Source organism: Limnobaculum eriocheiris (assembly GCF_021010575.1).
Taxonomy (GTDB): Bacteria; Pseudomonadota; Gammaproteobacteria; order Enterobacterales; family Enterobacteriaceae; genus Limnobaculum; species Limnobaculum eriocheiris.
This window is the reverse complement of record NZ_JAJNAG010000013.1, coordinates 1-57,671: the sequence shown is the minus strand read 5'-3', so window position 1 is coordinate 57,671 and position 57,671 is coordinate 1. Positions and strand designations below refer to the sequence as shown.

At 47.7% G+C, this 57,671-nt stretch carries 49 protein-coding genes, 1 pseudogene and 1 riboswitch (1 of these 51 running past the window's edge); of the genes and pseudogenes, 19 read left to right on the top strand and 31 right to left on the bottom strand.

The window, feature by feature from the left end:
* From murD to cybC, 14 genes are all read right to left on the bottom strand, one after another.
* On the bottom strand, window positions 1–1,259 hold the 5' portion of the coding sequence (murD, locus tag LPW36_RS08025; RefSeq protein ID WP_230609020.1) for a UDP-N-acetylmuramoyl-L-alanine--D-glutamate ligase. Its footprint begins 58 nt before the window's first position; only the first 1,259 of its 1,317 coding nucleotides appear in the window; its start codon is at window positions 1,257–1,259; the stop codon falls past the left edge of the window.
* Window positions 1,260–1,264: 5 nt separating this feature from the next.
* On the bottom strand, window positions 1,265–2,347 hold the full coding sequence (gene mraY, locus LPW36_RS08020) for a phospho-N-acetylmuramoyl-pentapeptide-transferase (protein WP_230608968.1): 1,083 nt from the start codon (window positions 2,345–2,347) through the stop codon (window positions 1,265–1,267).
* A complete protein-coding gene (murF, locus tag LPW36_RS08015) occupies window positions 2,341–3,717 on the bottom strand; it encodes a UDP-N-acetylmuramoyl-tripeptide--D-alanyl-D-alanine ligase (RefSeq protein ID WP_230608966.1) in 1,377 nt (458 codons plus the stop codon). The genes mraY and murF overlap by 7 nt, the downstream gene beginning before the upstream one ends.
* Window positions 3,714–5,213 (bottom strand): UDP-N-acetylmuramoyl-L-alanyl-D-glutamate--2,6-diaminopimelate ligase, encoded by a 1,500-nt coding sequence (murE, locus tag LPW36_RS08010; protein ID WP_230608964.1) that lies wholly within the window; start codon window positions 5,211–5,213, stop codon window positions 3,714–3,716. Before murE ends, murF begins: the two co-directional genes overlap by 4 nt.
* Window positions 5,200–6,969: a peptidoglycan glycosyltransferase FtsI gene (gene ftsI, locus LPW36_RS08005; protein ID WP_230608962.1), complete on the bottom strand. Its 1,770-nt coding sequence runs from the start codon at window positions 6,967–6,969 to the stop codon at window positions 5,200–5,202. The genes murE and ftsI overlap by 14 nt, the downstream gene beginning before the upstream one ends.
* 84 nt (window positions 6,970–7,053) lie before the next feature.
* Entirely contained in the window at window positions 7,054–7,374 is a 321-nt protein-coding gene (ftsL, locus tag LPW36_RS08000) for a cell division protein FtsL (protein ID WP_230608960.1), read from the bottom strand.
* Window positions 7,371–8,312 (bottom strand): 16S rRNA (cytosine(1402)-N(4))-methyltransferase RsmH, encoded by a 942-nt coding sequence (gene rsmH, locus LPW36_RS07995; protein WP_230608958.1) that lies wholly within the window; start codon window positions 8,310–8,312, stop codon window positions 7,371–7,373. Before rsmH ends, ftsL begins: the two co-directional genes overlap by 4 nt.
* Window positions 8,313–8,315: 3 nt before the next feature.
* The gene (gene mraZ / locus LPW36_RS07990; RefSeq protein WP_230608957.1) at window positions 8,316–8,774 is read right to left on the bottom strand and encodes a division/cell wall cluster transcriptional repressor MraZ; all 459 of its coding nucleotides are present in this window, start codon (window positions 8,772–8,774) and stop codon (window positions 8,316–8,318) included.
* Window positions 8,775–9,301: 527 nt separating this feature from the next.
* Window positions 9,302–10,306: a catabolite repressor/activator gene (gene cra / locus LPW36_RS07985; RefSeq protein WP_230608956.1), complete on the bottom strand. Its 1,005-nt coding sequence runs from the start codon at window positions 10,304–10,306 to the stop codon at window positions 9,302–9,304.
* A gap of 192 nt (window positions 10,307–10,498) precedes the next feature.
* The gene (ilvN, locus tag LPW36_RS07980) at window positions 10,499–10,993 is read right to left on the bottom strand and encodes an acetolactate synthase small subunit (RefSeq protein ID WP_130593715.1); all 495 of its coding nucleotides are present in this window, start codon (window positions 10,991–10,993) and stop codon (window positions 10,499–10,501) included.
* Window positions 10,993–12,711, bottom strand: a complete 1,719-nt coding sequence (gene ilvI / locus LPW36_RS07975) for an acetolactate synthase 3 large subunit (protein ID WP_230608955.1) — start codon at window positions 12,709–12,711, stop codon at window positions 10,993–10,995. Before ilvI ends, ilvN begins: the two co-directional genes overlap by 1 nt.
* Before the next feature lie 386 nt (window positions 12,712–13,097).
* Window positions 13,098–14,897: an AMP-dependent synthetase/ligase gene (locus LPW36_RS07970; protein WP_230608954.1), complete on the bottom strand. Its 1,800-nt coding sequence runs from the start codon at window positions 14,895–14,897 to the stop codon at window positions 13,098–13,100.
* A 193-nt stretch (window positions 14,898–15,090) separates the two neighbouring features.
* Window positions 15,091–15,597 carry a cytochrome b/b6 domain-containing protein gene (locus LPW36_RS07965; protein ID WP_230608953.1) on the bottom strand — a complete coding sequence of 169 codons (507 nt, stop codon included), beginning with the start codon at window positions 15,595–15,597 and terminating at the stop codon, window positions 15,091–15,093.
* Entirely contained in the window at window positions 15,598–15,984 is a 387-nt protein-coding gene (gene cybC, locus LPW36_RS07960; RefSeq protein WP_230608952.1) for a cytochrome b562, read from the bottom strand. It lies immediately after the preceding gene.
* A gap of 425 nt (window positions 15,985–16,409) precedes the next feature.
* On the opposite strand from cybC, the gene leuA reads away from it, so the two are divergent.
* From leuA to leuD, 4 genes are all read left to right on the top strand, one after another.
* Window positions 16,410–17,963, top strand: a complete 1,554-nt coding sequence (gene leuA / locus LPW36_RS07955) for a 2-isopropylmalate synthase (RefSeq protein ID WP_230608951.1) — start codon at window positions 16,410–16,412, stop codon at window positions 17,961–17,963.
* Window positions 17,964–18,045: 82 nt separating this feature from the next.
* A complete protein-coding gene (leuB, locus tag LPW36_RS07950; RefSeq protein WP_230608950.1) occupies window positions 18,046–19,137 on the top strand; it encodes a 3-isopropylmalate dehydrogenase in 1,092 nt (363 codons plus the stop codon).
* 1 nt (window position 19,138) lies between these two features.
* Window positions 19,139–20,539 (top strand): 3-isopropylmalate dehydratase large subunit, encoded by a 1,401-nt coding sequence (gene leuC / locus LPW36_RS07945; RefSeq protein ID WP_230608949.1) that lies wholly within the window; start codon window positions 19,139–19,141, stop codon window positions 20,537–20,539.
* A 12-nt stretch (window positions 20,540–20,551) separates the two neighbouring features.
* On the top strand, window positions 20,552–21,154 hold the full coding sequence (gene leuD, locus LPW36_RS07940; RefSeq protein ID WP_230608948.1) for a 3-isopropylmalate dehydratase small subunit: 603 nt from the start codon (window positions 20,552–20,554) through the stop codon (window positions 21,152–21,154).
* On the opposite strand, the gene LPW36_RS07935 is transcribed toward leuD, so the two are convergent.
* Window positions 21,121–21,363, bottom strand: coding sequence for a hypothetical protein (locus LPW36_RS07935; RefSeq protein WP_230608947.1), 243 nt, complete (start codon window positions 21,361–21,363; stop codon window positions 21,121–21,123). The genes leuD and LPW36_RS07935 overlap by 34 nt on opposite strands.
* A 220-nt stretch (window positions 21,364–21,583) precedes the next feature.
* Here LPW36_RS07935 and LPW36_RS07930 point away from each other — a divergent pair, with 220 nt between their 5' ends.
* From LPW36_RS07930 to thiQ, 4 genes are all read left to right on the top strand, one after another.
* The gene (locus LPW36_RS07930) at window positions 21,584–22,300 is read left to right on the top strand and encodes a DUF554 domain-containing protein (protein ID WP_230608946.1); all 717 of its coding nucleotides are present in this window, start codon (window positions 21,584–21,586) and stop codon (window positions 22,298–22,300) included.
* Window positions 22,301–22,465: 165 nt separating this feature from the next.
* A riboswitch (TPP riboswitch) is annotated at window positions 22,466–22,587 on the top strand.
* 77 nt (window positions 22,588–22,664) lie between these two features.
* On the top strand, window positions 22,665–23,672 hold the full coding sequence (thiB, locus tag LPW36_RS07925; RefSeq protein WP_420844745.1) for a thiamine ABC transporter substrate binding subunit: 1,008 nt from the start codon (window positions 22,665–22,667) through the stop codon (window positions 23,670–23,672).
* Window positions 23,648–25,258 (top strand): thiamine/thiamine pyrophosphate ABC transporter permease ThiP, encoded by a 1,611-nt coding sequence (gene thiP / locus LPW36_RS07920; protein WP_230608945.1) that lies wholly within the window; start codon window positions 23,648–23,650, stop codon window positions 25,256–25,258. Before thiB ends, thiP begins: the two co-directional genes overlap by 25 nt.
* Window positions 25,242–25,940 carry a thiamine ABC transporter ATP-binding protein ThiQ gene (gene thiQ / locus LPW36_RS07915; protein WP_230608944.1) on the top strand — a complete coding sequence of 233 codons (699 nt, stop codon included), beginning with the start codon at window positions 25,242–25,244 and terminating at the stop codon, window positions 25,938–25,940. Before thiP ends, thiQ begins: the two co-directional genes overlap by 17 nt.
* Window positions 25,941–26,034: 94 nt before the next feature.
* Here thiQ and LPW36_RS07910 read toward each other — a convergent pair.
* Window positions 26,035–26,733: pseudogene (locus LPW36_RS07910) on the bottom strand (DsbA family oxidoreductase).
* A gap of 339 nt (window positions 26,734–27,072) precedes the next feature.
* Here LPW36_RS07910 and LPW36_RS07905 point away from each other — a divergent pair.
* The 3 genes from LPW36_RS07905 (at window position 27,073) to rluA (ending at window position 33,218) form a co-directional block, all read left to right on the top strand.
* Complete coding sequence (locus LPW36_RS07905) at window positions 27,073–29,439, top strand: DNA polymerase II (RefSeq protein ID WP_230608943.1); 2,367 nt, start codon at window positions 27,073–27,075, stop codon at window positions 29,437–29,439.
* 134 nt (window positions 29,440–29,573) lie between these two features.
* Window positions 29,574–32,480 (top strand): RNA polymerase-associated protein RapA, encoded by a 2,907-nt coding sequence (gene rapA / locus LPW36_RS07900; protein WP_230608942.1) that lies wholly within the window; start codon window positions 29,574–29,576, stop codon window positions 32,478–32,480.
* Between the two features lie 87 nt (window positions 32,481–32,567).
* Window positions 32,568–33,218: a bifunctional tRNA pseudouridine(32) synthase/23S rRNA pseudouridine(746) synthase RluA gene (gene rluA / locus LPW36_RS07895; RefSeq protein ID WP_230609015.1), complete on the top strand. Its 651-nt coding sequence runs from the start codon at window positions 32,568–32,570 to the stop codon at window positions 33,216–33,218.
* A gap of 17 nt (window positions 33,219–33,235) precedes the next feature.
* On the opposite strand, the gene LPW36_RS07890 is transcribed toward rluA, so the two are convergent.
* The gene (locus LPW36_RS07890) at window positions 33,236–33,742 is read right to left on the bottom strand and encodes a P-loop nucleotide/nucleoside kinase family protein (protein WP_230608941.1); all 507 of its coding nucleotides are present in this window, start codon (window positions 33,740–33,742) and stop codon (window positions 33,236–33,238) included.
* Window positions 33,743–34,023: 281 nt separating this feature from the next.
* On the bottom strand, window positions 34,024–34,842 hold the full coding sequence (gene djlA / locus LPW36_RS07885) for a co-chaperone DjlA (RefSeq protein WP_230608940.1): 819 nt from the start codon (window positions 34,840–34,842) through the stop codon (window positions 34,024–34,026).
* A 180-nt stretch (window positions 34,843–35,022) separates the two neighbouring features.
* Between djlA and lptD the strand changes: the two genes are divergently transcribed.
* The 6 genes from lptD to apaH all read left to right on the top strand — a co-directional run bounded on the left by lptD (window position 35,023) and on the right by apaH (window position 41,882).
* Entirely contained in the window at window positions 35,023–37,395 is a 2,373-nt protein-coding gene (gene lptD / locus LPW36_RS07880; RefSeq protein WP_230608939.1) for an LPS assembly protein LptD, read from the top strand.
* A gap of 61 nt (window positions 37,396–37,456) precedes the next feature.
* The gene (surA, locus tag LPW36_RS07875; protein WP_268991572.1) at window positions 37,457–38,821 is read left to right on the top strand and encodes a peptidylprolyl isomerase SurA; all 1,365 of its coding nucleotides are present in this window, start codon (window positions 37,457–37,459) and stop codon (window positions 38,819–38,821) included.
* Window positions 38,811–39,806, top strand: coding sequence for a 4-hydroxythreonine-4-phosphate dehydrogenase PdxA (gene pdxA, locus LPW36_RS07870; protein ID WP_230608937.1), 996 nt, complete (start codon window positions 38,811–38,813; stop codon window positions 39,804–39,806). Before surA ends, pdxA begins: the two co-directional genes overlap by 11 nt.
* Window positions 39,799–40,632, top strand: a complete 834-nt coding sequence (rsmA, locus tag LPW36_RS07865; protein WP_230608936.1) for a 16S rRNA (adenine(1518)-N(6)/adenine(1519)-N(6))-dimethyltransferase RsmA — start codon at window positions 39,799–39,801, stop codon at window positions 40,630–40,632. The genes pdxA and rsmA overlap by 8 nt, the downstream gene beginning before the upstream one ends.
* A 4-nt stretch (window positions 40,633–40,636) precedes the next feature.
* On the top strand, window positions 40,637–41,014 hold the full coding sequence (gene apaG / locus LPW36_RS07860; protein ID WP_218466179.1) for a Co2+/Mg2+ efflux protein ApaG: 378 nt from the start codon (window positions 40,637–40,639) through the stop codon (window positions 41,012–41,014).
* Window positions 41,015–41,048: 34 nt separating this feature from the next.
* On the top strand, window positions 41,049–41,882 hold the full coding sequence (gene apaH, locus LPW36_RS07855; protein WP_230608935.1) for a bis(5'-nucleosyl)-tetraphosphatase (symmetrical) ApaH: 834 nt from the start codon (window positions 41,049–41,051) through the stop codon (window positions 41,880–41,882).
* Between the two features lie 38 nt (window positions 41,883–41,920).
* On the opposite strand, the gene folA is transcribed toward apaH, so the two are convergent.
* From folA to ribF, 10 genes are all read right to left on the bottom strand, one after another.
* On the bottom strand, window positions 41,921–42,406 hold the full coding sequence (folA, locus tag LPW36_RS07850) for a type 3 dihydrofolate reductase (protein WP_230608934.1): 486 nt from the start codon (window positions 42,404–42,406) through the stop codon (window positions 41,921–41,923).
* A 23-nt stretch (window positions 42,407–42,429) separates the two neighbouring features.
* Entirely contained in the window at window positions 42,430–42,894 is a 465-nt protein-coding gene (locus LPW36_RS07845; protein WP_230608933.1) for a threonine/serine exporter family protein, read from the bottom strand.
* Window positions 42,891–43,670 carry a threonine/serine exporter family protein gene (locus LPW36_RS07840; protein ID WP_230608932.1) on the bottom strand — a complete coding sequence of 260 codons (780 nt, stop codon included), beginning with the start codon at window positions 43,668–43,670 and terminating at the stop codon, window positions 42,891–42,893. The genes LPW36_RS07845 and LPW36_RS07840 overlap by 4 nt, the downstream gene beginning before the upstream one ends.
* Before the next feature lie 344 nt (window positions 43,671–44,014).
* Window positions 44,015–47,236, bottom strand: a complete 3,222-nt coding sequence (gene carB, locus LPW36_RS07835; RefSeq protein WP_230608931.1) for a carbamoyl-phosphate synthase large subunit — start codon at window positions 47,234–47,236, stop codon at window positions 44,015–44,017.
* Window positions 47,220–48,404, bottom strand: coding sequence for a glutamine-hydrolyzing carbamoyl-phosphate synthase small subunit (gene carA, locus LPW36_RS07830; RefSeq protein ID WP_230608930.1), 1,185 nt, complete (start codon window positions 48,402–48,404; stop codon window positions 47,220–47,222). Before carA ends, carB begins: the two co-directional genes overlap by 17 nt.
* A gap of 485 nt (window positions 48,405–48,889) precedes the next feature.
* Window positions 48,890–49,708 (bottom strand): 4-hydroxy-tetrahydrodipicolinate reductase, encoded by an 819-nt coding sequence (gene dapB / locus LPW36_RS07825; RefSeq protein WP_230608929.1) that lies wholly within the window; start codon window positions 49,706–49,708, stop codon window positions 48,890–48,892.
* A 200-nt stretch (window positions 49,709–49,908) separates the two neighbouring features.
* The gene (ispH, locus tag LPW36_RS07820) at window positions 49,909–50,853 is read right to left on the bottom strand and encodes a 4-hydroxy-3-methylbut-2-enyl diphosphate reductase (protein ID WP_230608928.1); all 945 of its coding nucleotides are present in this window, start codon (window positions 50,851–50,853) and stop codon (window positions 49,909–49,911) included.
* Window positions 50,854–50,939: 86 nt separating this feature from the next.
* Window positions 50,940–51,431, bottom strand: a complete 492-nt coding sequence (gene lspA, locus LPW36_RS07815) for a signal peptidase II (RefSeq protein ID WP_230608927.1) — start codon at window positions 51,429–51,431, stop codon at window positions 50,940–50,942.
* The gene (ileS, locus tag LPW36_RS07810) at window positions 51,431–54,247 is read right to left on the bottom strand and encodes an isoleucine--tRNA ligase (protein ID WP_230608926.1); all 2,817 of its coding nucleotides are present in this window, start codon (window positions 54,245–54,247) and stop codon (window positions 51,431–51,433) included. The genes lspA and ileS overlap by 1 nt, the downstream gene beginning before the upstream one ends.
* Window positions 54,248–54,280: 33 nt before the next feature.
* Window positions 54,281–55,219, bottom strand: coding sequence for a bifunctional riboflavin kinase/FAD synthetase (gene ribF, locus LPW36_RS07805; protein ID WP_230608925.1), 939 nt, complete (start codon window positions 55,217–55,219; stop codon window positions 54,281–54,283).
* Window positions 55,220–55,591: 372 nt separating this feature from the next.
* On the opposite strand from ribF, the gene rpsT reads away from it, so the two are divergent.
* Complete coding sequence (gene rpsT / locus LPW36_RS07800) at window positions 55,592–55,852, top strand: 30S ribosomal protein S20 (protein WP_130592380.1); 261 nt, start codon at window positions 55,592–55,594, stop codon at window positions 55,850–55,852.
* 91 nt (window positions 55,853–55,943) lie between these two features.
* On the opposite strand, the gene csgC is transcribed toward rpsT, so the two are convergent.
* The 3 genes from csgC to LPW36_RS07785 form a co-directional block, all read right to left on the bottom strand.
* A complete protein-coding gene (gene csgC, locus LPW36_RS07795; protein ID WP_230608924.1) occupies window positions 55,944–56,270 on the bottom strand; it encodes a curli assembly chaperone CsgC in 327 nt (108 codons plus the stop codon).
* A gap of 71 nt (window positions 56,271–56,341) precedes the next feature.
* Window positions 56,342–56,788, bottom strand: coding sequence for a curlin (locus LPW36_RS07790; protein ID WP_230608923.1), 447 nt, complete (start codon window positions 56,786–56,788; stop codon window positions 56,342–56,344).
* A 53-nt stretch (window positions 56,789–56,841) separates the two neighbouring features.
* Window positions 56,842–57,336, bottom strand: a complete 495-nt coding sequence (locus LPW36_RS07785) for a curlin (RefSeq protein ID WP_230608922.1) — start codon at window positions 57,334–57,336, stop codon at window positions 56,842–56,844.
* A 262-nt stretch (window positions 57,337–57,598) separates the two neighbouring features.
* On the opposite strand from LPW36_RS07785, the gene LPW36_RS07780 reads away from it, so the two are divergent.
* Window positions 57,599–57,671, top strand: a 73-nt coding sequence (locus LPW36_RS07780; protein ID WP_338085959.1) for an IS1 family transposase, incomplete at its 3' end; no start/stop codon positions are given.

Here is a 57,671-nt window from a genome sequence, read left to right as displayed (position 1 = left end):
AACTGATCCAAGCTGGCACAGGCCGGTGACAGTAACACCATATCACCCGGTTTTACTCGCTGCGCAATATGAACCATCGCCTGCTCCATGGTATCGGTCATTTCTGCCACTTCAGGGCGTAAATCGTATAACGGCTGTTTATCACGACCAAAACAGTAGAGGCGAATATTGTCGCCCTTCAGATAGGTCGACAGCGGAGAGAAATCCGCGGATTTACCATCACCGCCCAGCAGCAGATGTAAAACACCATCAACGCGAATGCCATTTAATGCGGCTTCGGTACTGCCCACGTTGGTGGCTTTGGAATCATTAATCCAACGGACGCCTTTATTATCCCACACCAGTTGGAAACGATGCGCTAAACCCGTGAATTGCGTCAATGCTTGCAGGCTGGAGGCCCGGGGCAGAGATACCGCATCAGCCAGCGCCAGCGCCGCCAATGCGTTCAGGTAATTATGCTGACCAACAATTTTCATCTCTGCGGCATTAAGGACTTTCTCGCCGTGAACACGCAGCCAGGTTTCACCCTGCTGATAGCTTAGGTGATAATCACCCACATCTACGCCAAAGCTGGCGCAGCGGCTGTCAGCTCCGATCAATGGCATAGTCAGCGCATCATCGGCATTAACCACACAAACGCTGGCATTGTGATAAATACGCAATTTAGCTTCACGATACTGTTCCATCCCTTGTGGATAGCGATCCATATGATCTTCAGTAACGTTTAAAATGGTCGCGGCAGCAGCATGCAGACTGGATGTGGTTTCCAACTGGAAGCTGGATAACTCCATAACATACAGCTGACATTCAGGATCCAGCAGTGACAGCGCTGGCTGCCCCAGATTACCGCCCATGGCAACATTCCAACCGGCGGCGTTTGCCATTTCACCCACCAGAGTGGTAACGGTACTTTTTCCGTTTGAACCGGTGATTGCCACAATCGGCGCTCTGGCTTCGCGGCAGAACAGTTCAATATCACCGACAATCTCAATACCCGCGGCAGCGGCCTCTTGCAGAACCGGTGTCGCCAGGGCAATGCCCGGGCTAACCACCAGCAAATCAGCGGCCAGAATCCAGTCGCGGTTAAAACCCCCGGTATGGCGCTCTACGCTTTCCGGCAGTTTGTCCAGCCCCGGAGGAGTTGCGCGCGTATCAATAACTTTAGGAGAAACGCCCCGGGCAATAAAATAATCGACACAGGATAATCCTGTGGAACCTAATCCAATGATAACAACCTGTTTATCCTGATAGTCGATCATCATGATTACCTCACCTTCAAGGTTGCCAGGCCAATCAGCACCAGCATTAATGAGATAATCCAGAAGCGCACGATCACCCGTGGCTCCGGCCAGCCTTTCAATTCATAGTGGTGGTGAATCGGTGCCATACGGAAAATACGTTGGCCACGAAGTTTGAATGACCCCACCTGTAAAATTACCGACAGCGTTTCAACTACAAACACCCCGCCCATAATCACCAGTAAAAACTCCTGACGCAGCAGCACGGCAATCACACCTAAAGTACCACCCAATGCCAGTGAACCTACGTCACCCATAAAGACCTGGGCTGGATAGGTGTTAAACCAAAGGAATCCCAGCCCTGCACCAACAATCGCGGTACAGAAAATCACTAACTCACCGGCATGGCGGATATAAGGAATGTGTAAATAGCTGGCAAAATTCACGTTACCCGTCGCCCAGGCAACCAGACCAAAACCGGCGGCAACAAATACGGTAGGCATGATAGCCAGACCATCCAGACCATCGGTCAGGTTGACGGCGTTGCTGGTACCCACGATAACAAAGTAGGCCAGCAGAATATAAAGTGCGCCTAACTGAGGCATTACGTCTTTAAAAAACGGCACAACCAGCTGAGTCGCTGGTGTGTCTTTACCGATGGCATACATGCTAAACGCGATAATCAGCGCAATGACCGACTGCCAGAAATACTTCCAGCGGGCAATTAATCCTTTAGTGTCTTTACGCACGACTTTACGGTAATCATCCACAAAGCCAACGGCGCCATAGCCCAACAGAACAAACAGTGAACACCAGATATAAGGGTTGCTCAGATTAGCCCACAGCAGCACCGAAATGGTGATTGAAGCCAGAATCATGATGCCGCCCATGGTTGGCGTACCACGTTTACTGAAGTGAGACTCAGGACCGTCGTTACGAACCACCTGACCAATCTGTAAACGCTGCAAGAAAGCAATCAGACGCGGCCCCATCCACAAAGAGATAAACAGCGCGGTCAGCAGGCTGACAATGGCGCGAAACGTCAAATAAGAAAAGACGTTAAAGACTGAAAAAATTGAGACCAGATGTTCCGCCAGCCATACTAACATTGTGCTATCTCCTGTACCCTGCGTACTACCTGCTCCATTGCGGCACTACGTGAACCTTTAACTAAAATTGTTATGACCGCATGCTCAGATAGCAACTCACCCAAACGTTGGGCTACTGCCTCTTTATCCTTAAAGTGCTCGCCATTGCCACTTGCGTTACTAATCATTTCACTTAAATGACCAACGCTTAATACTTTATCCACACCCGCTGTGTGAGCCGCTTCACCAACCTGACGATGGCACTGTTCGGCCTCATCACCTAATTCACCCATATCGCCAACGACCATCACCCGATAACCGGGCATAGAAGCAAGTACCTGAGCGGCGACCGTCATTGACCCTACGTTAGCGTTGTAGGTATCGTCCAGCAGCAGTTTTTCTGCACTCAGTTGTACCGGGAATAAACGTCCCGGTACCGCTTTCAACTGCGACAACCCTGATGCGACCTGCTCTAACGATGCACCCACCGACACGGCTAATGCCGTCGCTGCCAGCGCATTGGCGATATTGTGTTTACCCGGCAGTGGAAGTAAAACTTCAGTTTCTCCTACCGGCGAATGTAAAACAAAGCGAGTGCCCTGTGGTTTTACCACGACATCCGTTGCATAAAATTCGACCTGCTCAGTGTGGCTGGCAGAAAAACGCCACACTATTTTATCATCCAGCAGGCTTTGCCAACCGGACAAATCATTACTATCGCTATTGATGATAGCGACACCCCGGGAAGACAAACCCTGGAAGATTTCGCCTTTGGCTTTAGCAACACCCGCCAGTGAACCAAAACCTTCCAGATGCGCAGCAGCCAGATTATTGACCAGTGCACTTTCCGGATGGGTTAACGCCGTGGTATAGGCAATCTCACCGGCATGGTTAGCACCTAATTCCACAACGGCAAACTGATGACGCTTCGTCAGGCGCAATAGCGTTAACGGGACGCCAATATCGTTATTTAAGTTGCCTGCGGTATACAGCACTTCACCACACTGCTGCAAAATGGTCGCCGTCATCTCTTTTACGCTGGTTTTACCGGACGATCCGGTTAATGCAACGACCCGTGCAGGTACTTGCTGTCTTACCCAGCCACCCAGCTTACCCAATGCAATACGGGTATCCGCAACAATGACCTGAGCCACATCCAACGGTAAGTGCTGACTAACCAATAAAACACTGGCTCCCTGATTAATTGCCTCTGCGGCAAAATCATGAGCATCAAAACGTTCGCCCTTCAGGGCAATAAACAAACAGCCAGCAACAATTTTGCGAGTGTCAGTAACCACATCAACAATTTGCTGCCCGGTAATATCTGCCGTTGAGGCGATAAGTTTACCGTTGACCACTTCGGCCAGTTGTTTCAGGGTAATCGGAATCATACTAATACCCCTGAGGCCATACCCAGTAAGTTCGCTACTGTGGTACGGTCAGAATAATCCAGTCGACGATTACCAATCAGTTGATAATCTTCATGGCCTTTACCGGCAATCACCACCACATCATCAGGACCAGCCTGCATAACCACACTGGTAACGGCTTCTGCCCGACCGTGAATCACATTGGCGCGTCTGGCATCGGTAAATCCAGTCAGGATATCAGCGACAATCGCCTGAGGGTCTTCACTACGAGGGTTATCATCAGTAACAATAACGCGATCGGCAAACTGTTCAGCAACACCGCCCATTAGCGGACGCTTACCGCGGTCACGATCGCCACCGCAGCCAAACACGCACCACAACTCGCCCTTACAATGCAACCTTGCTGCTTCCAGCGCTTTTTCCAGAGCATCTGGCGTATGGGCATAATCGACCACCACGGTAGGACGACCCGGAGCGGTAAATACTTCCATACGACCACACACAGGTTGTAAATTCGGCGCAGATTCTACCAGATGATTGAGTGAATAGCCTAGTGACAACAGCGTTGTCAGAGCAACAAGCAGGTTGCTCACGTTAAATGCCCCTAACAGACGACTTTCTACCACACCGCCGCCCCAGCTGGAGTCAAATTTTACTGTCGCGCCATTGTCATGATAAGAGACCTCATAAGCTTTTAACCAACGCCCCTGCCAACCCTGAGGAAGGTTATCTTCCATAGTAACAGCAATGGCATTTGGCATAGCGGCTATACGACTGGCACCGACGGCGTCATCCACATTGATAATGGCTTCGCCAACCTGATGACGTTCAAACAGTCGCCATTTAGCAGCTTCGTACTCTTCCATACTGCCATGGTAATCAAGATGGTCGCGGCTAAGATTGGTAAAAGCCGCAGCGGCAAAATGCAGAGCAGCAACCCGCTCCTGCACTAATCCATGGGAAGAGACTTCCATCGCGGTAAAGGTCGCGCCGCTTTTCACCAGTTCATTCAGTTCACGCTGAACGTCAACTGCCGAGCCGGTAGTATTCTCTGTTGGTACCACATGGCCTAATAAACCATTGCCCACAGTGCCCATCACCGCGCCTCTTTCTCCCAGAAGCTGGCTCCACTGTGCTAACAATTGAGTGGTGGTAGTTTTACCGTTGGTTCCGGTTACGCCAACTAAACGCATTTTCTCTGACGGCTGCTGGTAAAAACGACCGGCAATAGCCGACAAATGTAAATTCAGATGTTCAATGTAAATAACGGGAACGCCGTGAGACATCACAACCGTGCCGTTAGGCGCTTCCCCTTCGGCTTCGGCAATCACTGCCGCGACACCCTGAGCAATCGCCTGAGAAATATAACGACGACCATCCACTTTATGGCCCACAATGGCAATAAAGAGATCGCCCGCGGCCACTACGCGGCTATCCAGCGTCATCTCTTTTAATTTGCGCTCAGGAACCTGAATATTCCACGGAGCGAGCAGATCGCTTAAATTAAGATCGGCCACCGGAAGCTCCTTTCTGATTAATGACTAATTCGTTTTTATCCGCTACGGGCAATGCATCTGGCTCGATATTCATTGTCCGTAAAACCCCGCCCATAATTGCACCAAATACCGGCGCAGAAACGGCGCCACCATAATACTGTCCGGCACCCGGATCGTTGATCACTACGACCAGCGCATAGCGCGGCTTACTGGCTGGTGCCAGGCCCGCCGTATAGGCAATATATTTATTGATATAGCCACCATTAGGACCCACTTTCTTCGCGGTACCGGTTTTGATGGCAATACGATAACCTTTCACTGCGGCTTTAGTACCACCGCCTCCGGGTAAGGCTACGGATTCCATCATATGAACCACAGTACGCACGGTGCTTTCAGGAAAGATGCGCTTTCCCTGTACCGGCGGGTCAATTTTGGTGATGGAAAGCGGACGATAAACGCCGAAGCTCCCCATAGTTGCATAGGCCCGCGCTAACTGTAACGGCGTTACCATTAGCCCATAGCCAAATGAGAAGGTGGCCCTCTCTATGTCAGACCACCGTTTTTTTTGTAAAAACAAGCCACTGCTTTCCCCAACCAATCCCAAATTGGTAGGTTGTCCCAGCCCAAAGCGTGAGTATGTATCAACTAACGCATCGGCTGGCATATCCAACGCCAGATGAGAAACACCGACGTTACTGGATTTTTGTAAAATACCGGTGATGGTCAGTTCAGGATAAAGGGCTACATCCTTTATCTCATGACCATTGACCCGATATGGTCTGGTATTCAATACAGAATTTTCTTTGATGATGCCGCGATCTAACGCGGTCATAACCACCATAGGTTTAACCGTCGATCCCGGTTCAAAAATGTCAGTGATTGCCCGATTACGGAAGAAATCTTCCGGTGAGCCAACCCGGTTATTCGGGTTATAGGAAGGGCTGTTAACCATTGCCAGAATTTCGCCGGTATTCACATCCACCAGCACGGCTGTGCCTGATTCCGCTTTATTAACGGCAACTGCATTGCTCAACTCGCGATAAACCAGTGCCTGAAGGCGTTCATCAATACTTAAGGTCAGATTATGAGCCGCCTGACTGTCTACCGAAGAGATATCTTCAATCACCCGACCGTAACGATCTTTACGTACCGTGCGCTCACCGGACTTACCCACCAGCTTATCTTCAAAGCTTTTTTCAATGCCTTCCAGACCGTTATCATCAATGTTAGTAAAACCAACAACATGAGCAGTAACCGGCCCGGCAGGATAGAAGCGGCGAGATTCGCGTTTTAAGTAGATCCCCGGCAGTTTAAGCTTGCGCACATACTCTGCGGTTTCTGAATTGATTTGGCGGGCCAGATAGACAAAACGTCCCTTAGGGTTTGCATTAATTTTTTCTGTCAGTTTATCCAACGGCAAGCCAACAACATCTGCCAGCGCCTTCCAGTGCATATCCGGTAAAATACCACCGCGCTCATTCAGCTCTTTTGGATCGGCCCAAATTGCATTAACCGGCACGCTAACCGCGAGTGGACGACCAAAGCGATCGGAGATCATGCCGCGAACGGTAGGAACTTCCTGCACCCGTAAGGAGCGCATGTCCCCTTCTTTAACCAGTTTATCCGGCTCAATAACCTGTAACCATGCAGCACGAGCAATCAAACCAAACATGGCTAATACAATAAACAAGCAGAGCAAACCAAAACGCCAGCTTACAAAGCCGGCCCCATTTTCAGGACGTTTTACTTTAATCTTATTGGTTCGTGCTGCTTTCATCTCATTTCATTAGCCATGGTAAGTTCATCAATCTATTAATTTGTAACGCGCTCCGCACGCCAACTGTGTTATCAGTTCTTTTGACTATTTCTGGATAACGATTTGTTCCTGATCCGGTGCTACATGCAGCATTTGCAACTTCTCATTAGCCAGACGCTCAATGCGGCTATGGTCAGCCAGCGCATTCTCTTCCAGAATCAGGTTACGCCACTCAATTTCCAGTGCTTCACGCTCTAATATCAGCTGTTCGCGCTCTGCGGTTAACAGGCGAGTACGGTGGCTGGATAACACTACCGCTATCGCCGATACCAGAACTATCACAGTCAGCAACAGCGGTAACTTTGCGTTGCGCAGCAAATCATCGCCGATGATGCTGGCTAAACTGTGGCGCTCATTCGATATCATTCCGCTGTCCTTTGGGCAAAACGCAACACCGAGCTACGGGCCCGTGCGTTCTCTGCCACTTCTTGCTCAGACGGCATCATTTTTCCCAGCGCTTTTAATTTTCTTGCGCCATGTTGTCTTAACTGCTCTTCTGTTAACGGAATCCCCGCCGGAACCTGCGGCCCCTTGCTATGCTGGCGGATAAAACGTTTAACAATACGGTCTTCCAGTGAATGAAAGCTGATAACAGAAAGGCGGCCACCTTCTTTCAGTACGTCCAGAGCGCCATCCAGCGCACGCTCAATCTCTTCCAGTTCACTATTGATATAAATTCGGATCGCCTGAAAACTGCGGGTTGCCGGATGTTTATGTTTGTCACGAACAGGAGTTGCTGTCGCAATAACCTCTGCCAGCTCATGGGTACGGGTCATTGGTTCGGTACGATTACGTTCAACGATGCCCCGGGCAATACGCCTGGCAAAGCGCTCTTCGCCAAAAGTTTTTAGCACCCAGGCAATGTCTTCTTCTTCCGCTTTTAATAGCCACTGTGCCGCTGACAAACCACGAGTCGGATCCATCCGCATATCCAGTGGCCCGTCGCGCATAAATGAGAAACCGCGTTCGGCATCATCCAGCTGAGGGGAAGAGACGCCCAAATCCAGCAAAATGCCGTCAACCTTGCCTTCTAAACCAAGATCGCGAACATAGCTGGCCAGCTCAGAAAAAGGACCATGAATAATAGAGAAACGAGGGTCTGAAATAGCAGATGCGGCTTCAATTGCCTGAGGGTCACGGTCTATCGCAATAAGACGCCCCTGAGACCCCAGTTGGGAGAGGATCAGGCGCGAGTGTCCACCACGGCCAAAAGTACCGTCAATATAGATACCATCCTGTCGAATGCTTAAGGCATTAACTGCTTCATCCAAAAGCACCGTGGTGTGCTGATAATTATTCAACATAGCTTATAATGAAAAATCCTGTAACCGCTCTGAGAGAGGTGACTTAGCAGACTGCTCAGCCTCGATGTCGTCCTTAACTTGTTGATACCAGGCCTCTTCACTCCACAGTTCAAATTTATTGAACTGCCCGACCAGCATCACTTCTTTTACTAAAAGCGCATGTTGCCGCAACGTATTTGCTATCAATACACGACCAGCGCTATCCAGTTGACATTCGCTGGCATGACCTAACAACAGACGCTGCACTCTGCGTTCGGCTGGATTCATGCTGGATAGTCGGGATAGCTTCTGTTCAATTTTTTCCCATTCAGGAAGGGGGTAAAGCAACAGGCATGGCTGATGGAGGTCAATGGTACATACCAATTGTCCTTCACATTCATCCAGCAGTGAATCCCGATAGCGAGTGGGGATAGCTAATCGCCCCTTACTATCAAGATTTATTGTTGTTGCTCCACGAAACATGGGCGGGTCACTCCTTCGCGACAAGTTTTACCACTTTACCCCACAAATTCCCACTTGAATAGAGTTTACGGAGGGTATTAAAAGCTTGTCAAGACGAAGTGCCGCGACTTTACACTAAATAGCGTGGTTATTTAGCTTCCTGAAAATAGAATTAATGCGTGTCAAATTTAAAGAAATCAGACTAACAATATGAATAGTAATAATTATTTATTCAACTCAAAATCAGGAAAGCGGGCGGTTAACAGCGTTGGCAATCAATCAATAAAAAAATCCGTTAATATAAAAAAATATTTCTATAACCACTACCGCATAAATCTGACACGATCTGATGTGAATGGAAGGGAATAGATGTGGTTGGCCATTTTACTCATCAATCTGGCTAATACTTTAGTGTGCAATAGTAACATAACGTAACGCTTTGGAGTAAGTGCAATACGGCTTACGGAGCATAAAACAAAGGGCCTGTAACTGGCCCCTTGCGATTTTCTCAGGTTATCAAAGTGATACTTTTGAGATGATTTTACAGGTTATGCACGACTCAGGCTGCCGCGGCGGAATAAACTACGTCGAATGCGTGTCAGTCCAGGTTTTGGCTTTTGAGTTTCATCAATACTTGCCAATGCTAATTCCAACACCCGCTCTGCAACTTCTCTGTGGCGTTGAGCAACAGACAATACCGGACACTCAAGAAAATCCAGCAGCTCATTATCACCAAAGGTAGCAATTGCCAGATCGGCAGGCAGACGTCCCTGTTTCTGTAAAATCACATCCATCACACCCTGCAGCAATGAGAATGACGTAGTATAAATTGCCTGAGGAATCGGGTTAGATTCCAGCCAGTTTTTAAATACTTCTGCCGCTGATTCACGCTCATAGCTATTGGCATAAATATAGCTGACCTGACGCTTATCCCCTTTCCACGCCTGACGGAACCCTTGCTCACGCAACTGACTGACGGATAATTCAGGTAACGCCCCCAGATAGGCCACACTATCTGCTTTAAAGTTACGCAGCTCCGATGCCAGCATTTCTGCGTCTTCGTAGTCGGCCCCGACAACACTGATAAAGTGTTCACGATCCAGCGCCCGGTCAAGTGCGATAATCGGTAATGTACTGTTTACCCAGCGCTGATAGAACGGATGTTCCGGTGGCAATGCGGTAGAGATAATCAGGGCATCCACCTTACGTTGCAGCAAATGCTCAACGCAGCGCATTTCGTTATCCGGCTGGTCTTCGGAACAGGCAATAAGCAACTGATAGCCACGCTGGCGCGCCTGACGTTCAAGGTAGTTAGCAATTCGCGTATAGCTGGTGTTTTCTAAATCGGGAATAACCAGCCCGATAGAACGGGTACGACCAGCACGTAAACCAGCAGCAACCGCATTAGGTTGATAATTATGTTCCCGGACTACCGCCATGACTTTCTCAACTGTTTTATCGCTCACACGATATTGCTTGGCTTTGCCATTAATTACATAGCTGGCCGTCGTGCGTGAAACACCAGCGAGACGCGCAATTTCATCCAGTTTCACATTAACCCCTTAAGTATCAATTCGCCCCGTCATTGGTGGCATAATAACCATAATAATATAAATGGCTTTAAGTAATGTAGATCTAACCCAAGATATGACGATTCAGCAACTGCTTAATCCATTCAGTCAGTGTAATACAAAATAAAAAGCTCTACATCATCGGTAGAGCTCCTGTTTTTGTCTGAATAATAGCTAGCGCATAATTCGCTCGCCGCGCCCTACGCCAACAATTCCTGAACGGGCAACTTCAACAATTTCGCCCGCTTCACGTATCGCTGCCAGAAATGCATCCAGTTTGCTGCTAGTGCCCACCAGTTGAACGGTATACAAGGAAGAGGTAACGTCAACGATCTGACCGCGGAATATATCTGCACAGCGTTTTACCTCTTCCCTACCGTCACCAGAAGTACGCAATTTCACCAACATGATCTCACGTTCAACGCAGTCACCATCGGTTAGTTCAGATACCCGCAAAACATCAACCAGCTTGTGAAGCTGTTTTTCTATCTGCTCCAGCACTTTCGCATCGCCTTTAGTATGAATAGTCATACGCGAAAGGGTTGGATCGTCCGTTGGCGCTACGGTCAGGCTTTCAATGTTGTATCCCCGTTGGGAAAACAGGCCAATCACCCGCGACAAGGCGCCGGATTCATTTTCCAGTAGTACTGATAGTATACGGCGCATAATCAGCTCCTCTCCGTTCTGCTTAGCCACATTTCGTCCATTGCACCGCCGCGAATTTGCATCGGATAGACGTGTTCTCTTTCATCAATGGCCACATCAACAAACACCAGACGATTCTTAATTGCCAGCGCTTCCGCCAGTTTAGTTTCCAGCTCTTCCGGTTTACTGATGGAGATCCCCACATGACCATAGGCTTCCGCCAGTTTGACAAAGTCAGGCAGCGAATCCATATAGGAGTGGGAGTGACGACCGGCATAAATCAGGTCCTGCCACTGTTTTACCATACCAAGGAACTTGTTATTCAGGTTGAGTACCACGACGGGCAAATCATATTGCAACGCGGTAGATAGCTCCTGAATATTCATTTGAATACTGCCATCCCCGGTTACGCAAACTACCGTTTCTCTTGGTAACGCCAGTTTAACCCCCAGTGCAGCGGGTAGACCAAAGCCCATAGTGCCGAGGCCACCGGAGTTAATCCAGCGACGCGGTTTATCAAACGGATAATACAACGCGGCAAACATCTGATGTTGACCTACGTCAGAAGCAACATAAGCATTGCCCTGAGTTAAACGGTACAGGGCTTCAATGACCGCCTGTGGTTTAATACGGTCACCGCTGTGATCGTAAGCCAGCGACTTTTTACAACGCCACTCATCAATGCACTGCCACCAGCTATCCAGATTCTCAAAGCTTTGGGCCGGATCCCGCTGTTTCAGTATATCCAACATCTGTGCCAATACCTGTCTGGCATCCCCAACAATAGGCACATCGGCATTTACCGTTTTAGAAATGGAAGTAGGGTCGATATCAATATGTAATACCGTCGCCTCCGGGCAGTACTTCGCCAGATTGTTGGTGGTACGGTCATCAAACCGTACACCAACTGCGAAGATCAGATCGGAGTGATGCATGGTCATATTGGCTTCATAGGTGCCATGCATACCCAGCATACCAACAAAATGCTTATCCGTTGAAGGAAAGGCACCCAGCCCCATCAATGAGCTGGCTACCGGTAGATTCAGCGTTTCTACCAGCGTCTTTAACTCAGCATCACAGCCGGAAGTGATGGCACCGCCGCCAACATATACCACCGGATTTTTTGCCTCCAACAGCATTTGTAAAGCGCGCTTAATTTGCCCCCGATGCCCCTGCACCGTAGGGTTATAAGAACGCATAGAGATTTGATCCGGGTAGGAATACGGAATCTTAATTGCCGGATTGAGAATATCCTTGGGTAAATCAACCACGACCGGACCAGGACGACCCGTGCTGGCAACGTAGAACGCTTTTTTCAGCACCATAGGAATGTCTTCAACATGCTTAACTAAAAAGCTATGTTTTACCACCGGGCGGGAAATCCCCACCATATCGCATTCCTGAAAGGCATCATTGCCTATCAATGTGGTTGCCACCTGACCGGACAGCACTACCAGCGGAATTGAATCCATATAGGCGGTAGCGATACCGGTTATCGCATTGGTTGCCCCCGGCCCTGAAGTCACCAACACCACTCCGACTTCGCCGGTTGCCCGCGCAAAGCCATCAGCCATATATACGGCAGCCTGCTCATGGCGAACTAACACATGGTCAATGCCACCTATTGTGTGCAGTGCATCATAGATATCCAGCACGGCTCCACCCGGATAACCAAATAAATGCTTCACCCCCTGATCGATCAACGATCGGACAACGATCTCAGCTCCGGATAACGTTTCCATGGGTTTCCTCCAGGTTATTGTTGTTGTGCACTCTGGCGATAGTAAGCCATAAGGCGGAATACAGGGTTTTACCCATGATATCAATCTTGTCTGGTCTGCTTATATTTTACAGCCCCGGCTCACCACTCAGCCAAAAGGCATCACATAAAAGATAGTCAAGGGTTGGCTTATTACCATAACGCTGTCTGTTCATACTGGCAAAAGCATTCTTTCAGTACCAAAAAAGAAAGTTTTTCAAGCCATTAAGCCAATAACCAGCAGAATAATCGGTCATTCTCCACCGGGGTGTTCCGATTAAAAACCCACACATCAGGTTAAAGCCAGAAAAAAACAAAGGCGCACTTCATATGTGCGCCTTTGTAAATATACAAACTCCACTCCACTGCTTATTCCCTATACATCAACTCAATCTCATTCTGATAACGATTAAGTATCACCTTACGCCGCAGTTTAAGCGTCGGAGTCAGTTCACCTAACTCCATACTGAAAGCATCAGGCAGCAGCGTAAAGCGTTTAACCTGCTCAAAACGCGCCAGCTCCTTTTGTAGCTCATTCAGACGCTGTTCAAACAGTTCCACAATATGACTATGGCGCAATAGCTCTATCCTGTCTTTATAAATCAGATTCATAGAACGGGCATACTCTTCCAGACTGACAAAGCAAGGGACAATCAGTGCAGAAACAAATTTACGGGCATCGGCCACTACTGCGATTTGATCGATAAAACGGTCCTGCCCTAATGCGCCTTCAATCACCTGTGGTGCAATATATTTACCACATGATGTCTTCATTAAGTCTTTAATACGTTCGGTAATAAACAGATTGCCGGACTCATCCAACCAGCCTGCATCGCCGGTTTTTAACCAACCATCCGCAGTAAAAGCCGCAGCGCTCTCTTCCGGACGATTGTAATAACCGCGCATCACAATTGGACCGCGCACCTGAATTTCGTTCTCGTCGCCGATACGCACATCAACACCCGGTAGCGGACGACCAATAGACCCAAAACGGAAACCGGTCTCTTCCCAGCAGGATACGGTGGCACAGGTTTCAGTCATACCGTAACCATAAGTAATATGCAGCCCCACCGCGTGGAAGAACAGGATGATATTGTCATCCAGTTTGGCGCCCGCCGCGGGTAAAAAGCGAATATTTCCACCCAATATGCCGCGTAGCTTTTTCAGCACCAGCTTATCCGCCAGACGATGAACCACAGCCATCAGTGGATTCAGTTTTTTGCCCTGATGGGCTGCCCAGAATTTACGTTTACCGCACCACAACGCACTATGGAATAAGGCGCGACGATGCCATGACGCCAGAGCGACTTTGTCATGAATCGCTGAGAAAACTTTTTCATAAAACCGCGGCACCGCACACATCACCGTAGGTTTTACATCCGACATAGCTTCCCGTACTGCCGCGGTATCTCGTAAATAGACGTTTTGCGCACCGGCATGCATCACATACAGACTCCAGGCACGTTCAAAAACATGGGATAACGGCAGAAAACTAAGGGACACATCATCAGCACTAACGGTCAGACGCTCGTCGTGCAGACAAAATTGCGTGGCCAGATTGCGGTAATCCAACATCACCCCTTTAGGTTCGCCGGTGGTGCCGGAGGTGTAGATCAGAGTAAACAGATCGTCGATATCACGAGAATGAATACGCTCCTGAAACTCAGCCATATGGCTATCATCAGCCCGTTGACAGAAATCATCTAGGTGAATGGCGAGATCACAACCACGCAGATCGATACTTTTATCAAACGCAATGATTCTTTCCAACTGAGGACAAAGCTCACAGAGAGTTAATGCCGCATCCATTTGCGCCTGAGCGCCAACAAACAGCGTTCTGACCTGTGCATCATTAATCACAAAAGCAGACTGTACCGACGTATTGGTAGAATAAATAGGGACCGCAATAGCGCGTAAATGAAGAATCGATAAATCAGTAATCGCCCAGTTAATACTGTTATTAGCAAAGATAGCAATACGATCCTGAACCTGTACACCCGTGCTTAACAAAGCCCTGGCGGTTTGGGAGATGCGTTCACCAATTTGCTGCCAGCTTAGTGACGTTTCCTGATGTTGATCCCACTCTCTGAATGCAATTCTGGTCGGGTTTTGTTGGATGCGATCTTGCACGCGACCAACCGGGTGAAATTGCCTGAGTGTTTGGTTCATAAATGGCTCTCATTTTCAGCTTACAGCTGTTCGCTATTTTTATGTTGAGAAGTCTACATTTTCTCGTCTGCTGGTCAATGGAAATTAACTAAATATGCGTGAGTGATTGCAAACTTTAAGCTGAAAACTCTTTAAAAACAGTAGGCTATGGAAGGAATATTTAGAAGATAAACAGGTAGGTAATAAAGGTGTGTTAGCGCCTGCCCGGCAACATAGCCGCAATCAAATTACGCTTAAGCCAGAGCGAAAGAGCAACTACCGCTAAAATGTGTAAACCGACTAATACCGTTACTGAGTTTACCAACCAGTAGTGCCATTCATCCACCGGCCAGCGATCGATTAAGGCAGTATCCTGAGCCCATCCGGTTAAAGCCACCAGCGGTAATAAGAACCAAAATAACCAAATACTCATAGCGCCAATAGGATTGTGCCCCAGAGAACGGTGAGCCGAGCGCTGGCGCACCTCCTCCAGATGCTGACGTATCGCTGAACAAGTTGGGATAATAGCGGAAAGACGAGCCGGCCCCTTTGCACCGGTCATTCCCCATATCAGACGAACAATTACCAACGCCGCAACGGTTAACCCTACAATCTGATGCAGCGTTTTACCTGGCTCGGTAATATGCAGTCGATTAATCAGAAACCCCAGTGCAACACACCAGTGAGTGATTCTGACCACCCCATCCCAACGCTGAATCATTTACTTATACTTCTTATGATACTGGTCACGGGTTTGTTTAAACTGTTCCGCTGCCTGTTTGGCCTGATCAAATTTACCGGAATCCGCTAATGCCGTAGCACCATCGATTTCCCCGATCAGAGTATCCAGACCATGACGAAAATCTTTCATACTGGCGCTATCTTTTTCCTGTCCTGCCAGTTTATCCGGCGTGCCCTGTTGTGCTTTTTGCGCCGCCTGCTTCATCGCGGCTAAACCTTGTTTAAACTCATCGGGTGAATTGGTGTTTAATACCGTACGATAATTTTTGGCAATCAGCTTCATCTGCTCGTCAACGCCATTCGCCTGAGCGAGTGCGCTGGTTGCCAGTACCGTCAGCCCTATTGCCGCCACTAACCATTTCCTCATACATCCTCCTAATAACACTAAGAAAGTTCGGTAAATAATACAACTTTAGTAAGCGTAGTTGCTGTAAAACGAAAGGGGTAATAATAGATAAAAAATCTGCTTATTGATGGTTTACGTTTTTTGTTTACCACCAGTAAACCATTTTTTTTAGTCAAAAAACAAAACAACCGTTGACAACAACCCGGCAATCTAGTATCAATTTAATTACTACTGAATTTTTATAAAAGAGTACTGAATCGCATGTTTGCTTCTGTTCGTTTTCTCAGCCTCCTTCTCCTCGCATCTTGTTGCGCGGCTGGCTTGTGGAAGACGAACTGATTAGATTCAGAAAAACACAAGAAACCCGCGCTACCTGCGCGGGTTTTTTTTTGCCTCGCAGGAAGTTTTAACCCGATTAAACGATTTCAAAACAGAAGGTACAGAATATGAGCCAGCAAGTAATTATCTTTGATACCACCCTGCGAGACGGCGAACAGGCTTTACAGGCAAGCCTGAGTGTAAAAGAAAAAATGCAGATTGCTATGGCGTTAGAGCGCATGGGCGTAGATGTAATGGAAGTTGGCTTCCCGGTCTCTTCTCCGGGTGATTTTGAATCGGTGCAAAGCATCGCCCGGCAGATCAAAAATAGTCGAGTGTGTGCATTGGCGCGCTGCGTCGATAAAGATATCGACGTTGCAGCAGAAGCATTGCGCGTAGCCGAAGCCTTTCGTATTCACGTTTTTTTAGCCACCTCCACCCTGCATATCGAATCCAAACTGAAGCGTTCTTTTGAAGATGTGATGGAAATGGCAGTACGTTCCGTCAAAAGAGCCCGCAACTATACTGACGATGTTGAATTCTCTTGTGAAGACGCTGGCCGTACTCCAATTGATAATCTGTGCCGTGTGGTAGAAGCCGCAATCAATGCCGGTGCTACCACCATTAATATTCCGGATACCGTGGGTTATACCGTACCGCGTCAGTTTGGCAATATCATTGAAACCCTGTATCAGCGTGTACCTAATATTGATAAAGCGATCCTGTCCGTTCACTGCCACGACGATTTGGGTATGTCGGTAGCTAACTCCATTACTGCAGTTCAGGCTGGTGCCCGTCAGGTAGAGGGTACCATTAACGGTATTGGTGAACGTGCCGGTAACTGTGCGCTGGAAGAAGTGATTATGGCGATTAAAGTTCGTCAGGACATTATGGGTGTACACACCAATATCAACCATCAGGAAATCTACCGCACCAGTCAGTTGGTTAGCCAATTGTGCAATATGCCAGTTCCGGCTAATAAAGCTGTGGTGGGTTCTAATGCCTATGCCCACTCCTCCGGTATTCATCAGGATGGCGTACTGAAAAACCGCGAAACCTATGAAATCATGACCCCGGAATCCATTGGCTTCAGTCAGGTACAATTAAACCTGACCTCCCGCTCTGGTCGTGCCGCAGTGAAACACCGTATGGAAGCCATGGGCTACAGCGAAAATGATTACTCTCTGGACGATCTGTATGCCGCCTTCCTGAAGCTGGCGGATAAAAAAGGTCAGGTATTTGATTACGATTTGGAAGCGCTGGTATTTATCCATAAACAACAGGAAGAACAGGATCACTTCGCGCTGGATTACTTCAGCGTGCAGTCTGGTACTAACCTGATGGCAACCGCCTCTGTGCGTCTGGCCTGCGGTAGTGCAATCAAGTCCGAAGCGGCAACGGGTAACGGCCCGGTAGATGCGGTCTATCAGGCGATTAACCGTATTGCTGACTATCCTATTTCAATCGTGAAGTATCAATTAACTGCGAAAGGTCAGGGAAAAGATGCTTTGGGTCAGGTAGATATTGTTGCTGAGTATGAAGGCCGCCGTTTCCACGGCGTTGGGCTGGCAACAGATATTGTTGAATCTTCGGCACAGGCGCTGGTTCACGTACTGAACCACATCTGGCGCGCCCAGCAGGTGGAAGCGCAAAAACAGCGACTGACACAAACTGCCGGGTAATAATTACGTTTTATTTTTTTAAGCAAACATTAGCTATAACAACATTTGTTGCAACAAAACAACCATAAAGTATGGAGCAATTATGACGCGTTCTTACCACATTGCAGTATTGCCCGGAGATGGCATTGGCCCGGAAGTGATGCAGCAGGCAATTAAAGTACTGGATGCCGTTCGCCAGCGCTTTAACATTCAAATTACCACCAGTGAATATGATGTAGGTGGTGCTGCCATCGATCGTCACGGCATGCCATTACCCGCAGCAACGGTTGCAGGTTGCGAGCAGGCGGATGCAATTTTGTTTGGTTCCGTTGGTGGACCAAAATGGGAACATCTGCCACCGGCAGAGCAACCGGAACGCGGTGCATTGTTGCCTTTACGCAAACACTTTCAGTTATTCAGTAATTTGCGCCCTGCGCGTCTGTATCAGGGTTTAGAAGACTTTAGTCCGTTAAGAAGTGATATTTCCCATAAAGGCTTTGATATTTTATGTGCGCGCGAGTTAACCGGCGGTATCTATTTCGGTCAACCAAAAGGTCGCGAAGGCTCTGGTCCACAGGAAAAAGCCTTTGATACTGAGGTTTATCATCGTTTCGAAATTGAACGCATTGCCCATATCGCTTTTGAGGCGGCCCGTAAACGTCGCGCTAAAGTCACCTCCATCGATAAATCTAACGTGTTACAAAGCTCTATTTTATGGCGTGAAGTGGTAACTGAGATTGCTAAACAATACCCGGATATCGCGTTAAACCATATGTATATTGATAACGCCACAATGCAGATGGTGAAAGAACCTTCTCAGTTTGACGTTGTACTGTGCTCTAATCTGTTTGGTGACATTTTGTCTGACGAATGCGCCATGATTACCGGCTCAATGGGAATGCTGCCATCAGCCAGTCTGAACGAAAAAGGCTTTGGTTTATACGAACCGGCCGGTGGTTCTGCTCCGGATATTGCCGGAAAGAATATCGCCAACCCCATTGCACAAATCCTTTCGCTGTCACTATTACTACGCTATAGCCTGAATGCTGACGATGCTGCTAACGCCATCGAAAAAGCCATCAATCAGGCATTAGAGCAAGGTTACCGTACATCAGATTTAGCCGGTAACGGCAAGTCTGTCAGCACCAGTCAAATGGGCGATATCATCGCTCAGTTCGTCGCTCAGGGGGCATAAAATGGCTAAGACACTGTATCAAAAATTGTACGACGCCCACGTTGTGTACGAAGCGCCGAACGAAACTCCATTATTGTATATCGATCGTCATTTGGTGCATGAAGTCACCTCACCACAGGCTTTCGATGGTTTACGGGCAATGAAGCGTCCGGTACGCCAGCCGGGAAAAACCTTTGCCACCATGGACCATAATGTCTCTACTCAAACCAAAGACATTAACGCCTGTGGCGAGATGGCCCGCATTCAGATGCAGGAGCTGATTAAAAACTGTAAAGAGTTTAATGTCTCTTTATATGACTTAAATCACCCTTATCAGGGCATTGTTCACGTTATCGGCCCGGAACAAGGTATGACGCTGCCAGGCATGACCATTGTGTGTGGCGATTCCCACACCGCAACTCATGGTGCTTTTGGTTCACTGGCTTTTGGTATTGGTACTTCTGAAGTGGAGCACGTTTTAGCAACCCAAACCCTGAAGCAGGCGCGGGCTAAAACCATGAAAATTGAAGTTCAGGGCAATACTGCTGAAGGCATCACGGCTAAAGATATTGTATTAGCCATTATCGGTAAAATTGGCCACGCGGGTGGTACCGGTTATGTTGTGGAATTTTGTGGCAAAGCCATTGAAGCGCTGTCCATGGAAGGCCGTATGACGCTGTGTAATATGGCGATTGAGATGGGCGCTAAAGCCGGTCTGGTTGCGCCGGATAACACCACCTTTGACTATGTAAAAGGCCGTCAGTTCGCCCCTAAAGCGGAGCAATGGGATGCCGCCGTCACCTACTGGCGCACATTAAAATCTGATGATGGCGCTAAATTTGATGCAGTCATCACCCTGAATGCTGCCGATATCGCACCACAGGTCACCTGGGGAACAAACCCCGGTCAGGTTATGGCAATTGACCAAAGTATTCCCGATCCGGCCTCTTTCAGCGATCCGGTGGAACGGACATCAGCAGAAAAAGCACTGGCTTATATGGATTTGAAAGCCGGCACTAAACTGACCGATGTCGCGATTGATAAAGTGTTTATCGGTTCATGTACTAACTCACGGATTGAAGATCTGCGTGCGGCGGCGGCTATAGCCAAAGGCCACAAAGTTGCCTCTGGTGTGGTAGCGATGGTGGTCCCTGGCTCCGGTCCGGTTAAAGCCCAGGCTGAAGCGGAAGGTCTGGATAAGATCTTTATCGATGCAGGCTTTGAATGGCGTTTACCTGGCTGCTCTATGTGTTTAGCCATGAATAATGACCGCTTAGAGCCGGGAGAACGCTGTGCATCAACCAGTAACCGTAATTTTGAAGGCCGTCAGGGCCGCGGTGGGCGCACTCATCTGGTGAGTCCGGCAATGGCCGCAGCGGCAGCAATTGCCGGTCACTTTGCCGATATTCGCAAACTGAGCTAAGGAGACTACAACATGACTAAATTTACTCAACATACCGGCATAGTAGTCCCGTTAGATGCAGCAAACGTCGATACCGATGCCATTATTCCCAAGCAGTTTCTGCAAAAAGTCACCCGTACCGGTTTTGGTCAGCACCTGTTTAACGACTGGCGCTTTCTGGACGATGCCGGGCAGAAGCCAAACCCTGACTTTGTTTTAAATAAGCCGCGCTATAAAGGGGCTTCCATTCTGCTGGCCCGCGAAAACTTCGGCTGTGGTTCCTCGCGGGAGCACGCCCCCTGGGCGTTGACAGATTACGGTTTTAAAGTGGTTATTGCCCCAAGCTTTGCCGATATCTTCTACGGTAACTCATTCAATAATCAGCTATTACCGGTTATTTTAACTGAAGCAGAAGTTGATGAGCTGTTTAAACTGGTTGCCAGCCAGGAAGGCGTTGAATTTACCGTCGACCTGGAAAACCAGCAGGTGATTGCCGGTGATAAAGGTTATGCCTTCAATATCGACACATTCCGTAAACACTGCATGATTAACGGGTTGGATAGTATTGGTCTGACGTTGCAGCATGATGATGCCATTAGCGCTTATGAAGCTAAACAGCCGGTGTTTTTGCGGTAATCGCCAGATTTAATCAAAAATCCGCCTTCGATAGAAGGCGGCATTGATTGCACCCCATAGGGGTGTACTAAAAGCCCTAAAAAGAAGTTGTTACCTATTCTGTAAGATTTAAATCCAAAGACAATAAGAGGCAGAGCCAAAACCAAAACGAAGGATTCTGTCTCAGAATCCAACGCAATCCTTTCCCGTTCTGGCATATCGTCTGCCATTTTTGATTTATGCTAAGTGATGTAAATTTACCCACAATAAGCAAAAACAATCAGGATGATATAAGATACTATCCAATCATTCTTTGTTGTTAATCCTGTTTCTTCTGCTAACAACAACTCCCGTAAGCGTCTATCCCTGTCCCCTGTTGGTGCTGATAGCTATGCTATCCTCAAAAATAATGAGAGGACGTTTCTTTTAAATACAAAAGTAGGAAAAATCATGGTTGGTCCATTACTGAACAGCGCGGCCGTTTTTATCGGCGGGGGGTTAGGTCTTTTTTTAGCACCACTGATGCCTAAACGTTTACAAGATGGATTACCTGCCGCATTCGCCATGATCTCCATTGCTATGGGTGTAGTGATGACGATAAAAGTTCAGCAATTACCCGCCGTTGCGCTGGCGCTGATTGTCGGGCTGGCCATCGGTGAAATTTGCTATATGGAAAAAGGCGTCCAGAAGTTTGGCTCTCTGATACAGCGTGGATTAGCACGTATTATTCCGGTGCGTAACCACAGTATGACACCGGAGCTTTACACACAAAATTTTACCGCTCTAATTGTTCTGTTTTGCGCCGGTGGTACCGGTATTGTCGGTGCGCTCACCGAAGGAATGACCGGCAACTATCAGTTGCTGGTGGTTAAATCGATTCTGGATATCTTCACCGCCATGATTTTTGCCACTTCTATGGGTGCCGCCGTCATGTCCATCGCCATTCCTCAACTTCTGGTTCAGGGTGGACTCTATTTTTCTGCTCGTTTAATCATGCCCTATATGACAGAGATTACGCTGGGAGATTTCTCCGCCTGCGGAGGCATTATTATGATTGCCGTTGGGTTACGCATCGCTCAGATAAAAACCTTCGCCGTAGTCAACTTTTTACCTGCTCTAATCATCATTATTCCTATTTCCCTGTACTGGCACAAATTTATGGGCTAATTGCCATCATCAGCGGAGGCAGGTTACCTCCTGTTTCCTCCACTGACATGGATATTGGCAATATTGATAACTACAGGCTGGAGGCCGGAAACAGTAATAAATGAGTTAGTATTTACTTCGGATAATAATCTCCTTCCCCAGAGGTCAAACAGACTCTACAATGTGCCCTTCTCAACGGGGTGCTAAATAGAGCTGAGAATGTGTTTAGCGTGTGAAATGACACCTGACCATACCCGTAGAACCTGATCCGGTTAATCCCGGCGGAGGGATTTGAGAGTCTGTTCAGTTTTTTCACCTGTCCGCTGAATAGCTTAACTTACTCAAAGACCTTTGTTTCCGACTGATATTTTTAGGGGAGTGCAAAGTGTTTAAAAAACTCATCACTGCAATCGGCTTTCTTGCCATTTGTCCGTTACTGGCCAATGGTGCGGAACATCGTCCAACGTTAACCGTCTATACCTATGACTCTTTTGCCTCTGACTGGGGCCCCGGTCCAAAAATCAAAAAAGCCTTTGAAGCACAGTGCCAGTGCGAATTAAAACTGGTTCCTTTGGCCGATGGTGTCTCATTGCTTAATCGCCTGAAAATGGAAGGTAAAAAAAGCACCGCTGATATGGTGTTAGGTTTAGATAACAATTTACTGGTTGCCGCAAAACAGTCAGGCCTGTTTGTTCCACATAAGCTGGATGTAAATGCCCACTCACTAACCTTACCCGGCGGCTGGAAAGACGATACCTTTATCCCTTATGACTATGGATACTTTGCCTTTGTCTACAATACCGAAAAACTAAAGACACCGCCGAAAAGCCTGAATGAATTAATTGAAAGCCCTGAAAAATGGCGGGTTATCTATCAGGATCCGCGCACCAGCACCCCGGGGCTTGGTTTACTACTGTGGATGCAAAAAGTATACGGAGATAAAGCCCGTGAAGCCTGGCAAAAGCTGGCAAAGAAAACCGTTACCGTAACCAAAGGCTGGAGTGATGCCTATGGTCTGTTTCTTAAAGGTGAAGCCGATTTAGTCCTCAGCTATACCACCTCTCCGGCCTATCATGTGATTGAAGAGAAAGATAATCGCTACATGGCAGCTAACTTCACTGAAGGCCACTATATGCAGGTTGAAGTGGCGGGCCTGCTGGCTAACAGTAAACAGCCTGAATTGGCGGCTAAATTTATGGCCTTTATGATGACACCGGCATTCCAGCAGGAAATTCCGACCACCAACTGGATGTATCCGGTTATCAATATTCCACTACCGGACGCCTTCACACAAACGGCAAAACCTTCAATAACGCTGGAGTTTAGCCCTGAGGATGTAGCACAGCACCGGAATACCTGGATTCAGGCATGGCAAAACGCCGTCAGCCGCTAATTCCTTCCTGGCTCTGGCCTGGTCTGATTGCCGCCACGCTAATCCTCAGCGTGGCGCTGGCAGCGTTTGCTGCACTGTGGCTCTATTCTCCCGCCGGGAATATCCGTCAGGTACTGAATGACAGCTACCTGTGGCACGTTGTACGCTTTACGTTTTGGCAGGCATTTCTGTCGGTGCTGGTCTCTCTGATACCGGCCATTTTTGTTGCCCGTGCGCTCTATCGCCGACGTTTTGTCGGCAGAACATTGATGCTACGTCTGTGTGCCATGACGCTGGTATTACCGGTACTGGTTGCCATATTTGGCTTACTCAGCGTATATGGTCAACGAGGCTGGCTGGCCGGTTTACTAACGTCCCTGGGATTTGATTATGCCTTCTCGCCCTACGGACTACAGGGTATTTTGCTGGCCCATGCTTTTTTCAATTTACCGCTGGCAACCCGACTTCTTCTCCAGTCGCTGGAAGGTATAGCCATTGAACAACGCCAGTTAGCCGCGCAATTAGGCATGAATTCATGGCAACGCTTTCGTTTTGTAGAATGGCCAGCCCTGAAGCGCCAAATTCTGCCGACCGGCGCCCTGGTGTTTATGTTATGTTTTGCCAGTTTTGCTACCGTGTTATCCCTGGGTGGCGGCCCTAAAGCAACCACCGTTGAACTGGCCATTTATCAGGCGCTGCATTATGACTTTGATCCTCAGCGCGCTGCGCTATTAGGATTAATTCAACTGGTTTGCTGCCTGTCGATTGTCGTCCTCAGTCAACGACTTAACCCATCGCTTCCGGTGGGAAATACCTATGGTCAACAGTGGCGGGACAGACTGGATTCCCGATTAAGTAAAATAACCGATGGTCTGCTTATTGCCCTGACCTTATGTTTGTTGCTTCCTCCACTGACAGCCGTGGTATTAGACGGTATTAATAGTGCAGCAATGGAAGTACTGCAACAAAGCGCCATGTGGCAATCATTATTCATCTCACTGCGCATTGCTTTGGGTTCCGGATTACTCAGTCTGCTACTGACTATGATGCTCTTATGGAGCAGCAGGGAACTCCGGCTACGTCATAATCCCTGGGGAGCCAGACTCGAAATCAGCGGTATGGTCATTCTGGCAATGCCAGCCATTGTTTTAGCTACCGGTTTCTTTTTGCTGCTTAACAGTACCATCGGGCTACCTGATTCCGCTGATGGCATCGTCATACTGGTTAATGCACTTATGGCAATTCCTTATGCGTTGAAAGTACTGGAGAACCCAATGCGCGATTCAGGCGAACGCTACCGTTTGCTTAACTTATCGCTGGGGTTAACGGGTTGGAACCGACTACGCTGGATCGAGTTAACGGCTCTAAAACGCCCGCTCGCTCAGGCACTCGCCTTTGCCAGCGTGTTGTCCATCGGTGACTTTGGCGTTATCGCGCTGTTTGGCAATGAACAATTTCGCACCTTACCCTATTATCTCTATCAACAACTGGGAAATTACCGTAGCGAGTCTGGTGCCGTAACGGCATTACTGCTATTACTGCTGTGCTTTTTCCTGTTCACTCTTATTGAACGAATTCCCGGACGTCACCATGATCGCACTGAATAAATTAAGCTATCTTTATCCGCCGCTATCCATGTGTTTTAACCTGAATATTCAGGCTGGTGAACGTGTTGCGGTTCTTGGTCCCAGCGGAGCCGGAAAAAGCACCTTATTACATCTGATTGCCGGATTCGTGATGCCTGAAAGCGGCAGCTTATGGTTGAACAATATAGAGCACAGCCATACTCCACCGGCCCGACGTCCGGTCTCTATGTTATTTCAGGAAAATAATCTGTTCGCTCACCTTACCGTTGAACAAAACATCGGTCTGGGGCTGAATTCCGGTCTTAAACTAACGCCGGAACAGCAGCAAAAGCGGCTGGAGATTTGCCGTCGGGTAGGGTTAATTGACTATCTTGACCGTTTGCCCTCTCAGCTCTCGGGTGGTCAGCGTCAACGTACCGCGCTGGCCCGCTGTCTGGTCAGAGACAAGCCTATCCTGCTTTTAGACGAGCCCTTTTCAGCCCTCGACCCGGCTTTGCGCTATGACATGCTATCCCTTCTGGAAAGCGTATGTGATGAGCAACGGCTTACCCTGATGATGGTTTCACATAATCTGGATGATGCGGCACGTATTGCGCCAAGGACACTGGTGGTGGTGGAAGGTCATATCGTTTATGACGATTCAACGCAGGATCTTTTAAACGGAAAATCCGATGCCGCACGCATATTAGGCGTCACTGGCTAAACGCCGATTATTGGTTGTAGCACAGAACCCGATGGTCCAATATTTTCCCGGCCGGAATAGACCATCGGCCGGAAAAATACCGATCGGATAATCATCAATAACAAATATCACCAACGTAGGATGGCCCCGGCGACGCATCATCCAGTTGAGTTAAGCGTGCTTTCTCATCCTGTACCTTTAGCAGAATTTCGCTGAATACGCTGGAAGGCTGGGCCCCGGATACTGCATATTTATTATCAAAAACAAAAAAAGGTACCGACGTTACCTTTAGCTGACGAGCAAAAGATTCATCGGCACGAACGCTATCCGCATAGCGATCGGAACTGAGCATCACCTTAACTTCAGAGGGTTCTAACCCAACCTCTTCCGCCAGATTAATCAATATATCAACATCCGCCAGATTGAGCCCATCGGTAAACATGCCTTTAAACAAGGCTTCGCTCATGGCCTCCATCACACCCTGCTCTGCTGCATAATGTAATAATCAATGTGCATCAAAAGTGTTAGTAGGTACCAATATATCAAAATGAAAATCAAGCCCGGTCTGTTTTGCCTGTCGGGCAATATTTGCCGTCATTTCGTTGGCTTCTGGTATGCTCATGTCATACTTTTCAGAAAGATGCGTGTATATATCTTTTTGCTTTATTCCCGGCGCACTGGGATCCAGTTCAAAGCTACGCAGCACAATCTCAACGCTCTCTTTCTCCGCAAAAGAGGCCAGCGCTTGCTTAAGATGATGTTTACCGATGTAACAAAACGGACAGGAGAAGTCAGACCATATCTGTATTTTCATAATACCTTTGTCCTTCACGATAATTCTTAGCCAACTATTGAATAGAAGCGGGAGCAACGAAGCCAAGGCACGATAACTATTTTTAGCGTAACGTTATTACCCATTATTTCTGATTAAGCGCGCTAACCCAATGGATACATCTAAAAAACAGGTCACAATGAATATATTGTAGGTCATTATGGCGATTAAAAAGAAGATCTCTGCTCTTTAAAGATAGAACAAAACGATTTCATTCCCAATAAAAATGAAAACAGATAATAGCTGTATGGATATACATATTAGAATATACTTCCCATAGCCCAACTCTTTATGGCAATAAACGACTAAAGGTACACATACGTGAATTCAATTCGACAAGGTTTTATCCTGACGCGTCACTGGCGGGATACCCCTTCAGGCATTGAAATCGACTACTGGCTGGCAACAGACAGTGGCCCACAGCGTATACGTTTACCATTACAGCAAGCCGTTGCTTTTTCTCCCGCATCCAGCAATGCCCGAATCACTACGTTGCTATCTTCTGAGCGAGGATGGAGTTTACGTCCGCTGGAAATGCAGGATTTTAGCTGCCAACCGGTAGACGGTTTGTATTGCCGCCAGTATCGCCAACTGCAACGAATAGAAAAGAGTCTGAACGAATCCGGCATTACGCTATATGAAGCGGATATTCGTCCGCCAGAACGCTACCTGATGGAACGCTTTATTACGGCTCCGGTTTGGTTTCAGGGAGAACCAGCCGCCGATGGCAGTCTGATTAATGCCCAAATAAAAGCCGCGCCGTATTATCGTCCCGGCTTAAGTACCGTCTCTCTGGATATTGAAACCACCGAACACGGAGAACTGTATTCTATTGGCCTGTACGGCTGTGGGCAAAAGCAGGTCTACATGCTCGGCCCGGAGAATGGCACTCCCCACCAGAGCAATTTTAATCTTGAATATGTTGCCAGCCGTCCTTTGCTGCTGCAAAAACTCAATCAATGGATCGCCGAGTACGACCCCGATGCCATTATTGGCTGGAATCTGGTGCAGTTCGACCTGCGGGTGCTACAAAAACATGCGGAACGTTATCAGGTCCCCCTCACTTTTGGGCGGGATAACAGCCCGTTAGAATGGCGGGAACATGGTTTTAAACAGGGGCATTTCTTTGCTTCTGCCAGCGGACGACTGATTATTGATGGTATTGAAGCGCTAAAAAGCGCGACCTGGAACTTTACCTCCTTCAGCCTGGAAAATGTTGCCAGAGAGCTGTTAAACGAGGGTAAAGCCATCGATAACCCTTATCAGCGAATGGATGAAATCAATCGCATGTTCAGGGAAGATAAACCTGCACTGGCCTACTACAACCTGATGGACTGTGTGCTGGTGAGCCGCATTTTTGATAAAACCCAGTTAATGACCTTCCTGTTAGAGCGGGCAACGGTGACCGGATTAGCGGCCGATCGTAGCGGTGGCTCTGTGGCGGCGTTTACCCATCTCTATCTTCCGCGTATGCATCGAATCGGTTATGTGGCACCCAATTTAGGGACTTTACCGGAGGAACATAGCCCGGGAGGTTATGTCATGTCCTCCACCCCCGGCTTGTATGACTCGGTGCTGGTTCTGGACTATAAAAGCCTGTACCCCTCCATTATTCGTACCTTCCTTATTGACCCGGTGGGGTTAATTGCCGGCACGCTGAAAGAGGAACAGCAACAAACGATACCCGGTTTCCGCCATGCCCGTTTTTCCCGAACCACCGACTGTTTACCCAACATTGTTGAGCAAATCTGGCGTGGACGAGAAGAAGCTAAACGTTCTGATAATAAGCCTCTGTCTCAGGCGTTAAAAATTATTATGAATGCTTTTTATGGCGTTCTGGGCTCCAGCGGCTGCCGGTTTTTCGATCCTCGCCTTGCATCATCAATCACTCTACGGGGGCATGAAATTATGCTAAAAACCCGCGAACTCATTGAACAACGGGGTTATCAGGTAATTTACGGAGATACCGACTCAACCTTTGTCTGGCTGAAAAAGGCCCACACCAATCAACAGGCTAACCAAATAGGACGGGAGTTGGTTAACCACGTTAATCAGTGGTGGCAAACCATGCTCAAAGAAGAGATGGGCCTTGAATCAGCACTGGAACTGGAGTTTGAAACGCATTTTAACCGCTTTTTAATGCCAACCATTCGCGGTGCCGAACAGGGTAGTAAAAAACGCTATGCGGGCCTGATTTTAAGCGATAATGGTGAAGATGAGGTAATTTATAAAGGGATGGAAACAGTACGAACCGACTGGACTCCACTGGCACAACACTTTCAGCAGCAGCTGTATTCGCTAATATTCCATAACCAACCCTATCAGGAATTTATTCGTGATTATGTGGCAAAAACCCTTAATGGCGAGTTCGATCAACAGCTTATTTACAGCAAACGGCTGCGCCGACGCCTGTCTGAGTACCAGAAAAATGTCCCCCCTCATGCCAGGGCTGCTAAACTGGCCGATGAGTACAATCAGGCTCATGGCCGCCCGCTGCAATATCAAAACGGCGGCACTATTCGCTATTTAATTACCCTACAGGGCCCGCAACCGCTGGAAAACCTACAGTCGCCCATTGACTATCAGCACTATATTTCTCGCCAGTTGGAACCGATTGCAGATGCAATATTGCCATTTATGCACGATAATTTTGATTCACTGGTTACTGGTCAAATGGGGTTGTTTTAACGCCCGTCGATCATTACCATAGCGCCCTTGCTCCATACCCCTAAAAATCATCAAAATAAATGACTGGATTGTGTTCCATCGTCCCCCGATGGCAACTTTGGGTAAACGTTAATTAATGAGAAGCCGATAAATATATGCCCTTTACTTTAGGTCAACGCTGGATTAGCGATACGGAAAGTGATTTAGGACTAGGAACCGTCGTTGCGCAGGACGCTCGTACCGTAACTTTATTGTTCCCTGCCATTGGGGAGAACCGGTTGTATGCTAAAGCTGACTCGCCAATAACCCGAGTCATGTTTAATCCGGGAGATACCATAACCAGCCATGAGGGGTGGCAGTTACTGGTTGACAGCGTTAAAGAAGAGAATGGGGTTCTAACCTATATCGGCCGTCGTCTTGATATCAATGAAGAAAACAGCACCCTGCAGGAAGTGATGCTTGACAGTAAGCTGACTTTCAGCAAACCACAGGATCGCCTGTTTGCCGGTCAACTCGATCGCATGGATCGCTTCAGTCTGCGTTATCGGGCAAGAAAATATCAAAGCGAACAGTATCGTATGCCGTGGAGCGGACTGACAGGTATCCGCGCCAGCTTAATTCCCCACCAGTTGCATATTGCCAATGAGGTCGGACATCGTCATGCGCCACGTGTTTTGCTGGCTGACGAAGTGGGCCTGGGGAAAACCATTGAAGCCGGAATGATTATTCATCAGCAGTTGCTGGCCGGTCGGGTTGAGCGCGTGTTGATTGTGGTCCCGGAAACCCTGCAACACCAGTGGCTGGTTGAGATGCTGCGCCGCTTTAATCTGCATTTTTCACTGTTCGATGAAGAGCGCTATGCTGAAAGTCGACAGGATTTCGAAAACCCATTTGAAACCGAGCAGTTAGTTATCTGCTCACTGAATTTCGTTTGTCAGAGTAAACAACGCCTGAACGATCTGGTTGAAGCCAACTGGGATCTGTTGGTGGTGGATGAAGCCCATCATCTGGCCTGGAGCGAAGAGGCGCCAAGCCGTAACTATCTGGCCATAGAACAACTGGTCCAACATACCCCCGGCGTCTTATTGCTGACGGCTACCCCGGAGCAACTGGGACAAGAAAGCCATTTCGCCCGCCTGCGCCTGTTGGACCCGAACCGCTTCCATGATTATCAGGAATTTGTCGACGAACAGCAGAAATATCGCCCGGTTGCTGATGCCGTTAGCCTATTGGTCAGCGGCGAAAAACTGGACGATCGGGCAAAAAACTCACTGAGCGAGCTGATCAGTGAGCAGGATATTGAGCCGTTGTTAAAGGCGGCGAATCTGGATAGCGAAGAGAACGACTCCGCCCGAACGGAGCTGGTAACAATGCTGATGGATCGTCACGGTACCAGCCGCGTTCTGTTCCGCAACACCCGCCAGGGGGTGAAAGGTTTCCCTATTCGCTATTTGCACCAGATAAAGCTCCCGCTACCAACGCAGTATCAAACCGCGTTTAAAGTCGCAAAAATTATGAATGGCAAAAAGCCGATTGATACTCAGGCTCATAACATGCTTTATCCTGAGCAAATATTCCAGACTTTTGAGGGAGATGGCGTTAGCTGGCTGAATTTCGATCCGCGCGTTGAGTGGCTGATGGAGTATCTGAAGCAAAATCGCAATGAAAAGATTCTGGTGATTTGCGCACAGGCCGCCACCGCTTTACAGCTGGAACAGACGCTGCGTGAGCGTGAAGGTATCCACGCGGCGGTATTCCATGAAGGCTTATCTATTATAGAGCGGGACCGTGCTGCCGCCTGGTTTGCCGCTGAAGAAAACGGCGCTCAGGTTCTGCTGTGCTCTGAAATTGGCTCTGAAGGCCGTAACTTCCAGTTTGCCAGCCGGTTAGTCATGTTTGATCTGCCGTTTAATCCGGATCTGTTAGAACAACGAATTGGTCGTCTGGATCGTATCGGCCAAACCCGCGATATTCAGATTATTGTGCCCTATCTGGAAAACACCGCTCAGGCAATTCTTATCCGTTGGTTCCATGAAGGTCTGGACGCTTTTGAGCACACCTGTCCGACCGGTCGCCCGGTATATGATGCGGTGCATGATGAGCTGATGACCTATCTGGCGGAACCCGCCGAACAGGCCGGATTTGATGATTTTATTCAGCGCTGTCGTACAAAGCATTTGAGCCTGAAAGCACAATTGGAAAATGGCCGTGACCGCCTGCTGGAGATGAACTCCAACGGAGGAGAACGCGCTCAGGCATTGGTTCAGGCAATTGCCGAACAGGATAACAATGTCGACCTGATAGGTTTCACCATCAATCTGTTTGATATTATTGGTATCAATCAGGAGGATGACAGCGACAACCTGATGATACTTACCCCTTCAGACCATATGCTGGTGCCGGATTTTCCGGGAATTCCACAAGATGGCTGCACCATCACCTTCGATCGGGAAAAAGCGCTATCGCGGGAAGATGCGCAATTTATCAGTTGGGAACACCCGATTGTGCGTAACGGCCTGGACTTAATTCTTTCCGGAGATACAGGAAGTTGTGCAGTCTCTTTATTGAAGAATAAGGCCCTGCCCGTTGGTACCATGTTAATGGAACTGATTTATGTGGTTGAAGCCCAGGCACCTAAAAATTTACAGCTTACCCGTTTCCTGCCACCAACACCGATTCGCCTGATGCTGGATCGTAAAGGGACTAATCTTGCCGCACAGGTTGGTTTTGAAAGCTTTAACCGCCAGCTTAGTGCAGTGAATCGCCATACCGGCAGTAAACTGGTTAACGCAGTACAAAAAGATATTCATGAAGTGCTGCAAATGGCAGAAACAGAGATCGCTAAACAGGCTCAGGTACTGATTGATAGCGCCAGGAAGGAAGCTGATGATACCCTGACGCTGGAATTTAATCGTTTGAATGCGCTAAAAGCCGTCAATCCGACGATTCGTGATGACGAACTGGAAGCCATTGAAGATAACCGCCAGCAAATTCTCAATTGCCTGCAACAAGCCAGCTGGCGACTGGATGCGCTACGTATGATAGTCGTTACCCATCAATAATGATGATTCAGGATACCGGTTGTTACTTTAACAGCAGCCGGTATCAGTACTGACTCTGACCGAGATCACCGGAGACTCTTCAATATGATGGAAGCCTATCATCCTTCACAAGACCCCTGGTTATACATTCTGTATCAGGATGAACATATCATGGTGGTAAATAAACCCAGCGGCCTGCTCTCTGTTCCCGGCAAGGCACCGGAACATAACGATAGCATCATGGCGCGCATTCAGCGTGACTTCCCTGATGCCGAGTCAGTTCATCGCCTGGATATGGCCACCAGTGGCGTGATGGTAGTGGCGTTAAATAAGGCCGCAGAGCGGGAACTCAAACGGCAGTTTCGCGAACGTGAGCCGAAAAAATCCTATATTGCCCGCGTCTGGGGGCATCTGGAAAAAGATGAGGGTTTAATCGATTTACCGCTGATTTGTGACTGGCCTAATCGCCCAAAGCAAAAAGTCTGTTATGACACGGGCAAAAGCGCCCAAACAGAATATCAGGTAATTAGCCGTGATGATGGTTCCACACGGGTAAAACTTATGCCAATTACCGGGCGTTCTCACCAGTTACGCGTCCATATGTTGGCAATAGGTCATCCAATATTAGGCGATAAATTTTATGCCCACCCGGAGGCTAAAGCGATGGCTTCGCGGCTACAGCTTCACGCTCAGGAATTGTGCATCCATCACCCGGCATTTGGTGGTCCAATGCATTTTAAGTGTGAACCCGACTTTTAATCTGCGCTCGTTGTTGTTCAGGTACAAACCTGAAGGTGATCCAAAATTTCGTCCACGCAGCCTTCGACCTCTTTACCCGCACTATCAATCACAATGCGTGGGCGTTTCCATTCCTGATACTCTTTCTCTACAATTTGTTGCCAGACGGGTAGAACCAGATGGGGAATATCGCTCCGACGGGATTCAACCCGCAAACGGTGTTCATCAATATCGCTACAGATAATCTCAATATCCACACTGACTACTTGCGCCTCCTCAGCAACCTGCATCCAGCTATCCCGCGACCAGCTAACCGGGTTTACACAATCCGCAATCACCGTTTGCCCTAACAGCAGGTTATCTTTCGCCAGCATATAGCTGGTGTCATAGCCGGATGTTCCCACATCTTTTAGCAGTACCCCGGCGTTACGAATAGCCTGCTCAATAGAGTCTATCCGAAGGTAAACACCCCCCATCTTTTTTGTCAGTGCTTTGGCTATTGAGGTTTTACCAACGCCCGGTAATCCGCTAAATACAATTAACATCTAAGCCTCCAGTCAATTAAGATGAGTCGTTTCTAACCTGCGCAGATCGTTACTCCGGATTTATCTCCAGCCTGACCGGATGGGTTTGAAAGATGACGCTCTCCGTTTCAAAGATCCGGACAACTGATACCATTTTGAACTGTTACACTGGGCCTTTATTGAAAAAAGCCCAATGTAATGAATATATGAGAAAAATAATCAACTGCAACATACCAAGATTTGGCTTAATTACACACGCTTTTTAACTGATAATGTTCAATCCGTCGCACAAAAGGGGCAGATTACTTAAATCCCTTCTCGCGCTTAATTAAATCGTAAGCACCCTGAATTTCCTGCGCTTTTTGTTTAGCGATTTCCATCATCTCTTGCGGTAAACCTTTTGCCACCAGTTTATCCGGGTGATGCTCTGTCATTAATTTCCGATAGGCGCGCTTAATTGTGGCCGCATCGTCACCGGGTTTTACACCCAGTACTTTACAGGCATCTTCCAGTGTAGGTCCGGATGCCGGACGATAGCCACTATTCTGCTGCCCCTGCCAACCGCCGGATTGTCCAAACTGGCGACCGCTGTCAATCATACTCAGTAACTGATCCAATTGGCTGCGAGAAATGCCCAACTCTTCAGCAATCACATACAGTACCTGACGCTCATTAGGGTGCAGCACACCGTCGGCAAATGCCGCCTGAAGTTGAATCTCCAGGAACATGCGAATCAAATCGGCACGACCAAAACAGATGGTTTTTAATTCACGCAGTTTTTCCCGTAGAGGGTAACCACTCTGTTTACCTTCACGGAATGCCTGCTGGGCATCGCTACGGCGAGGACCATGTATCTGCATACGATCCATAATCATAGAGGCATTTTGAATATCAACTTCGGTAACCCGGCCTTTTGATTTGGTCAAATGCCCCATCACTTGAAATGTAGTACGGAAAAACAGCGCCTGACGTGCCTGCTGATTGGCAAAAAAGCCGCCGCGACGGGCGCTTCTTACATTGTCTACCATATGACCGACAATCAGCCCCAGAACGATTGCCCAAAAGCCGCCGCCAGATATTACACCTAAAATAACCCCAAGGATCTTTCCCCAATACTGCATATCACCCTCTAATTGACAATGCCGTCTGCCGTAAATTGCATTATCATACCTGCCAAATATTGAACCACCTAACGGTGATGCTAAGATTTAGCGCTGGTGTAACAGAGACGAGTACGATAATCTCATCAGGTTTGCTTCTGCCTACATAGCCGTAACTAACGGAATACCAAGAATAACCGTATGAAAAAACGTTATCCCACACTGCTGGCCACCACAATTTGGATGGCATTATACAGCCAGAATACTTTGGCTAACCCTTTGGCCGAACAATGTCGGCTTGGAATCCCTATTTATGAGCGTCCGCTGGTGTCGGGCGATCCAAACGCTTTACCGGTCAATATTGAATCCGACGACAGTCAAGTCAACTATCCTGAAAGCGCCGTTTTTACCGGCAACGTTATCGTTCAGCAGGGTAACCGCCTGATGGTTGCCGATCAGGCTGAAGTAAACCAGACTGAACAACAGGGTCAGGCAGAGCCTATCCGTACCGTTACGGCGACAGGCAACGTTAAGTATGATGACAATATGATCAAACTTAGTGGCCCAAAAGCCTGGTCTAATTTAAATACTAAAGATACCGACCTTTATCAGGGTAACTATCAGATGGTTGGGCGCCAGGGGCGCGGTCAGGCTGATACCATGAAGCTGCGGGAAGATAACCGTTATGCCATATTGGAAAACGGTACTTTTACTTCCTGTCTGCCTGATGATAATAGTTGGAGCGTGGTCGGTTCTGAAATTATTCATGACAATGAAGAAGAACTGGCAGAAATCTGGAATGCCCGGTTTAAAATTGGTTCGGTACCGGTGTTCTACAGCCCTTATTTACAGTTACCTACCGGCAATAAACGCCGTTCCGGTTTCCTGTTACCTAATGCCAAGTATGGAAATAACAGCGGCTTTGAATTTATTCTGCCGTATTACTGGAACATTGCGCCAAACTTTGATGCCACCATTACACCGCACTATATTGAACAGCGTGGGATGCAGTTCCAGAATGAGTTCCGTTATTTACTCGCTCCTGGTGCCGGTATCATGGAGTTTGACTGGTTAAAAAGCGATGACCAGTACGCCTCTGACTTTCCGAATGAGAGTAATACCGATCGTTGGTTATTCTACTGGAACCATAACGGTGTAATGGACCAGAACTGGCGCTTCAATATTGACTATACCAAACTGAGCGATAGTCGTTACTTAAGCGACTTTACCAGCGAATACGGTTCCAGTACCGATGGTTATGCCACTCAGAAATACAGCGTGGGCTATGCAAACCAGAACTGGGATGCAACCATTGCAATGAAAAAATTCCAGATCTTTGCCAGCGGCGGTAACATTAACGCCTACCGTGCAGAGCCACAAATTGATATGAATAACTACCTGTACGATATTGCCGGTTTTGACCTGCATACTTACGGTCAGTTAGCCAAATTCACCAGTGAGAACCCCAATAACCCAACCGCAGTACGTGCACATATTGAGCCAACAATAAACTATCCAATCGCCAATAATTGGGGAAGTATTGATAGTGAATTTAAATTGATGGCCACTCATTATGAACAAGATTTTTCGGATAACTTCTATCAATATTATGGAACCAACGCCCCGGACCTGAAAGATTCTGTAAACCGGGTATTACCACAATATAAAATATCCGGCAAAGTGGTGTTTGACCGCCCAATGGACACCTGGCAGGACTTTACTCAAACGCTGGAACCGCGGGTTCAATATCTCTATGTTCCTTATAAGGATCAGAGCGATATCTATGTCTATGACTCAACGTTACTGCAGTCAGACTACACCGGACTGTTCCGCGACAGAACCTATGGCGGCCTGGACCGTATCGCCTCAGCCAATCAGGTGACCACCGGTTTAACCACCCGGGTTTATGACGAGCGTCAAAACGAACGTTTTAACGCTTCTATCGGGCAGATTTACTTCTTCGAAAAATCCCGTACCGGTGATAACGATTATTACTCAAACAAAATCGACCAAAATAAACAAACCGGCAGTGTAGTCTGGGCGGGCGATAGCTACTGGAAAATTGACTCTAACTTTGGCCTGCGCGGTGGAGTACAATATGACACCCGCTTAGACACGTTTGCTGTAGGTAACGCAGTGGCTGAGTATCGTAAAGACAGTGAGCGAGTCGTTCAACTTAGCTATCGTTATGCCAGTAAAGAGTACGTATCAGCCATGACCACTAATATATCTAACGGTTATACCGCCTATAATCAGGATATTTCACAAGTTGGTGGTATCGCAACCTGGCCAATTGCAGACAGATGGTCTGTTACTGGCGCATATTATTATGATACGAAACTAAAACAGTCTGCCGATGGTCTAATGGGCGTTCAGTACAATACCTGCTGTTGGGCAATTGGTGTTGGCTATGAACGAAAAATTATTGGCTGGAACTCGAAGGGTGACTTCCAGAGTGATTACGACAACAAGGTATCCTTTAACATCGAACTGCGTGGCTTAAGTGGCAACCACAACTTAGGTGGAAGCAAAATGTTACGTAACGGAATTTTGCCATATCAACAAGCTTTCTGATATTTATCGTGAAAACGTTGGTGTTATTTTTAAGATAAACCGCCCCGTGCGGATGGACTATATGAGAAAAGTAATGAAAAACTGGAGATCGCTTGCCGCAAGTCTGGCGCTCTGTGCATCAGTCACATCAATGTCGTTGGCTTCACATGCTGTACTTGCTGCACCTGCGGGACAGCATGTTGACCGCGTTGCAGCCATAGTCAATAACGGCGTCGTTTTAGAAAGCGATGTCAATAATATGATGTCTTCCGTTAAAAATGGGGCTCGCCGCGCTGGTCAACAACTGCCAGATGACGAAACCTTACGTACCCAGATAACGGAAAGACTGATTATGGATAGCATCATTAATCAGTTAGGTACCAGCATGGGTATTAAAATTGATGATGCCCAGCTTGATAAAAGTATTGCTGATATCGCTCAGCAAAACCGTATGAGTGTAGCTCAGTTAAAAACTCGCCTTGCCGCCGATGGTATGGACTACAAAACTTATCGTGAGCAGATCCGTAAAGAGATGCTGATGAGTGAAGTTCGTAATAACGAAGTTCGTCGCCGGATTACCGTATTACCTCAGGAAGTTGACGCATTAGTCGGTCAAATGGCTAACCAGTTAGACGCCAGCGCAGAGCTGAACCTGAGCCATATCATGATTCCTTTAGGGGAAAATCCAAGCCCAGACCTGGTCAACAAAGCTGATGAACAGGCAAAGAAAATTGTTGAACAGTTAAAAAATGGTGCTGACTTCGGAAAAATGGCTGCAACCTATTCTGCGGACCCGCAGGCGCTGAGAGGCGGTAAAATGGGTTGGGCGAAAATGCAGGAACTGCCATCCATTTTTGCCAGTGAACTGCAATCATCCCAGAAAGGCAGCATTATTGGGCCGATTCGTTCTCGCGTAGGCTTCCACATTCTAAAAGTAAACGACATTCGTGGTGAGCAGAAGTCTATCTCTGTTATGGAAGTTCATGCCCGCCATATTCTGATTCGCCCAACGGTTGTGGTGACTGACCAGCAGGCACAGGCACAATTAGCCTCCATTGCTGAAGATATTCGCAGCGGAAAAGCAGATTTTGCTGAAATGGCTCGCAAATACTCAGAAGACCCGGGCTCTGCCCGTCAGGGTGGCGATATGGGGTGGTCCTCACCGGAAGTATTTGATCCGGCATTCCGTGATGCACTAATGCGTTTACAGAAAAATGAGATCAGTGCTCCAATTCGCTCTTCATTTGGCTGGCATTTAATCCAACTGTTGGATACCCGTCAGGTTGATAAAACTGACGTTGCTCAGAAGGACCGTGCTTACCGCATGCTGTTCAACCGTAAGTTCTCTGAAGAAGTCCCTGGCTGGATGCAGGAAATTCGCGCCAGTGCTTACGTTAAAATTATGAACGGTAGCAACAGCAGCAGTACCAGCACTAATGGCCAGTAATATTCAACGCGTGGTAATCACACCGGGAGAACCTGCCGGTGTGGGACCTGACTTAATTGTTCAACTGGCCCAGCGGGAATGGCCCGTTGAGCTGGTGGTCTGCGCCGCGCCAGAATTGCTCCAGCAAAGGGCAGCCCTCCTCGGGCTGCCTTTACAATTACGTGTTTACCAGCCGGAACAAGCTCCCCAACCTCAGGAAAAGGGAACGTTAACCGTTTTACCGGTTAAATTAAGTGGCCCGGTTACCCCTGGGGAGCTTAATGTTCAAAACAGCCAGTACGTTATCGACACGCTGGCACGAGCCTGTGATGGCTGTCTGAGCGGTGAATTTGCCGCCCTGATTACCGGCCCGGTACATAAAGGCATTATTAATGATGCCGGACATGCGTTTACCGGTCACACCGAATTTTTTGCAGAACGCAGCCAGCGCCAACGCGTTGTGATGATGCTGGTAACGGAAGAGCTACGGGTTGCGCTGGTTACCACCCACCTGCCGCTGTCCCGCGTGTCTGCAGCCATTACGCCTGAGAGCCTGACGGAAACCATCACCATTCTGAATCATGACTTGATCGCTCAGTTTGGTATTCCGCACCCGCAAATTTATGTTTGTGGGCTGAACCCTCATGCGGGCGAAGGGGGTCATATGGGGCATGAAGAGATAGAAATTATCTCTCCCGTATTGGAAACGCTGCGCCAACGGGGTATTCACCTTATGGGGCCACTTCCGGCAGACACCCTCTTTCAACCTAAATATTTACAACATGCTGATGCAGTATTAGCCATGTATCACGATCAGGGATTACCTGTTTTAAAATATCAGGGATTTGGCCGGGCGGTGAACATCACGCTGGGCCTTCCTTTTATCAGGACCTCTGTCGACCACGGCACCGCATTAGACCTTGCCGCTACGGGTACTGCCGATGCAGGTAGTTTTACCGTTGCGCTTAATCTCGCTATTAAAATAATAAATAATCGTAATGAATAATCGTGTTCATCAGGGCCACTTTGCCCGTAAACGTTTTGGGCAAAACTTTTTAAGCGATCCTTATGTGATCGATAGCATCGTCTCGGCGATTCATCCACAGCCGGGTCAGGCAATGCTGGAAATTGGTCCTGGTCTTGCTGCATTAACCGAACCGGTCGCCGAACGGTTAGAACATATGACCGTTATCGAACTGGACCGTGATTTGGCTGCTCGTCTGGCGATTAATCCCAAGCTGAAAGATAAACTGACTATCTATCAGCAAGACGCCATGACCTTTGATTTTGCAGCACTGGCCAAAGAGATGGGACAACCGCTGAGAGTGTTTGGTAACCTGCCGTATAACATCTCAACGCCGCTGATGTTTCATCTTTTCAGCTATACTAACGCTATAAGTGACATGCATTTTATGTTACAGAAAGAAGTAGTTAACCGACTGGTAGCCGGGGAAAACAGCAAAACCTATGGTCGGTTAAGCGTAATGGCGCAATATTATTGCCGGGTGATCCCGGTACTGGAAGTGCCGCCAACGGCGTTCCGCCCTGCGCCAAAAGTTGACTCAGCGGTGGTACGTCTGATTCCGCATGACAGCATCCCCTATCCTGTAGATGATATTCGTATCCTGAGCCGTCTGACTACAGAGGCATTCAATCAACGACGTAAAACTATCCGTAATAGTCTGGGCCATCTGTTTACGCCAGAACAACTGACCGAACTGGGTTTAGACCTGAACATGCGGGCAGAAAATATCTCTGTTGAACTGTATTGCAAAATGGCAAATTGGTTATCAACCAAAGGCACTAAACTGCCGGAGGCTGAACAGGAGTAATACCGTGATCGATAAACCCAGAATTTTTATTCAGGCACAAAGTTTCTATGTTGAAGCCCAGTCTTTGCCGGATGAAGAGCGTTTTGTTTTTGCTTACACTATGACAGTTCGCAATCTGGGCCGGGAGCAGGTACAGCTTCTTAGTCGATATTGGTTAATCACCAATGCTAACGGCAAACACACTGAAGTTCAGGGTGAAGGCGTTATTGGTGAACAACCGATTATTTCGGCAGGCAGTGAGTTTCAATATACCAGCGGCGCCATTCTGGAAACACCGCTGGGCACAATGGAAGGCCACTACAATATGATCGATCATATGGGGCAGCCATTTCAGATAGTGATTCCGGTATTCCGCCTGGCGATTCCGTCCCTGATTCACTAAAAAAATTCAATAAGAAAAAGGTTAGCTCCCGCTTATGGCAACACTTTTAGTCGGTGATGTGCACGGTTGTTTTCAGGAACTACAGGCTTTGCTGGCGCAAGTCAGTTTTAACCCTACCACAGATACCCTTTGGTTAACCGGCGATTTGGTTGCGCGAGGGCCTGACTCTCTTGAAGTACTGCGCTATGTCCGATCGCTGGGTGATTCAGCCCGTATCGTATTGGGCAATCACGACCTTCATCTGTTGGCCATTTACGCCGGTATTAGCCGCAATAAACCAAAAGATAACCTGACTACGCTGCTGGAAGCACCGGACTGCGATGAACTAATCAACTGGTTGCGCCGTCAGCCCGTACTACAAGTAGATGAAGAAAAAGCGTTAGTCATGGGGCATGCGGGCATTACCCCTCAGTGGGATATTGAAACTGCCAAACGCTGCGCCCGTGAAATTGAAGCTATTCTTTCCAGTGATAGCTATCCGCTGTTTCTGGACTCCATGTATGGCGATTTACCTAACTGCTGGCACGATGAGCTGTCAGGATTACCCAGATTACGCTACGCCACTAATGCACTGACCCGCATGCGCTACTGCTATCCAAACGGCTGTCTGGATATGATCTGTAAAGACGTACCCAAAAAAGCACCCGCGCCGTTAAAACCCTGGTTTGAACTCTCTGGTCCAGTTTCTGAAAACTACTCAATTGCTTTCGGCCATTGGGCATCACTGGAAGGTAAAGGTGCGCCAGAAGGCATTTACGCGCTGGATACTGGCTGCTGCTGGGGAGGAAAACTCACCATGCTGAGATGGGAAGATAAACAGTATTTCCAGCAAGACTCTCTGGCAGAAACTACGGAAACCAATAGCTAACACCGAAGCGGCACATCATTCCGATGTGCCTAAAAACATTACTTTTGCCGTTCCAGAATTTCGAACTGATAAGCATGTGGGTTCTTTTCATCAGCCTCATGATGCTGAGAGAATACCTGATGCCAGGCAACTTGCTGATAATCAGGGAAATGGGTATCCCCCGCCAGTTCGGCATGAATATGGGTCAGATATAGCCGGTCAGCCCGAGCCAATGCCTGCTGATAAACGCTGCCACCACCAATAATCATCACCTCTTCCACTTCACCAGCGGCCTGAATAGCCTGTTCCAGAGAAGTAACCCAGATGACTCTTTCATCAGTTTGAGGCTGTCGACTAATAACAATATTTAGCCTCCCCGGCAGCGGGCGACCAATAGACAGATAGGTATTACGCCCCATAATTATTGGCTTATTCAGGGTATTTTGTTTAAACCAGGCCAGATCGGCGGGAAGATGCCAGGGCATCGCATTCTCAGCACCAATCACCCGGTTTGCCGCCATTGCGGCAATCAGACTAATAATCATAACAACATCCTGCTAACTGGCAGTTATACGCTGGGTTTACGGCGATACAACCACAATGCCGGTAACGAAAGCCCAATGGACAATGCGCCAACGATAAACGAAGCTCTTAAAAAATAAGTAATCATGGTTTCAAACAGTTCGGCAGAATACCCTTTGTGGGAGATCTCTACCAGTGCAATCATTGCCTTATAGGCAAAAACGCCGGGAAACATAGGGATCACCGCAGCAACGGTAAATACTTTAGGATGGGCCAGAAAACGTCGTGACCAGCGGATCCCGATAGAGCCAATCAACATGGAGGTCAGTAATGTGCTCCACTCCAGAGGAAACTGATAATAAATTAATATGGTGCGGCAGGCGTAACCTATCGCCCCCAGTAATGCGCAATACTTCAGGGCTTTTACCGGTACGTTAAACACCAGTGCAAAGCCAACCGCCGGAATGGCTGCCAGAAACATATTTTCGATAAGCGTTAATATCAGGTTCATAGCCAGTTCCGAAATCCCCAGACGGTTATCGCCACCACAACCCCGATACAGGTTGAAAGGGTCAGCAGGCTGGCCATCGCCCAACGGGCAATGCCGGTATTAATATGCCCTTTAAACATATCCGCCACCGAGTTAATCAATGGAAAGCCGGGAACCAGCAATAACACGCTGGAAGCCATGGCAATGGAGGCTTTATCAATATCCATCCAGTTCACTAACCAGCCAGCAACGGTGGTTGCCACAAAAGCAGTGGCAAAGAAGTTGATAAGCGGGTTAATCTGAAAAGAGGTGATAACCTGACGGGAATACATCGCTACACCGCTGGCTAATAGCGTAGCCAGCACGGCATCCCAGCCACCACCGGCCAGTTTACAGAAGCTGGCGCAGGATAACCCCACCATCAACACCATTAACCAACGTGGATAGCGTAAAGGTTTAATATGGTTTAACCGTTTTTCTACTTCATCAATGCCTAATAAACGATGCTCAGTTAATATCACTATTCGCTGAACTTCGGTTACTACATGCATATTTATGCCGCGATCGACATTTTTACGTGTAGAGGTAAGACAGTGTCCTTTATAGATAGTACTCAGCACAATGGCATTTGCTGAAATAGAACTTTCTACTTCATCAACCCCCAGCGCTTTACCAAGGCGAGTAGAAAGCTGCTCGACCAACATACTTTCCGCACCGTGCTGTAGTAATAACAGCGCACACTGTATACACAAACGGGTGATCTCCCGCTGGCGTTGATGGACTTTATCAAATTCCACTTTATGTTTACCCGAGTGAAATAGAGAGAGAGGAAATAAACGGATAACCCTACCGTTTGCCGGACTTTCAAAAGTACCAGCTAGAATAACACTGATTTTTGAACCGCTTCAAACGCTCAGTTACTGTTTATTATAGTTTTTCAAGTTTAGATGCAGATTATCAAAGTGGCTAATTGCCACAGCACCTGGGGCAATGAAGATTTAGTCTGGCGTAAGTTTCGTCTACTAACAGTAAAGTGTATAAATTAGCCCTTGAGCCTGTGGCCGGACAAAGGGCGTTAAGGTCAAGAGCGCTATTCAGCCCTATGAATATAGGGCTGAATAGCCAAACTCATTGCTATTAACTACTTCAACAACTGATGCATCTCCTGAACGGAAATCACTTTCTCCGTAGGGTCCGCATTCATCGCCATCGTGGTCGCAAAACCGCCGTTTAGCGTGGTGTCATAGTGGACTTTATACTGAAGCGCACTGCGGCGAATCAACTTAGAGTCCTCAATGGCCTGACGCCCTTCGGTAGTGTTAACAATGTAGTTATACTCCCCATTCTTAATCCTGTCCTGAATGTGCGGGCGGCCTTCATGTACCTTATTCACCAGACGGGGGTTTATTCCCGCTTCGCCTAACACCACTGCTGTACCGTGAGTTGCATCCAGATCAAAGCCCTGTTTCAGCAGCTTGGCGGCTAAATCCACCACTCGAGCCTTATCCCCTTCGCGTACCGACAGTAATGCGCGACCGCGTGGGATACGGTTTGGACTACTGCCCAGCATCGCCTTAGAGAAGGCTTCAGCAAAGCTGCGGCCAACGCCCATCACTTCACCCGTCGAACGCATTTCTGGCCCCAGAATGGGGTCTACTCCCGGGAATTTGTTGAATGGCAACACCACTTCTTTTACCGAATAGTAAGGCGGGATCACTTCTTTGGTTACGCCTTGCTCCAGCAGTGATTTACCCGCCATCACCCGTGCAGCTACTTTTGCCAGCGGTACACCGGTTGCCTTAGAGACAAAAGGTACGGTACGAGCGGCCCGAGGGTTAACCTCAATCAGATAAACATCCTCTCCTTTTACCGCAAACTGCACGTTCATTAAGCCACGGACACAGAGTTCAAACGCCAGTTTTTCAACCTGTCTGCGCATTTCGTCCTGAATATCCTGATTTAGGGTATAGGCAGGTAAAGAACAGGCAGAGTCACCGGAGTGTACACCCGCTTGCTCGATGTGCTCCATAATGCCACCAATCAGCACACGTTCACCGTCACAGATAGCATCAACGTCAACTTCTATCGCATCATCCAAAAAGCGATCCAGCAGTACTGGTGCATCGTTGGAAACGCTAACCGCCGTCTGGAAGTAACGACGCAGGTCGGCTTCATCATAGACGATTTCCATCGCCCGTCCGCCCAGCACATAAGAAGGTCGAACCACCAGCGGATAACCGATACCGGCGGCTTTATCTACTGCCATTTCAATAGCAGATACCGTTGCGTTTGCCGGTTGTTTCAAGCCCAGGCGATGAACCGCCTGCTGGAAGCGCTCGCGATCTTCTGCCCGGTCTATGGCATCCGGCGAGGTACCAATAATTGGCACACCGGCAGCTTCTAATGAACGAGCCAGTTTTAATGGGGTTTGGCCACCATATTGCACGATAACACCGGCAGGTTGCTCGACCCGTACAATTTCCAGTACATCTTCTAAGGTAACCGGTTCAAAATAGAGACGATCCGAAGTATCATAGTCCGTTGAAACCGTTTCAGGGTTGCAGTTGACCATGATGGTTTCATAACCGTCTTCGCGCAGTGCCAGCGAAGCATGAACGCAGCAGTAGTCAAACTCAATCCCCTGCCCAATGCGGTTTGGACCACCGCCCAGCACCATAATTTTTGGGCGGTCATTGGTTGGGTTAGCCTCACACTCATCTTCATAGGTTGAGTACATATAGGCGGTATCCGTGGCGAACTCCGCCGCACAGGTATCTACCCGCTTATATACCGGATAAATACCGTGCTTATAGCGCAACTTACGCACTTCTGCTTCTGAGAAGCCAACCAGTTTAGCCAGACGCGCATCGGCAAAGCCTTTACGCTTCAGCAGGCGCATAAAATCATAGTCCAGGCCGTTAATGCCGCGTTCAGCCACCTGCTCTTCCAGACGAACCAGCTCTTCAATCTGAACCAGGAACCAGCGGTCAATGTTGGTCAGGTTAAAGATGCCGTCCACTGACATGCCTGCACGGAATGCGTCAGCAACATACCAGATACGCTCGGCACCTGCTTCTTTCAGTTCACGACGAATTCGGGTCAACGCTTCCGGGTCATCCAGACTCACTTTAGGATCAAATCCACTGGCTCCAACTTCAAGACCACGCAATGCTTTTTGCAGTGATTCCTGTTGGGTACGACCAATTGCCATCACTTCCCCGACGGATTTCATCTGAGTCGTCAGGCGGTCATTGGCACCGGCAAACTTCTCAAAGTTAAAGCGAGGAATTTTTGTCACAACATAGTCAATGGAAGGTTCGAATGATGCCGGTGTTCTGCCGCCGGTAATATCATTCATCAGCTCATCAAGGGTGTAACCAACCGCCAGTTTGGCGGCAATTTTGGCAATCGGGAAACCCGTTGCTTTAGAGGCCAACGCTGAAGAGCGGGACACCCGCGGGTTCATTTCGATAACGATCAGCCGACCATTTTTAGGATTCACCGAGAACTGTACGTTTGAACCACCGGTTTCCACACCAATCTCACGCAGTACTGCCATCGAGGCGTTACGCATGATCTGATACTCTTTATCAGTCAGGGTTTGCGCTGGCGCTACGGTAATTGAGTCACCGGTGTGAATACCCATAGCGTCAAAGTTTTCGATGGAGCAGACGATAATACAGTTATCGTTCTTGTCCCGAACCACTTCCATCTCATACTCTTTCCAGCCAATCAGCGACTCATCAATCAGCAGCTCTTTCGTTGGAGAAAGGTCCAGTCCGCGTTCGCAGATCTCTTCAAACTCTTCGCGGTTATAAGCGATACCGCCACCGGTTCCCCCCATGGTGAATGACGGACGAATAATGCAGGGGAACCCCACATCCGCAGCCACCGCATAGGCTTCTTCCATATTATGGGCAATACCGGAACGCGCCGTATCAAGACCAATCTTTTTCATCGCCTTATCAAAGCGCTGGCGATCTTCTGCTTTATCGATAGCATCGGCGGTGGCACCGATCATGGTGACACCGAATTCATCCAGTACACCCTTGCGCTCCAGTTCCAGCGCACAGTTAAGGGCGGTTTGTCCTCCCATGGTAGGCAGAACTGCATCCGGACGTTCTTTTTCAATGATTTTGCGTACTACTTCCCACTGGATAGGTTCGATATAGGTTGCATCAGCCATTTCCGGGTCAGTCATGATGGTGGCCGGGTTAGAGTTCACCAGAATCACCCGATACCCTTCCTCACGCAGTGCTTTACAGGCCTGAGCACCGGAGTAGTCAAACTCACAAGCCTGACCAATAACAATCGGGCCGGCACCAAGAATCAGGATGCTTTTTATATCAGTACGTTTTGGCATGGCTCAAGGCTCCTGATTTATTTTTAGCGGTAGAACGATAAGATTCAATCAGTTCGATAAAGTGGTCGAACAACGGTGCCGCATCATGTGGCCCCGGACTGGCTTCCGGGTGCCCCTGAAAACTAAACGCCGCTTTATCGGTACGATGGATACCCTGCAATGTTCCATCAAACAAAGACTTATGAGTAATGCGTAAATTAGGAGGTAAGGAGAATTCATCGACCGCGAAACCATGGTTTTGTGCAGTGATCATAACGCTATTTGCATCAAGATCTTTCACCGGGTGGTTCCCCCCGTGATGACCAAATTTCATTTTGATGGTTTCAGCGCCGGAAGCCAAAGCCAGCAACTGGTGCCCCAGACAGATACCGAATACCGGAATATCCGTTTTCAGTAACTGGCTGATAGCCTTAATTGCATAGTCACAAGGTGCCGGATCTCCCGGTCCGTTCGACAGGAACACACCATCCGGATTCAGTTTCAGAACTTCTTCCGCAGGGGTTTGTGCCGGAACCACCGTCAGGCGACAACCGCGATCCACCAGCATTCTGAGAATATTACGTTTTACACCATAGTCATAAGCCACAACGTGATAAGGCAACTCACTGTCATTTTTTACCGCAGGTAAATCATTTTCCAGCGTCCAACTGCCCTGAGCCCAACGGTAGGACTCTTTGGTTGTCACTTCTTTGGCTAAATCCATTCCCTTCAGCCCCGGGAAAGCGCGTGCTTTTTCCAGCGCCAGTTGAGCGTCCGGTTGGTCACCGACAATTATGCAGCCGTTTTGTGCCCCTTTCTCTCTGAGTAAGCGAGTCAATTTGCGAGTGTCAATATCAGCAATAGCAACGATATTGTGGCGTTTCAGGTATTCGGACAATCCTTCCTGATTGCGGTAGTTACTGGCAATCAGCGGCAAATCACGAATGATTAATCCCTGAGCATGAACTGAAGCGGATTCTTCATCTGAAGAGTTCGTGCCGACATTTCCAATATGGGGATAAGTAAGAGTAACAATTTGGCGGGAATAAGATGGGTCAGTAAGGATTTCTTGATAACCGGTCATTGAGGTATTAAAAACAACTTCCCCAATTGCCACCCCTTTGGCCCCGATGGCCCGACCATGAAATTGGGTTCCGTCTTCCAGAACCAGTAGCGCTGTCTTACTCAAAACACCCTCCTAGAATAAACAGTCACAAAATATGCATATTAATTCACAACTATACCTTTTAAAAAGGCACAAAAAAAGCCTTGCTGGCAAATTTTGGGCAAATTGTGCGCATTCTAATGATCGAACTGTCTCTTGTCTACCGAAACACACATTTTTTGTTAGCTTTTTAGCAATTCAACATAAAAATTGAGATGTAACGGCAAAAATCATCAATAAACCATACTTAGAAAACGATTGCTAAAGTATATGATAGAACAAAATGATATTTGAATGGAAAAAAGAGAAATTCGAACAATAAAATGAGACCAAAAGATAAAAAATGAGGCTTAATTTATAAAAACACAATCAATTATATAAAAACAATAAATAACATCAATAAATAAAAAATTAACACATTTATTACTTTATTGTCAATAAGTTATAAATTTATTTTAAATGGGTTATTAAAATAAAATCCCAATAACCCATGAATAAACAAACAAAAACTAATCATTCAGTGATAAAACATCACGCATGCTATATAAGCCAGAGTCATGTTGACCTAACCAGGCGGCAGCCCTTACAGCACCGTTGGCGAAAGTCATTCGACTGGAGGCTTTATGAGTAATCTCAACTCGCTCACCAATGTCAGCAAACATCGCCGTATGTTCTCCCACAATATCGCCCGCTCTCAGGGTAGCAAATCCGATAGTTTCACGGGGACGCTCACCGGTATACCCTTCCCGGCCATATACCGCACAGGTTTTTAAGTCTCTGCCAAGAGTATCGGCAATAACCTCACCCATAGCCAACGCAGTACCTGAAGGGGCATCCACTTTATGGCGATGGTGAGCCTCAATGATTTCAATGTCCGTATAATCGCCCATGACCTTTGCGGCCTGCTCCAGTAATTTAAGCACCAGATTAACCCCAACGCTAAAATTAGCAGCAAATACAACAGGAATTTCAGTTGAAGCCTGCTGGATAACAGCTTTACCTGCATCATCAAATCCGGTGGTACCAATAACCATTGCCTTATGATGATGGCGACAAAAAGAGATATGTTCCAGGGTGCCTTCAGGACGGGTGAAATCAATAAACACATCAAAATCTTTCGCTACCGCTTCCAGATTATCGCTAACCCGAATGCCTGTCTGACCAATAGCAGCCAGTTCACCGGCATCAACACCTACCAGTGACGAACCGCACCGTTCCAATGCGGCTCCTAACGTTACGTTTTCTGCCTGATGAACAGCCTGAATAAGCTGACGCCCCATTCTTCCACCGGCACCGGCAATCGCAATCCTAACCTGCTTATTGGTCATAATAATCCTCTGAATTTTTATTCTGTAACTAATTTGTCTATCAGATTAACGTTCACCCTGAACGCTGACAAATAAATTTACTAATTATGCCGAACTAATTAAAAGCTCATCTTATATTGGTAGAAATAGGTAATTATTAAAATAAAAACGGGCTGAAGATATCAGCCCGCCAGTGTTTTGCTTAAAACAGCCGCCCGAATTTAATCAACCTGCTTAACTCTAAGCTCTTTCGGCACTTCAAATACGATACTCTCTTCACGCCCTTCCATTTCTACCGCAGCATCGCCCCCCAGAGAACGCAGACGGGTAATCACCGCCTGGACCAAAACATCAGGGGCAGAAGCGCCCGCCGTCACGCCAACAGAACTCAGGTTTTTTACCCAGCCTTCCTGAATATCCTCTGCTGTATCAATCAGATAGGCAGGTTTACCAATACGTTGAGCCAGTTCAGCTAAACGGTTTGAGTTAGATGAGTTTTTTGAACCAACCACCAGTACCATATCCGATTGCAGGGCCAAATTACGCACGGCTTCCTGACGATTGGTGGTGGCATAACAAATATCATCTTTACGCGGGCCGATAATATCCGGAAAACGCTCACGCAACGCATCAATTACATCGAAAGTATCATCAACGGACAGTGTTGTTTGCGTCATAAAGCAGAGATTCTTCTCGTTTTTGACTTTTAGCTGCCACACATCTTCCGGTGACTCCACCAAATACATTCCACCGTCCTGATTGCTGTACTGCCCCATAGTGCCTTCCACTTCAGGATGCCCCGCATGGCCAATCAAAATGGCTTCCCGGCCTTTACGGCTGGCGCGAGCCACTTCCATATGAACTTTAGTCACCAGCGGGCAAGTGGCATCAAACACCTTCAAGTCACGGGCTTTAGCCTCTGCACGAACCGCCTGAGATACACCATGAGCGGAAAAAATCAGAATCGCACCGTCGGGAACTTCATTAAGTTGCTCAATAAATACCGCGCCGCGATCGCGCAGGCTGTCAACAACATAACGGTTATGTACCACTTCATGGCGTACATAAATTGGAGCGCCATAAATCTCCAGCGCACGTTCAACAATACTGATAGCCCGGTCGACTCCTGCACAGAAACCTCGCGGATTGGCTAACAATATCTGCATTTTCACTCTCCAAGTATATAGACGGTGTAGTCAGCAACCTTGCTGGCTACACCGTTAATAAAACCGTTACATCACTGTGACTTGTATTACGCCGGGTTCTTTTTCTCTTTTTTAGAGAAAATAAAACCTTCTAACACCACCATCACTGCTCCGATGCATATTGCACAGTCAGCAACGTTAAAAGTCGGGTAGTGCCAGTCGCCAATGAAAAAATCAAAAAAGTCGACAACAAAACCATGGTACAGGCGGTCGAATAAGTTACCCAAGGCTCCACCAATAATCAGAGCAAAAGCAATATTGCTCCATTTCGCGGTTGCCGCAGTACGATACATCATCACCATTAATACGATGGTAATGGTTATTGCCACGGCTGCCAATGCCCAGCGCTGTCCCATAAAAGAACTAAACGCAGCGCCATAATTTCTCGCATAGTAGAAATTAAAAAACGGTAACCAATCTACCGACTCGCCCAGGCGGAAATTCTTTACCACCCAAAATTTACTGACCAGGTCGACAATCAGAACGACAACCGCCAGCCATAGCCAGCGGAGCCCGGTAGAACCAATAGATTTACTCATCAGGCAAACTTACGCTCTTCACCATTGCCAGCAACGTTAGTTACACAGCGACCACAAAGATCCGGATGTTCTGCATTTTGACCAACATCCAGCGTATAGTGCCAGCAACGAGGGCATTTATTACCCTGAGCTTTAGCCAGCCCAACTTTCAGGCCTTTCATCATTTCGCCTGGCTGTGCCTCTGCCGTTGCCTGAGCCATCGGCTCAACTTTAGCACCGGAAGTCAGCAGCACAAAACGCAGCTCATCTTTAAGCGCATTTAGCTTATCCGCCAAATCAGAATCCGCAAATAAAGTGACTGATGCTTCAAGAGAGCCGCCCAGTTGCTTATCGTTACGCGCCTGCTCCAGCACTTTGTTCACTTCACCGCGAACTTTCAGCAATTCGTCCCAATAGCTATCATTCATACTTTCGCCATCGGCCAGACCAAACAGTCCCTGATACCACTCACCGGTAAACACAAACTTTTCACGTTCACCCGGCAGGTAGTTCCAGATCTCATCAGCGGTGAACGACATAACCGGCGCCATCCAGCGAACCAGCGCTTCAGCGATATGATACAACGCAGTCTGGCAGCTACGGCGCGCCAGACTATCGCCTTTTGCGGTGTACTGACGATCTTTGATGATGTCCAGATAGAAGGAACCCATTTCAACAGAACAGAACTGCATCAGGCGTTGAATCACCACGTGGAAATCGTAATTATCATAACTGGCAGCAATTTCATTTTGCGCAGCCAGAGCACGCCCCACCGCCCAACGATCCAGCACTACCATCTCTTCTGGTTTCACCATATCTTTTGCCGGATCAAAACCATTCAGGTTAGCCAGCAGGAAGCGTGCAGTATTACGAATACGACGATAAGCATCCGCCGAGCGTTTTAAAATTTCATCGGATACTGCAATTTCACCGGTGTAGTCCGTTGAGGCTACCCACAGACGAAGGATATCACCACCCAGCTTATTCATTACGTCCTGAGGGCTAATGGTGTTACCGATAGATTTCGACATTTTACGACCCTGACCATCCACGGTAAAGCCGTGAGTCAGAACCTGACGATAAGGCGCTTTGCCTTTCATCGCCGTTGAGATCATCAGGGAAGACATAAACCAACCGCGATGCTGGTCTGAACCTTCCAGATACATATCCGCGCTGTGACCATGAAACTCAGGGCGTACATCGACCACCGAAGAGTGAGTTGAGCCGGAGTCAAACCAAACATCCAGCGTATCCGGAACCTTCACATAATTATCGGCCTCTTCACCCAGTACATCTTTAGGATCAAGATCCCACCATGCCTGAATACCCTGTTGTTCAACACGTTGAGCCACCTGCTCCATAATCTCTAAGGCACGAGGATGCAGCTCATCCGTCTCTTTATGAACGAACAACGACATTGGCATACCCCAGGTACGCTGGCGAGAAATACACCAGTCAGGGCGGTTTGCCACCATGTTTTCGATACGAGCCTGACCCCAATCCGGGATCCAACGAACGCCTTTGATCTCTTTCAGAGACTGCTTGCGTAAGCCATTCTGATCCATGCTGATAAACCACTGAGGTGTCGCACGGAATATAATTGGTGACTTATGACGCCAGCAGCATGGATAGCTGTGCAGCACTTTCTCAACGTGCAGTAAAGCACCCTGCTCACGTAACATTTCAACAATCACATCGTTGGCTTTAAATACGTTCAGGCCATCAAGTCCCGCACCGGTTCCTGACAGATAGCAACCATCCGGACCGACCGGGTTAGCCACTTCTAACTGATACTTTTGACCAATGACATAGTCATCAGGACCATGACCCGGGGCAGTATGTACCGCACCGGTACCGGTATCCAGCGTCACATGCTCACCCAGAACGATGGGTACATCAAAATTCAGGAATGGGTGTTTAAAGCGCATCAGCTCTAAATCAGCACCTTTAGCACTGCCCAGAACTATCCAGCTATCGATAGCGGCGCGTTTCATCACGCTTTCAACCAGATCGGCGGCCAGAATCAGATTTTCATTTCCAACCTGCACCAGCTGATATTCAAACTCAGGATGCAGAGAAATAGCGCGGTTTGCCGGTAAGGTCCACGGAGTGGTGGTCCAAATAACCACATTAACCGGGCCAGACACCTGACAGATGCCAAATTGTGCAGCAACGGCAGCGGGATCAACGGCAGCAAAACGCACATCAATCGAAGGTGAGGTTTTGTCATAATATTCGACTTCGGCTTCAGCCAGAGACGAACGACAGTCAATACACCAGTGCACAGGTTTAGCGCCTTTGTGCAAGTGCCCATTACCGATAATTTTTGACAGGGAACGAATGATATTGGCTTCAGTTTTATATTCCATCGTCAGGTATGGGCGATCCCAGTCACCCAATACGCCTAAACGGATAAAATCTTTTTTCTGACCTTCAACCTGTTCCGCTGCATAGTCACGACAAGCTTTACGGAATTCCGCCGCGCTGATTTTCTCTCCCGGCTTACCTACCAGTTGTTCCACTTTCAGCTCAATTGGCAACCCATGACAGTCCCAACCCGGTACGTATGGCGCATCATATCCAGCCATGCTTTTTGACTTGATAATAATGTCTTTGAGAATTTTATTTACCGCATGACCAATATGAAGGCTGCCGTTTGCGTAAGGAGGGCCATCGTGAAGAATAAAGGTTTTCTTCCCTTTTTTGGCCTGGCGAATCGCACCATAAAGGTCAGATTCATACCAATGTTTTAGCATATCCGGTTCACGCTTGGCTAAATCGCCGCGCATTGGAAAACCGGTTTCCGGCAAATTCAACGTGTTCTTATAGTCAGTCATTCGATTCTCGGTTCCCTATCTCTCGGCTAGATATTAAGTCCGTACCGCTTGCCCAAAATATTCACGGGCGGTCACGACATCATTTTCAATCTGCTGTTTTAAAGCGTCCAGTGAGGCAAAACGCTGCTCACTGCGTAATTTTTCTCTGATTACTACATCAATATGGCGCCCATACAGGTCCATATCAACATCTAATAAATGTACTTCAAGCTGTTGGCGCACACCGGAAACCGTAGGTCGGTTGCCAATATTGGCAACGCCGGGTAATGGCTTATCCGCTAATCCCTGTACTTCTACGGCATACACTCCCTTAATTGGTGCTACCAGCCGCTTAATGGGAAGATTGGCGGTAGGAAAACCAATGGTTCTCCCCAGCTCATCACCGTGAACGACTCGCCCACACATACTATATGGTCGACCAAGTAAAGACTCCGCCAGCGCCAGATTATCATCCTGCAACGCCTGACGAATGATGGTACTACTGATTCGCGTACCCGATTCGCAAAAACTTTCGCTATCGGCGACAGAGAAACTAAAGGTTTCTCCGGCGGTTTTCAGCAAAGAGAAATCTCCCTGCCGCTTCGCCCCAAAGCGAAAATCATCGCCAACCATTAAAAACTTAACACCCAACAGATCCACCAGCAATTGGGAAATGAATTGTTCTGCACTGTTTGCCGCAAAAACCGCATCAAACTTCACACACAGCAGATAATCGATACCGGCCTGTGCCAGATACTTACACTTATCGCGCAGGCGTGTCAGCCTTGCCGGTGCCTGCTGTGGAGCAAATAGTTCCAACGGCTGGGGCTCAAAGATCATCACCATGGTTGACAGACCCAATCGCTTCCCTTCTCGTTTTAACTGACGTAATAACGCCTGATGTCCAAGATGAACGCCGTCAAAATTACCGATCGTCAAAACACACCCGTGGTGACGAGGTCGGATATTGTGTATACCGCGAATCAGCTCCATAATCAGTTTTGGGCTCTGTACAGTTGGAAACCATCGATTATAGCAACAGCCGCGCCTAAGGTTAACCCGCGATTACGCGATAAACGAAAATCTTCTGTGGTTTATGGACTTGAGGCGTTAATCTACCGATAAATATACAGTAATGCCTATATCTTCAGCATCCGCATAAAGAAAACGCGTTAATTACTGTATTCTGTTGTATAAAGCTGTTAGAATTCTGCGCCATCGATAACCGCGGTGTCGCCCCTTCTTTTTAGTGATAAAGAGAAAATGGCGGCGCTAATTTGCACAAATCCGTTGACAAAAGAAGGTCGAAAGGGCATATTCCTTCGCCTTTAGAATGTCCTCAAGAAACTATTTGGGAGTTGGACCTTGGCTAATATCAAATCAGCTAAGAAACGCGCCATCCAATCTGAGAAGCGCCGCAAGCATAACGCTAGCCGTCGCTCCATGATGCGTACCTTCATCAAGAAAGTACAAATGGCGATTACAGCAGGTGACAAAGCTGCTGCTCAGGCAGCATTTAATGACATGCAACCAATTGTTGACCGTCAGGCAGCAAAAGGCTTAATTCACAAGAATAAAGCTGCGCGTCATAAGTCAAACCTGACTGCACAAATCAACGCTATGTAATAATGTTGAGCGTTTCTTAAAAAAACCGGCGATGCCGGTTTTTTTATGTCTGTAATTTGGCGAAGCTCAACAAAGCCTCTGTAATGAAAGGTCACATTTTAGAGGACGAACTCCATTGCTTCTTCATCTCGATATTACCGCCATTGCTTAACGTCACGGTAATATTCACCCGATCGTCCTGAGAAATATTCAGCTTCATTTGCCCAAGGGCACGTTCCTTTTTACCTTCCAGTGAAATATGACTTTGTTGAAGGCTACGGCTCTCGCCCTGACTTCCCTTACGTTGAACTTCTATTGAGACAGTACATTCGCAATTGCTATCAAGATTTACCATGGGTGTAATAGTATAGTTTCCGGCGTCCTGCTGCGTACTAAACCAAAGCTGGTTACTGAGGGCTGCGGCAAGTAAAAAAGACATAATGACTCCTCAGGAAAAACCATAAAACAAAACAGGGCCATGGCCCTGTTTTTACATAGAAAGAACCAAACTTAGTGTTGGTTAGAGTATGCAACGTTACCTGCACCAGCCTGAGTAACGGAGATTAAGCCACCGTCATAGCTTTGTGATGCGCCAGAAACGTTACCACTGCCACTTTGAGAAACGTAGATTGCTGCTTTATTGGCAGTTTGTGCCGCTACGCTCAGGTTATCATTACCAAATTGGTCAACGTTGATCAGACTATTGTCACCGCTTTGATTGCTGTATGACTTGTTGCGATCGCCACGTTGTTCAATATCGGTTAAAGATTTATAAGCCTGGGTTTGGCTGGTATCGGCAAAGTTGCTGGTACCGGCCTGATAGATACGAATTTCAGCAGATGCTGAGGTATACTGAGGCACAGTTGGAGTTGGTGGTGTAGGAGGGTCATAATGACCAGCCATAGCACTGCCAGAAAGAACTAATGATGTTAACGCAAGAATTTTCCACAGTTTCATGATACTACCCCGTCGTATATAGGCTTTCTATGATTATCAAAAAACAGTCATTCTTAGTGTTGAGTCACTCGAATGGCCATTCCTGACGAATTTTGTATAACACCGGCAGACCGGTTTACACCATTTTGAATAATTTGCGTTACGTTCCCTTTACCCTTTTGGATAATATAAGCTTCATTATCAAAATCTGATTGCACAATAGACGCTGAATTTGCCGCACCAGCTTGTGCTATATAAGCCACATTGTTAGCATCGGCCTGAATAATTTCAGCGTTATTTGCGATTCCTCTTTGAGCCATAATGGCCGTATTATTGCTTCCCGATTGTCTGACCTGCGCCAGATTGCCTCCCCCCTTTTGTACAACAACTGCCAGGTTGGAAGTTCCGTTTTGCACAATATTTGCCTGATTCCCGTGCCCCACAACGGTTCCCCGATTCATCTGATAATCTGATGAAATAAATTCGGAACCTGCCATGTCATATTGAGCCTGAGCCAACGATGTGCCAGAAACAGAAAGCAACGCTAATACACACATTAATCTTTTCATTTTGTCACCCAACCAAATCTAAAGGGGCTGACTTAACCATAAGCATGAAGAATAAAATAAATTGCTTCATTCGATATAATCACCATCATGATTACTCACTTCATCACATAATGATTTGAGTATGCAATCGCTCAAAAATAAAAAACTCACCTACTTTTCGTATTTTTTAAATTCCGTATTGCTACAAAAGTTTTAGAAGGAGTTAAAACTCGGTCGTGACGCATATTTAGTGTTGTGGTATTCTTCGCCCTTTGGATGATTGATGGCAAAGATTGATGTAGTTTGTCCCCGCTGTTCTGAAACGAGTGATGTGATCCGAAACGGTCATTCCACCT

Excerpts from the sequence above, each read along its gene's own strand:
- mraY (WP_230608968.1), bottom strand. The coding sequence starts at position 2,347 with ATGTTAGTATGGCTGGCGGAACATCTGGTCTCAATTTTTTCAGTCTTT.
- murF (WP_230608966.1), bottom strand. The coding sequence starts at position 3,717 with ATGATTCCGATTACCCTGAAACAACTGGCCGAAGTGGTCAACGGTAAA.
- ftsI (WP_230608962.1), bottom strand. The coding sequence starts at position 6,969 with ATGAAAGCAGCACGAACCAATAAGATTAAAGTAAAACGTCCTGAAAAT.
- ftsL (WP_230608960.1), bottom strand. The coding sequence starts at position 7,374 with ATGATATCGAATGAGCGCCACAGTTTAGCCAGCATCATCGGCGATGAT.
- rsmH (WP_230608958.1), bottom strand. The coding sequence starts at position 8,312 with ATGTTGAATAATTATCAGCACACCACGGTGCTTTTGGATGAAGCAGTT.
- mraZ (WP_230608957.1), bottom strand. The coding sequence starts at position 8,774 with ATGTTTCGTGGAGCAACAACAATAAATCTTGATAGTAAGGGGCGATTA.
- ilvI (WP_230608955.1), bottom strand. The coding sequence starts at position 12,711 with ATGGAAACGTTATCCGGAGCTGAGATCGTTGTCCGATCGTTGATCGAT.
- LPW36_RS07970 (WP_230608954.1), bottom strand. The coding sequence starts at position 14,897 with ATGAACCAAACACTCAGGCAATTTCACCCGGTTGGTCGCGTGCAAGAT.
- LPW36_RS07965 (WP_230608953.1), bottom strand. The coding sequence starts at position 15,597 with ATGATTCAGCGTTGGGATGGGGTGGTCAGAATCACTCACTGGTGTGTT.
- cybC (WP_230608952.1), bottom strand. The coding sequence starts at position 15,984 with ATGAGGAAATGGTTAGTGGCGGCAATAGGGCTGACGGTACTGGCAACC.
- leuA (WP_230608951.1), top strand. The coding sequence starts at position 16,410 with ATGAGCCAGCAAGTAATTATCTTTGATACCACCCTGCGAGACGGCGAA.
- leuB (WP_230608950.1), top strand. The coding sequence starts at position 18,046 with ATGACGCGTTCTTACCACATTGCAGTATTGCCCGGAGATGGCATTGGC.
- leuC (WP_230608949.1), top strand. The coding sequence starts at position 19,139 with ATGGCTAAGACACTGTATCAAAAATTGTACGACGCCCACGTTGTGTAC.
- leuD (WP_230608948.1), top strand. The coding sequence starts at position 20,552 with ATGACTAAATTTACTCAACATACCGGCATAGTAGTCCCGTTAGATGCA.
- LPW36_RS07935 (WP_230608947.1), bottom strand. The coding sequence starts at position 21,363 with ATGGCAGACGATATGCCAGAACGGGAAAGGATTGCGTTGGATTCTGAG.
- LPW36_RS07930 (WP_230608946.1), top strand. The coding sequence starts at position 21,584 with ATGGTTGGTCCATTACTGAACAGCGCGGCCGTTTTTATCGGCGGGGGG.
- thiP (WP_230608945.1), top strand. The coding sequence starts at position 23,648 with ATGGCAAAACGCCGTCAGCCGCTAATTCCTTCCTGGCTCTGGCCTGGT.
- thiQ (WP_230608944.1), top strand. The coding sequence starts at position 25,242 with ATGATCGCACTGAATAAATTAAGCTATCTTTATCCGCCGCTATCCATG.
- rapA (WP_230608942.1), top strand. The coding sequence starts at position 29,574 with ATGCCCTTTACTTTAGGTCAACGCTGGATTAGCGATACGGAAAGTGAT.
- rluA (WP_230609015.1), top strand. The coding sequence starts at position 32,568 with ATGGAAGCCTATCATCCTTCACAAGACCCCTGGTTATACATTCTGTAT.
- LPW36_RS07890 (WP_230608941.1), bottom strand. The coding sequence starts at position 33,742 with ATGTTAATTGTATTTAGCGGATTACCGGGCGTTGGTAAAACCTCAATA.
- djlA (WP_230608940.1), bottom strand. The coding sequence starts at position 34,842 with ATGCAGTATTGGGGAAAGATCCTTGGGGTTATTTTAGGTGTAATATCT.
- lptD (WP_230608939.1), top strand. The coding sequence starts at position 35,023 with ATGAAAAAACGTTATCCCACACTGCTGGCCACCACAATTTGGATGGCA.
- surA (WP_268991572.1), top strand. The coding sequence starts at position 37,457 with ATGAGAAAAGTAATGAAAAACTGGAGATCGCTTGCCGCAAGTCTGGCG.
- pdxA (WP_230608937.1), top strand. The coding sequence starts at position 38,811 with ATGGCCAGTAATATTCAACGCGTGGTAATCACACCGGGAGAACCTGCC.
- rsmA (WP_230608936.1), top strand. The coding sequence starts at position 39,799 with ATGAATAATCGTGTTCATCAGGGCCACTTTGCCCGTAAACGTTTTGGG.
- apaH (WP_230608935.1), top strand. The coding sequence starts at position 41,049 with ATGGCAACACTTTTAGTCGGTGATGTGCACGGTTGTTTTCAGGAACTA.
- folA (WP_230608934.1), bottom strand. The coding sequence starts at position 42,406 with ATGATTATTAGTCTGATTGCCGCAATGGCGGCAAACCGGGTGATTGGT.
- LPW36_RS07845 (WP_230608933.1), bottom strand. The coding sequence starts at position 42,894 with ATGAACCTGATATTAACGCTTATCGAAAATATGTTTCTGGCAGCCATT.
- carB (WP_230608931.1), bottom strand. The coding sequence starts at position 47,236 with ATGCCAAAACGTACTGATATAAAAAGCATCCTGATTCTTGGTGCCGGC.
- dapB (WP_230608929.1), bottom strand. The coding sequence starts at position 49,708 with ATGACCAATAAGCAGGTTAGGATTGCGATTGCCGGTGCCGGTGGAAGA.
- ispH (WP_230608928.1), bottom strand. The coding sequence starts at position 50,853 with ATGCAGATATTGTTAGCCAATCCGCGAGGTTTCTGTGCAGGAGTCGAC.
- lspA (WP_230608927.1), bottom strand. The coding sequence starts at position 51,431 with ATGAGTAAATCTATTGGTTCTACCGGGCTCCGCTGGCTATGGCTGGCG.
- ileS (WP_230608926.1), bottom strand. The coding sequence starts at position 54,247 with ATGACTGACTATAAGAACACGTTGAATTTGCCGGAAACCGGTTTTCCA.
- ribF (WP_230608925.1), bottom strand. The coding sequence starts at position 55,219 with ATGGAGCTGATTCGCGGTATACACAATATCCGACCTCGTCACCACGGG.
- csgC (WP_230608924.1), bottom strand. The coding sequence starts at position 56,270 with ATGTCTTTTTTACTTGCCGCAGCCCTCAGTAACCAGCTTTGGTTTAGT.
- LPW36_RS07790 (WP_230608923.1), bottom strand. The coding sequence starts at position 56,788 with ATGAAACTGTGGAAAATTCTTGCGTTAACATCATTAGTTCTTTCTGGC.
- LPW36_RS07785 (WP_230608922.1), bottom strand. The coding sequence starts at position 57,336 with ATGAAAAGATTAATGTGTGTATTAGCGTTGCTTTCTGTTTCTGGCACA.